This is a genomic window from Geomonas sp. Red32, assembly GCF_023652955.1.
GTDB lineage: Bacteria > Desulfobacterota > Desulfuromonadia > Geobacterales > Geobacteraceae > Geomonas.
This window is the reverse complement of the sequence record NZ_JAKLOY010000009.1, coordinates 115,344-173,014: the sequence shown is the minus strand read 5'-3', so window position 1 is coordinate 173,014 and position 57,671 is coordinate 115,344. Positions and strand designations below refer to the sequence as shown.

General features: G+C 63.2%; 43 protein-coding genes and 1 riboswitch (1 of these 44 only partly in view). Of the genes, 16 read left to right on the top strand and 27 right to left on the bottom strand.

The features are described 5' to 3' along the window. The first annotated feature begins 50 nt into the window (after positions 1-50). Positions 51-1,586, top strand: coding sequence for a SulP family inorganic anion transporter (locus L4X63_RS20065; protein ID WP_250680439.1), 1,536 nt, complete (start codon positions 51-53; stop codon positions 1,584-1,586). A gap of 43 nt (positions 1,587-1,629) precedes the next feature. Here L4X63_RS20065 and L4X63_RS20060 read toward each other — a convergent pair whose 3' ends face one another. Next, positions 1,630-3,231: a glycerol-3-phosphate dehydrogenase/oxidase gene (locus tag L4X63_RS20060; protein WP_250680438.1), complete on the bottom strand. Its 1,602-nt coding sequence runs from the start codon at positions 3,229-3,231 to the stop codon at positions 1,630-1,632. 271 nt (positions 3,232-3,502) lie between these two features. On the opposite strand from L4X63_RS20060, the gene L4X63_RS20055 reads away from it, so the two are divergent. Beyond that, on the top strand, positions 3,503-3,988 hold the full coding sequence (locus tag L4X63_RS20055; protein ID WP_250680437.1) for a ferritin-like domain-containing protein: 486 nt from the start codon (positions 3,503-3,505) through the stop codon (positions 3,986-3,988). A gap of 72 nt (positions 3,989-4,060) precedes the next feature. Here L4X63_RS20055 and L4X63_RS20050 read toward each other — a convergent pair whose 3' ends face one another. The 6 genes from L4X63_RS20050 to L4X63_RS20025 all read right to left on the bottom strand — a co-directional run bounded on the left by L4X63_RS20050 (position 4,061) and on the right by L4X63_RS20025 (position 9,495). Next, positions 4,061-4,330 (bottom strand): hypothetical protein, encoded by a 270-nt coding sequence (locus L4X63_RS20050; RefSeq protein WP_250680436.1) that lies wholly within the window; start codon positions 4,328-4,330, stop codon positions 4,061-4,063. Positions 4,331-4,355: 25 nt separating this feature from the next. Then, entirely contained in the window at positions 4,356-4,544 is a 189-nt protein-coding gene (locus L4X63_RS20045) for a ferredoxin (protein ID WP_250680435.1), read from the bottom strand. Between the two features lie 303 nt (positions 4,545-4,847). Further along, positions 4,848-5,144 (bottom strand): DUF1540 domain-containing protein, encoded by a 297-nt coding sequence (locus tag L4X63_RS20040; RefSeq protein ID WP_250680434.1) that lies wholly within the window; start codon positions 5,142-5,144, stop codon positions 4,848-4,850. 306 nt (positions 5,145-5,450) lie between these two features. After that, a complete protein-coding gene (pyk, locus tag L4X63_RS20035; RefSeq protein WP_250680433.1) occupies positions 5,451-6,902 on the bottom strand; it encodes a pyruvate kinase in 1,452 nt (483 codons plus the stop codon). Between the two features lie 267 nt (positions 6,903-7,169). After that, the gene (locus tag L4X63_RS20030; RefSeq protein WP_350339205.1) at positions 7,170-7,754 is read right to left on the bottom strand and encodes a DNA-3-methyladenine glycosylase I; all 585 of its coding nucleotides are present in this window, start codon (positions 7,752-7,754) and stop codon (positions 7,170-7,172) included. Then, positions 7,741-9,495: a sensor domain-containing protein gene (locus L4X63_RS20025; protein ID WP_250680432.1), complete on the bottom strand. Its 1,755-nt coding sequence runs from the start codon at positions 9,493-9,495 to the stop codon at positions 7,741-7,743. Before L4X63_RS20025 ends, L4X63_RS20030 begins: the two co-directional genes overlap by 14 nt. A 131-nt stretch (positions 9,496-9,626) precedes the next feature. Beyond that, positions 9,627-9,702, bottom strand: a riboswitch (cyclic di-GMP riboswitch). Positions 9,703-10,216: 514 nt separating this feature from the next. Here L4X63_RS20025 and L4X63_RS20020 point away from each other — a divergent pair. Together L4X63_RS20020 and L4X63_RS20015 are read left to right on the top strand one after the other, a co-directional pair. Continuing rightward, positions 10,217-11,035: a flagellin N-terminal helical domain-containing protein gene (locus tag L4X63_RS20020; protein WP_250680431.1), complete on the top strand. Its 819-nt coding sequence runs from the start codon at positions 10,217-10,219 to the stop codon at positions 11,033-11,035. Positions 11,036-11,231: 196 nt separating this feature from the next. Then, the gene (locus L4X63_RS20015; RefSeq protein WP_250680430.1) at positions 11,232-12,680 is read left to right on the top strand and encodes a phytoene desaturase family protein; all 1,449 of its coding nucleotides are present in this window, start codon (positions 11,232-11,234) and stop codon (positions 12,678-12,680) included. Positions 12,681-12,703: 23 nt separating this feature from the next. On the opposite strand, the gene L4X63_RS20010 is transcribed toward L4X63_RS20015, so the two are convergent. Further along, the gene (locus L4X63_RS20010; RefSeq protein ID WP_250680429.1) at positions 12,704-16,111 is read right to left on the bottom strand and encodes a PAS domain S-box protein; all 3,408 of its coding nucleotides are present in this window, start codon (positions 16,109-16,111) and stop codon (positions 12,704-12,706) included. A gap of 238 nt (positions 16,112-16,349) precedes the next feature. Further along, positions 16,350-16,715, bottom strand: coding sequence for a DnaJ family domain-containing protein (locus tag L4X63_RS20005; protein ID WP_250680428.1), 366 nt, complete (start codon positions 16,713-16,715; stop codon positions 16,350-16,352). A 528-nt stretch (positions 16,716-17,243) separates the two neighbouring features. On the opposite strand from L4X63_RS20005, the gene L4X63_RS20000 reads away from it, so the two are divergent. Next, positions 17,244-19,811 (top strand): PAS domain-containing protein, encoded by a 2,568-nt coding sequence (locus L4X63_RS20000; protein ID WP_250680427.1) that lies wholly within the window; start codon positions 17,244-17,246, stop codon positions 19,809-19,811. 130 nt (positions 19,812-19,941) lie between these two features. Here the strand turns inward: L4X63_RS20000 and L4X63_RS19995 are convergent, their stop codons facing one another. Then, positions 19,942-21,135, bottom strand: a complete 1,194-nt coding sequence (locus tag L4X63_RS19995) for a sensor histidine kinase (protein ID WP_250680426.1) — start codon at positions 21,133-21,135, stop codon at positions 19,942-19,944. A 303-nt stretch (positions 21,136-21,438) separates the two neighbouring features. Between L4X63_RS19995 and L4X63_RS19990 the strand changes: the two genes are divergently transcribed. Both L4X63_RS19990 and L4X63_RS19985 read left to right on the top strand, forming a co-directional pair. After that, a complete protein-coding gene (locus tag L4X63_RS19990; protein WP_250680425.1) occupies positions 21,439-21,912 on the top strand; it encodes a ferritin-like domain-containing protein in 474 nt (157 codons plus the stop codon). A 444-nt stretch (positions 21,913-22,356) separates the two neighbouring features. Further along, the gene (locus tag L4X63_RS19985; RefSeq protein WP_250680424.1) at positions 22,357-23,652 is read left to right on the top strand and encodes a GGDEF domain-containing response regulator; all 1,296 of its coding nucleotides are present in this window, start codon (positions 22,357-22,359) and stop codon (positions 23,650-23,652) included. Here L4X63_RS19985 and L4X63_RS19980 read toward each other — a convergent pair. From L4X63_RS19980 to L4X63_RS19955, 6 genes are all read right to left on the bottom strand, one after another. After that, positions 23,637-24,335: an ABC transporter ATP-binding protein gene (locus L4X63_RS19980; RefSeq protein WP_250680423.1), complete on the bottom strand. Its 699-nt coding sequence runs from the start codon at positions 24,333-24,335 to the stop codon at positions 23,637-23,639. The genes L4X63_RS19985 and L4X63_RS19980 overlap by 16 nt on opposite strands. Further along, positions 24,332-25,513: an ABC transporter permease gene (locus L4X63_RS19975; RefSeq protein ID WP_250680422.1), complete on the bottom strand. Its 1,182-nt coding sequence runs from the start codon at positions 25,511-25,513 to the stop codon at positions 24,332-24,334. Before L4X63_RS19975 ends, L4X63_RS19980 begins: the two co-directional genes overlap by 4 nt. After that, positions 25,510-26,145, bottom strand: coding sequence for a hypothetical protein (locus tag L4X63_RS19970; RefSeq protein WP_250680421.1), 636 nt, complete (start codon positions 26,143-26,145; stop codon positions 25,510-25,512). The genes L4X63_RS19975 and L4X63_RS19970 overlap by 4 nt, the downstream gene beginning before the upstream one ends. Positions 26,146-26,147: 2 nt before the next feature. Next, positions 26,148-27,860, bottom strand: a complete 1,713-nt coding sequence (locus L4X63_RS19965) for an ABC transporter substrate-binding protein (RefSeq protein ID WP_250680420.1) — start codon at positions 27,858-27,860, stop codon at positions 26,148-26,150. A gap of 72 nt (positions 27,861-27,932) precedes the next feature. Then, positions 27,933-28,367 (bottom strand): FixH family protein, encoded by a 435-nt coding sequence (locus tag L4X63_RS19960; protein WP_250680419.1) that lies wholly within the window; start codon positions 28,365-28,367, stop codon positions 27,933-27,935. Between the two features lie 21 nt (positions 28,368-28,388). Continuing rightward, positions 28,389-28,901 carry a nitrous oxide reductase accessory protein NosL gene (locus tag L4X63_RS19955; protein ID WP_250680418.1) on the bottom strand — a complete coding sequence of 171 codons (513 nt, stop codon included), beginning with the start codon at positions 28,899-28,901 and terminating at the stop codon, positions 28,389-28,391. A 448-nt stretch (positions 28,902-29,349) separates the two neighbouring features. Here L4X63_RS19955 and L4X63_RS19950 point away from each other — a divergent pair, with 448 nt between their 5' ends. Beyond that, positions 29,350-30,993 carry a methyl-accepting chemotaxis protein gene (locus tag L4X63_RS19950; protein ID WP_250680417.1) on the top strand — a complete coding sequence of 548 codons (1,644 nt, stop codon included), beginning with the start codon at positions 29,350-29,352 and terminating at the stop codon, positions 30,991-30,993. A gap of 13 nt (positions 30,994-31,006) precedes the next feature. On the opposite strand, the gene L4X63_RS19945 is transcribed toward L4X63_RS19950, so the two are convergent. Together L4X63_RS19945 and ercA are read right to left on the bottom strand one after the other, a co-directional pair. Continuing rightward, positions 31,007-33,832, bottom strand: coding sequence for a PAS domain-containing hybrid sensor histidine kinase/response regulator (locus tag L4X63_RS19945; RefSeq protein ID WP_250680416.1), 2,826 nt, complete (start codon positions 33,830-33,832; stop codon positions 31,007-31,009). After that, positions 33,816-34,979 carry an alcohol dehydrogenase-like regulatory protein ErcA gene (gene ercA / locus L4X63_RS19940; RefSeq protein WP_250680415.1) on the bottom strand — a complete coding sequence of 388 codons (1,164 nt, stop codon included), beginning with the start codon at positions 34,977-34,979 and terminating at the stop codon, positions 33,816-33,818. The genes L4X63_RS19945 and ercA overlap by 17 nt, the downstream gene beginning before the upstream one ends. Positions 34,980-35,297: 318 nt before the next feature. Between ercA and L4X63_RS23770 the strand changes: the two genes are divergently transcribed. Then, on the top strand, positions 35,298-36,989 hold the full coding sequence (locus L4X63_RS23770; protein WP_284694730.1) for a methyl-accepting chemotaxis protein: 1,692 nt from the start codon (positions 35,298-35,300) through the stop codon (positions 36,987-36,989). 63 nt (positions 36,990-37,052) lie between these two features. Continuing rightward, entirely contained in the window at positions 37,053-37,292 is a 240-nt protein-coding gene (locus tag L4X63_RS19925; protein WP_250680414.1) for a methyl-accepting chemotaxis protein, read from the top strand. A 122-nt stretch (positions 37,293-37,414) separates the two neighbouring features. On the opposite strand, the gene L4X63_RS19920 is transcribed toward L4X63_RS19925, so the two are convergent. Beyond that, on the bottom strand, positions 37,415-39,316 hold the full coding sequence (locus L4X63_RS19920) for an MASE3 domain-containing protein (protein ID WP_250680413.1): 1,902 nt from the start codon (positions 39,314-39,316) through the stop codon (positions 37,415-37,417). 54 nt (positions 39,317-39,370) lie between these two features. Between L4X63_RS19920 and L4X63_RS19915 the strand changes: the two genes are divergently transcribed. Beyond that, positions 39,371-40,078, top strand: coding sequence for a response regulator (locus tag L4X63_RS19915; RefSeq protein WP_350339203.1), 708 nt, complete (start codon positions 39,371-39,373; stop codon positions 40,076-40,078). A gap of 292 nt (positions 40,079-40,370) precedes the next feature. Here the strand turns inward: L4X63_RS19915 and L4X63_RS19910 are convergent, their stop codons facing one another. Beyond that, the gene (locus L4X63_RS19910) at positions 40,371-42,413 is read right to left on the bottom strand and encodes a methyl-accepting chemotaxis protein (RefSeq protein ID WP_250680412.1); all 2,043 of its coding nucleotides are present in this window, start codon (positions 42,411-42,413) and stop codon (positions 40,371-40,373) included. 229 nt (positions 42,414-42,642) lie between these two features. Continuing rightward, the gene (locus tag L4X63_RS19905) at positions 42,643-42,870 is read right to left on the bottom strand and encodes a hypothetical protein (RefSeq protein WP_250680411.1); all 228 of its coding nucleotides are present in this window, start codon (positions 42,868-42,870) and stop codon (positions 42,643-42,645) included. A gap of 370 nt (positions 42,871-43,240) precedes the next feature. Here L4X63_RS19905 and L4X63_RS19900 point away from each other — a divergent pair, with 370 nt between their 5' ends. Further along, on the top strand, positions 43,241-43,447 hold the full coding sequence (locus L4X63_RS19900) for a hypothetical protein (protein WP_250680410.1): 207 nt from the start codon (positions 43,241-43,243) through the stop codon (positions 43,445-43,447). Between the two features lie 54 nt (positions 43,448-43,501). Here L4X63_RS19900 and L4X63_RS19895 read toward each other — a convergent pair whose 3' ends face one another. Together L4X63_RS19895 and L4X63_RS19890 are read right to left on the bottom strand one after the other, a co-directional pair. Then, positions 43,502-44,449 (bottom strand): response regulator, encoded by a 948-nt coding sequence (locus tag L4X63_RS19895; protein WP_250680409.1) that lies wholly within the window; start codon positions 44,447-44,449, stop codon positions 43,502-43,504. Between the two features lie 102 nt (positions 44,450-44,551). Beyond that, on the bottom strand, positions 44,552-44,839 hold the full coding sequence (locus L4X63_RS19890; protein ID WP_250680408.1) for a zinc ribbon domain-containing protein: 288 nt from the start codon (positions 44,837-44,839) through the stop codon (positions 44,552-44,554). Positions 44,840-45,160: 321 nt separating this feature from the next. Between L4X63_RS19890 and L4X63_RS19885 the strand changes: the two genes are divergently transcribed. Then, complete coding sequence (locus L4X63_RS19885) at positions 45,161-46,663, top strand: ATP-binding protein (RefSeq protein WP_250680407.1); 1,503 nt, start codon at positions 45,161-45,163, stop codon at positions 46,661-46,663. A gap of 91 nt (positions 46,664-46,754) precedes the next feature. Here the strand turns inward: L4X63_RS19885 and L4X63_RS19880 are convergent, their stop codons facing one another. Both L4X63_RS19880 and L4X63_RS19875 read right to left on the bottom strand, forming a co-directional pair. Next, on the bottom strand, positions 46,755-49,667 hold the full coding sequence (locus L4X63_RS19880) for a patatin-like phospholipase family protein (protein ID WP_250680406.1): 2,913 nt from the start codon (positions 49,665-49,667) through the stop codon (positions 46,755-46,757). Positions 49,668-49,725: 58 nt separating this feature from the next. Further along, positions 49,726-51,303 (bottom strand): hypothetical protein, encoded by a 1,578-nt coding sequence (locus L4X63_RS19875; RefSeq protein WP_250680405.1) that lies wholly within the window; start codon positions 51,301-51,303, stop codon positions 49,726-49,728. Between the two features lie 501 nt (positions 51,304-51,804). Here L4X63_RS19875 and L4X63_RS19870 point away from each other — a divergent pair. From L4X63_RS19870 to L4X63_RS19860, 3 genes are all read left to right on the top strand, one after another. After that, entirely contained in the window at positions 51,805-52,521 is a 717-nt protein-coding gene (locus L4X63_RS19870; RefSeq protein WP_250680404.1) for a hypothetical protein, read from the top strand. Between the two features lies 1 nt (position 52,522). Continuing rightward, positions 52,523-53,398 carry a L,D-transpeptidase gene (locus tag L4X63_RS19865; protein WP_250680403.1) on the top strand — a complete coding sequence of 292 codons (876 nt, stop codon included), beginning with the start codon at positions 52,523-52,525 and terminating at the stop codon, positions 53,396-53,398. 85 nt (positions 53,399-53,483) lie between these two features. Next, positions 53,484-54,041: a YcbK family protein gene (locus L4X63_RS19860; protein ID WP_250680402.1), complete on the top strand. Its 558-nt coding sequence runs from the start codon at positions 53,484-53,486 to the stop codon at positions 54,039-54,041. 95 nt (positions 54,042-54,136) lie between these two features. Here the strand turns inward: L4X63_RS19860 and fdhF are convergent, their stop codons facing one another. Further along, positions 54,137-56,884: a formate dehydrogenase subunit alpha gene (gene fdhF, locus L4X63_RS19855; protein WP_250680401.1), complete on the bottom strand. Its 2,748-nt coding sequence runs from the start codon at positions 56,882-56,884 to the stop codon at positions 54,137-54,139. Between the two features lie 54 nt (positions 56,885-56,938). Further along, a protein-coding gene (locus tag L4X63_RS23765) for an NAD(P)H-dependent oxidoreductase subunit E (protein WP_284694729.1) crosses the window boundary here: on the bottom strand, positions 56,939-57,671 show its final stretch. 1,838 nt of this gene lie beyond the right edge of the window; only the last 733 of its 2,571 coding nucleotides appear in the window; its start codon lies beyond the right edge, outside the window; it ends in the stop codon at positions 56,939-56,941.

Sequence of the window (57,671 nt, the reverse complement as noted above, 5' to 3'; positions counted from 1 at the left end):
AGCCGGCCCGGGGTGTGGCACTTTTGGGCGGCTGTTGATAGGAGCCCACAATGAAGAAAAGATCAAGCCTTTTTGGCGTTGGCGACGTCAACGCCTTCTTCGGCCTCATGCTCGACAACGTCACCAACCTCGTCATCGTGGCCGCCATCCTGACCGGCGCCTTCAAATTCCCCCAGGAGCTGGTGCTTTCCCGGATGCTTCCCGGTTCCGCCGTAGGGGTCCTGGTGGGAGATCTCCTCTACTCCTGGATGGCCTGGAGACTGGCCAAAAAGAGCGGCCGCACCGACGTCACTGCGATGCCGCTGGGGCTCGATACCCCGTCCACCTTCGGAATGACCTTCGGCGTCATCGGCCCCTGCTACCTCGCGACCAAGGATCCCTACCTCACGTGGCAGGTCGGGATGGCCACCATCGTTCTGATGGGGATCTTCAAGATCGCGGTTTCCTTCTGCGGCCCCGCCATCCGCCGGGCCATCCCCCGCGCGGGGCTCCTCGGGAGCATCGCCGCGGTCGCGCTTCTTTTGATCGCCTACCTTCCTTTTCTGAAGCTGTTCGCCTCGCCGGTGGTCGGCTTCCTCTCGCTGGGGATCGTCTTCATCTCGCTATTGGCCCGCTTCCGGCTGCCTCTGCGCCTCCCGGGAGCCTTGGCGGGGATCCTCTGCGGCACCGTCGCCTACTACGTCCTAGGCGCCATCGGTCTTCTCCCCGACGGGCTCCACCCTGCCCTGACGCCGCCGTCACTGGCCCTGCATCTGCCGCTTCCTTCTCTGGAGTTCTTACCGGGCCTCGGGCGGGCGCTCGGCTACCTGCCGCTGGCCATCCCGTTCGCGTTGGCCACCGTGGTAGGGGGCGTCGATGTCACCGAGAGCGCGGCGGTGGCGGGGGACGATTACAACACGCGGGATATCCTCTTGGTGGAAGGGTTTGCCACCCTGGTGGCGGGGATGTGCGGCGGGGTGATCCAGTCCTGCCCCTACATCGGCCATCCCGCCTACAAGGAGATGGGAGGGCGCTCCGGGTACACCATCGCCACCGGTCTCTTCATCGGGCTCGGTGCAGTCTTCGGCTATCTCTCCTTCTTCGTGGCGCTCCTGCCCGAGGCGGCGGTGGCGCCGATCCTCATCTTCATCGGTATCGAGATCACCTCGCAGGCCTTCGAAGCGACCGGCAAGGAGCACTACCGTGCCCTGGCGATCTCCTTCATTCCGGTCATTGCCTGCCTGGTTTCCATCGAGTTCGGCCAGCTTTTGGCCGGCGTCGGAAAGAGCGCGGCCGATCTCACCGGCGACCTCAAGGCTACCGTCACCGCCACCACCATACTCGGCAACGGCTTCATCGTGACCTCCCTTCTGTGGGGGGCGGCATTTGCCTACGTGCTCGATCACCGGCCAGCCAAGGCGTCGATATTCCTCGCCATCTGTGCGATCTTCACGCTGTTCGGCATCATGCACTCTCCCCTTCCCTCAGGCGCGCTCTTTTCGCCCCTGGCCCCTCCCTCGGCCATCGTCTGGCACCTGGCGGCGGGGTACGCGGCAATGGCAGCGACCTTCCTGGTGCTGCACAAAATGAAGGAAACGAGAGAGTAGCGAGGCGGCCGCGAGGGAGGGTCCGGCCTCCAGGGAACCGTACCTATTTCCAGTCGAGAACGGATTGCCGCTCTTCGGCCATGCGGGACTCGTCCCAGCCAAGCTCGGCGGCCATCAAACCGGCCACGGTTCCGGCGGCTTCCCGGGCGGCGGCGACATCCATCAGGAGAAGACCGCTCCTGCGCTCCAGGAAGTCCAGGCAGGTCAGCGCCATTTCCTCCTTCACTGCATAGACGACCTCCCCCTTCACAAAGGGATGACCGGCAACGAGGGGCTCCGCCAACCGCCCCTGGCAATAGGCGGCGGCCGCCCCGGCACGGCTGCCGTAACTGCCGTTGAAATGCCGGGCGCACTCCCCGGTAAGGCCATGAGCCACCATCAACGACGTCCAGGCATCATCCCGGTATCCTTCCCCCCCCTGCAATTGAATACTGTCGGTCCGGCACTTGCCCGCTGCGGGGAGGCTGGCGTCGCGGACGGCAACGTCGACGGTATCCTGCGCCATCTTCCGGTAGGTGGTCCATTTCCCTCCGGTGATGGTGACGAGACCGGACGGGGAACGGTCGATCAGGTGGTCGCGGTGGAGGCTCGCGGTGTTCACGGCGGTGGAATCTCCCACGAGGGGCCGGATGCCGGCCCAGGAGGAGAGGACGCGGGCGGAGTCACGATCGAGCTGGAAGTAGCGGGTAACCTGCTCGAGGAGGTAGCGGACGTCGCCACGATCGACTGCGGGAGGCTCTCCCGCCGCGGCCGGGTGGTCGGTGGTGCCCACCAGGGTGCCGCCATGCCAGGGAAGGACGAAGAGGACCCTGCCGTCCGGGGTTTTGGGGATGGTGATGCCGGCCCCCTCGGGAGTCAGGACTCCCGGGAAGACGAGATGGCTGCCGGCGCTGGGGGTAAGAAGCGGCGCCGCGTCCGGCTGGTCGAGCCGTCGGAGAAGGTCGACGCCAGGGCCGCAGGCGTTGACCACGCAGCGGGCCCGCACGTCCCACTCGCGCCCGGACCAGCGATCCCTCAGGCGAAGGCCCGCCACCCGCCCGTCCTCATGAAGAACCGCCACCGCCTCGACGTAGTTGGCCGCCACGGCCCCCTGCTGTATCGCGGTCAAGGCCAGGGCAAGATTCATGCGGGCGTCGTCGAACTGCCCGTCGTAGTAGAGCACTCCCCCCTTGAGCCCCTCGCGCCGCAGCAAGGGGAAATACCGGAGCACCTCGTCGGGGTCAAGGGTCCTGCTGACGCCGATCCCGTGGGCGCCGGCCAGCGTGTCGTACAGGATCAAGCCGGCCCGGACATAGACCAGCTGCAGACTTTGGTAGATGGGGACCACCAACGGGATCCGGCGGCAGAGGTGGGGAGCGAGGCGGAGCAGGATCGACCTTTCCGCCAATGCCTCCCGTACCAGCTTGAAATCGTCCCGGTCCAGGTGAAGCACCGCCCGTTCCAAGTACCTGACCCCGCCGTGAAGGAGCTTGGAGCTCCTCCCGCTGGTTCCCGAGCCGAAGTCCCCCTTTTCGACCAGGGCAACCTTCAGGCCGCGAGAAGCGGCGTCGAGAGCGACGCCGCAACCGGTAGCCCCGCCGCCGGCCACCACGAGGTCGAAGACCTCCCCCGATAATCTCCCCAGCAAACCGTCTCGATCGATCACGAGTAATCCTCCGGCACTCACCGCTCCAAAGCGAGACCTATTACGTGCACCGTGTCACCGGCCAAATCAATTCATCGATGAAGTGAGCCAAAAAGCTCCTCATATAGCCGCATCCGTTTCAGTCACTGCCATCCGGCACCGCGATTATACCCGCCACCGGCACTGACAGGGAGTGATATAATGAGAGTACCAGTAAAACCAATCCCTGTACCAGTGACAGAAAAAACAAACAGCAGTAACAGCCGCCGCGATAAGAGCAGAGGGGGATGACATGAACGTCTTCGATTGCGCCATAAAAATTGAGGAGGAAGCTGAGAATTACTACAAGGGGCTGGAGGAGGAGGCAAGCGAGCCAGAGCTGAAGACCCTCTTCGCCATTCTGGCCGCCGCCGAACGGGAGCACCGGGATAAACTGGTCCGCCTGAGAAGAACGACCGCTCCCCATAAGGCCAGCCTCGACGACCTCGACCACAAGGTCTGCAGTTTCAAGCCGCAGGTAACCCAACAGGAATTATTGAACGAAATCCGGAACGATCCGGATCTGTACAAGTTTACGGTGAGGGAAGAGGAGGAAGAGATCCGCTTCTACGAAGAGATGGCCGCCATGGCAAACAACGAGACTACCCGCCGGACGCTTCTCATGCTGGCCGACGAGGAGCGCCGCCACCTGGATACCATGGAGAACATCTACGAATTTGTGGAGGCCCCCAAAACGTACCTCGCCTCGGGAGAGTTCAGTAACCTCACCGAGCTCTGAGAAGAGGAATTCCTGCACCGGAAAGAAGAAAGCCCGCCATGGCCGCGGGCTTTCTTTTTTAGGACGAGGGGGTCACCCTTTTTCGATCATGGCGTCGGGATGGGCACTGTCGGGGTCGCACTCGGGACGCAGGTAGCGTTCCATGTCGTCGTAGAGGCGGGTTACGGTAATCTTCATAGCCGTGAGGGTGTCGAAATCGGGGGGGCTGCCTTGGAGACAGCCGGCGTGGAAGCGATCCATCATTCCTTTGAGCTCCTGGACCATGCGATAACTTTGCCGCAGCATCAGATAGTTACTCTCACTCAGCTCCCGAACCCGCTCTTCCCGGATCTCTTCGCTCATGACATCCTCCTTCGCCTCTTCGGGCTTACCGCCAATGTATGCAGCTAACAGGGCAGCTGTCGATGGCCTGCTGAATCCTCTCCTCTTCGGCGCCACCCTGGTCGTAAACTTCGGAGACGCCGTTGTCGTTCAACCGGAACACCTCGGGAACGGTGCTGGCACAAAGGCCACACCCGATGCAGACATCCTGATCCACGTATACTTCTCGAGCCATTTGCAACCTCCTCCTGTGCTGCGATTCTATGATAGCGGTTAGCCGTGACCGGCAGACAAAGGATATCGAAGATGGGCTAAATGTCGAATGTCATTACCCCCCTACCCTGTCCCGGTTGAACCTTTCCTGCACCGGAGTGCCAGGAGGGGGCAATTGAATTTTTTTCCTCGCGCCCCTCCCCTCCCCTCCCAAAATCGGGGGGAGGTCTCGGGGGAGGGGGCCATAACCACTGAACAGTAAGCGAATGAAAAGGCGGAAGGGGGAGGCAGGGTAGCGGGAGCGGGCTCCCAAAATGGGCGGTGGTTACCTCGGCTTGTAGGTCATGCAATCCGGGTGAGACTCGTGTACCCCCACCTTTACGCTGGGCGCATTGCACTCGAGCGATTGGTTGAAGGTGCAGGCTTCGACCTTGCAGGCACCGATACCGCCCTGCACGTCGAGCAGCCCACCCTTCTGGTTGCCGTGCAGATAGGTGTCGCAGTTCGGGCACGGATCGGCAGGACCACCAACCGTGATGGCCAGGGTGTGGCAGGCGTTATGCTTGTTGTATGAGCAATCGGTTACGTCGCACGAAACGATTTTCACCATGTCTTTCTCCATCAGCGTCTCCTTTATCACCGCCCCCTTCACGCGTAAGAAGTTTTTAACATTTGGCCATGGATAGTCAAGGCGGCTTCCCCGCCGTGTACTTATTTCTCGCAAGGGACAGCAGGGACAGCAGGGACAGCAGGGACAGCAGGGACGGCAAGGGGCAGCGAGGGGGACGGGGGGGCGAAGGTAAAGCGGAGAGGGGTTGCCTCGTGGCAGGAAGGGCGCCGAGGTAGGCGGCAGCGCCGGCAGTACATGCCGGCGCTGCCGTTTTCGGTTTGGCGCATCATCTTGAAGCGGGGCACCTGCGGGGCGATCCTACCCCTCTACCTGACCGTAGAAATCGGGCATGCCGAGCCGGTGCACCTTCATAAGGTTGGTGGTACCCGGGGTGGAGAGCGGGCTTCCCATGGTGATCACCACCACGTCCCCCTTCTTTAACCCGCCGCGGGAAAGGACCGCCTCCTCGACCGACCTGATCTGGGCCTCGGTATCCCCCTCGATGTCGACCCTGAGCGACCTGACGCCGGCGTAGAGGGCGAGGCGGCGGCGGACCTTGGTGTTGGGAGTCACCGCCAGGATGGGAACCGAGGGGCGGTACTTGGAGACCAGGGCGGCGGTGCTGCCGGTTTGGGTGAAGGCCAGGATGGCGGCGGCGCTGACGCTCTCGGCGACCCGGCAGGCGGCCTGACCGATCACCTCGGCAAGCTTGGGCGAATCCTCGTCGGTGAAGGTACGGAAGACCTGCTGCTTCAGCGCAGGATCCCCCTCCACGTCGCCGGCCACCTGCGCCATCATGTAGACCGCCTCCACCGGATATTTTCCGGAGGCCGTCTCGGCGGAGAGCATGACCGCATCGGTCCCGTCGAGGATGGCGTTGGCGACGTCGGAAACCTCGGCCCTGGTGGGGCGGGGATTCTGCACCATGCTCTCGAGCATCTGGGTGGCGGTGATGACCGGCTTGCCGGCCTGGTTGCAGGCACGGATGATCCGCTTCTGGATGAGGGGAACCTTCTCCGGGTTGATCTCGACGCCGAGATCGCCGCGGGCCACCATGGCGCCGTCGGAAACCTCCAGGATGGCGTCGAAGTTGGTCACCGCCTCCGGCTTCTCGATCTTGGCGATCACCCGCAGGTCGGAATTGCGCTGTTTGAGGATCTGCTTGAGCTCGACCACGTCGGCGGGGTGACGCACGAAGGAGAGGGCCACGTAATCGAGCTCCTGCCGGATGCAGAAGTCGAGGTCCTCGCGGTCCTTGTCGGTAAGGGCGGGAGTGGAGACGTTGACCCCGGGGAGGTTCATCCCCTTGCGGTCCTTGAGGATGCCGCCGGTGATCACCTGGCAGCGCACGTCCTGACCGTCGATGCCGAGGACCTTCAGCTCCATGAGGCCGTCGTCGAGGAGGATACGGTCGCCCGTGACCACATCGTTGGGGAGGCCGCGGTAGATGGTGGGGATGGTGTTCCCCGCGCCGAGGACATCGCGGGTGGTGACCACCACCTCGCTGCCGGTGACGAGATCGAAGGCGCCCCCCTCCATGAGCCCGGTGCGGATCTTGGGTCCCTGCAGGTCCCCCAGGATGGCGACCGCGCGCTGGTGCTGGAGCGAGATCTCACGGATGGTGCGGATCACTTCCGCCTTGTTGGCGTGGCCGCCGTGGGAAAAATTGAGACGGAAGACGTTGACCCCGGCCTGCATAAGGGCATTGAGTCTTTCCGGAGAATCGGAGGCTGGACCTACGGTGGCGACAATCTTGGTACGTCGAAGCATGCTAGTACGTCCCTTCATAAACAAAATTGCGGCTTACGCCGCTGGTGAAAAAGTACCTGAATTTGAGAGGAGAGGCAAACGCTTAATTACGAAAAGCAGGCAACAGATGAGTGACAGCCAATCTACATCTACAGAGATGCCGTATACATCGGCGCCCGGCACCTGGTTGTCAATGACGGGAGGGCCGGGAGGATTTGTGTCATCCCGGCCGCGGCTGGTCCTGAAGTGGACTTGCGGCGGCCGCGCCGGTGACACCCCCGGGTGCCGTTATCGCTGCAGCTCTTTCCACCTGAAACAGTCGGTGGTGTGATCGTTGACAAGGCCTACGGCCTGCATGAGGGAATAGCAGATGGTGGAGCCGACAAAGCGGAATCCGCGCTTCTTCAAATCGCGGCTCAGGACATCGGAGAGGGGGGTGGAAGCGGGGACTTCGGAGAGGGTCCGCCAGGCGTTTTGAACGGTGGTGCCGTCCACGAAACGCCAGAGGTAGGCGTCGAACGACCCGAACGCCTCGCGGATGGCGAGAAAGGCGCGGGCATTATCCATTGTGGAGGAGATCTTCAGGCGGTTGCGTACGATGGAGGGCTCCTCCATCAGGCGGCGGAAGTCGGCCTCGCCGAAGCGGGCGACCGCCTCGGGATCGAACCCGCCAAAGGCGCGGCGGTACCCTTCCCGTTTTCTAAGAATCGTCAGCCAGGAAAGCCCGGCCTGAGCCCCCTCGAGGGTGAGGAACTCGAACAGCCGGCGGTCGTCGTGAACCGGCACCCCCCATTCGAGGTCGTGGTACTCCCGGTACAGCGGATCGGTTCCGGACCAGGAACAGCGGACGATTTCCCCCTCAGCCGTTGGCACGACGATCCACCTCGACCCTTTTCCGCAGCTCCCCGGAAGTCATGGGAGGGGCGAGGAAAAACCCCTGGGCGCCGTCGCAGCCGAGCTCCTTCAAAAACTGCAGCTGCTCGGGGCTCTCCACCCCTTCGGCAACCACCTTGAGCTTCATGCTGTGTCCCATGCTGATGATCGCCTCCACGATAGCCGCGTCGTCGCCGTCGGCCAGCGATTCCCCGATGAAGGAGCGATCGATCTTGATGACGTCGATGGGGAAGTGCTTCAAGTAGCTAAGCGAGGAGTAGCCGGTCCCGAAATCGTCGATTGCCAGCTGCATCCCCATCTCCTTCAGGGCCCGCAGCGATTCGATGTTGCGGCTCGCCTTGGCCATGATGACGCTCTCGGTGAACTCGAGCTCCAGGCAGGAAGGGCGGACCCCGGTCTTTTCGACGATGCGCGCTACGGAGGAGAGGAAATCGGGGTGGCCGAACTGGCGGCCGGAGATGTTGACGGCCACCTTCAACCCGCCCAAGGACTCCGCCCACTCCTTGGCCTGCAGGCAGGCTGCGGTCAGGACCATCTCCCCCAGGTCCATGATGAGGCCCGACATCTCGGCGATGGGGATGAATTCGTCGGGGGTGACGGTGCCGAACTGGGCGCTCTCCCACCGCAAAAGCGCCTCGACCCCGACCAGCCGGCCGCTCTTCAGGTCCCACTGCGGCTGGTAGTGGAGGGAGAACTCGCCGAGGGAAAGCCCCTGCCGGATGCCGTTCTCCAGCGCCACCCGGCGCATCCTCCTGCTGTTGATCTCGTGGGAGTAGAACTGGCAGTTCCCCTTCCCTTCCTGCTTGGCGTGGGACATGGCGGAATCGGAGCACCTCAGCATGTCGTCGACCAGCAGGCCGTCGTCCGGGTAAAGGGCGACGCCGATACTCGCGGAACTGGCGATCTCCACCCCGTCGATGGTGAAGGGGGTGGAAAAGAGCGCCTGGAGCTTGCCGGCTTCGGTGGCGGCATCCTCCTCCCCGGTGGTGGGAAGCATGACCAGGAACTGGTCGGTTCCCAGGTGCCCCAGGCCGTGCACCTCGCGCAGATGCACGGTCAGCCGGCGCCCGACCTCCTTCAGGAGCTGGTCGCCGAAGACATGCCCCCTGGTGTCGAGCAGGTACTTGAAGTTGTCGAGATCCAGGAAGAAGACGGCCACGCCGCGTCCGTTGCGGCGGGCGAGGTCCAGGGCCTTCTCCAGCCGGGTGAGAAAGAGCGCCCGGTTGGGGAGTCCGCTGGTGGGGTCGTAATAGGAGAGCTGCTCGATCTGCCTTTCCGAGGCCTTGAGCCCGGTAATGTCCTCGCAGGCGGTGACCACCGCGATGCAGCGGCCGCGGGCGTTACGCAGGGGGGTGGAATTTATCTGGACGGGAAAGCGGGCACCGCTTTTCTTCACGTTCTGGCATTCGAGATTGGTGATGGAGGTACCGGCCAGGGCCAGCTGGCGGAAGATGACGGCGTCGCCCGGCTGCGAGAAAAGGTCGGCATCTTCGCCGAGCAGCTCGGCCGGGCGGTACCCGTGCATCGCGGCCTGCACCGCGTTCACGTACAGGATCCTGCCATGCATGTCGGTCACCGTGATACCGGTCTGGATGGGGAGGCACTCGATGGCCTTCATGAGCATGTCGAGGCTCTCCTGGTCCTGCTGGAGCTCCTTGAGGTGCTCGTAAGCACCCAGCATGATCGGGGTTTCCAGATGCAGATTCGCGGTGTCAGGCATCGAGGTGCAGCTCCTGTGGTATTGCAGCCGGAGGGTGAGGGACATCCGCTGAGGTGGCCTGTCGCGGCCGATGAGCCGATTTTAATGCGCCGACAAAAAAAAAGGGTCGCCGCAATCCTTGTCAGAGATATTTCGGCAACCCGGCTGTCTGCGTGAGACCCTATGGCTTTCCGCCCCACCCTCGCGAGTGGTTTAGTATTATCGTGTATCTATCGGTGATGTATGAGAGTTCGATTGCTATGACATAAAATTACCCGGAATGTATTACCACGGACAGCATTGTCGAATATCTTATCACTGCGTTAAACCAGAACATGCCCGAAAAGTCAAATGAATTAAACGTAAAAAGTGCCAGTAAACCCGCTCTCCACACGGCCTTCGACGGCTCCCGCACAGTATTATCAGTAATCGTTAATGATATCTCCATATATTCTACATCACTCGTTAATTAATTATATTAAGTATCTATAAACACAAGGAAATCGGCGAAAAAAGCCCTAAAGTATTTTTTTGACGCGGCGATAAGCAGTCCTGTATCGACTGCACGACCCTCTGTCACGGCGGAAAGAACCAGAATGGTGTTCCCCGTGAGTTTGTCAGTGTGGCCCGGGGTTCTTGAGACAGTACCACGGGCTTTGATCCAGCTTCTTTGACAACAGGCGCAGCACCACCCCAACCTCTGCCAAGAATGGCAGAGCAACACCAAGAAAGGAGTATCACCATGAGCGTCAGCGACATCTCTCTCACCGCAGGAATGAGGACCAACCTTCTCAATCTCCAGCAGACCAGCCAGCTCCTGAACAGGACCCAGCAGAGGCTGTCTTCCGGCAAAAACGTCAACAGCGCACTCGACAACCCGACCAACTACTTCGCAGCCCAGAACGCCAACCAGCGCGCCAGCGACCTCGCCGACCGCAAAGACGGCCTGTCCGAGGCGGTCCAGACCGTTAGCGCAGCCAACGCAGGCATCACCGCCATCACCGGCCTGATCCAGGCTGCCAAAGGTATCGCCACCTCCGCCCTCTCCACCTCCGATACCAACGTGCAGTCCAAGCTGGCTTCCCAGTACGACACCATCCGCAGCCAGATCGACAACCTGTCCTCCGACTCCGGGTACCAGGGCCTGAACCTCCTGAGCTCGGTCAACACCCTGACCGTCAACTTCAACGAGAAGGCCACCTCCACCCTGAACGTAATCGGCTTCCAGGCCAACGCTTCCGGTCTTAGCCTCTCCGGCGCCAGCAACAACTGGCAGACCACTTCCGACATCACCTCCGACTCGGCGAAGATGGACTCGGCGATCACCACCCTGAGGACCAACACTCAGACCCTGGCCGCCAACCTGAACATCATCACCACCCGTCAGAACTTCACCGACAGCATGATCAACACGCTGCAGACCGGTGCGGACAACCTGACGCTGGCCGATATGAACCAGGAAGGCGCCAACATGCTGATGCTGCAGACCCGTCAGAGCCTGGGCACCACCTCGCTCTCGATGTCGTCGCAGGCGGCACAGGCGGTCCTCAGACTCTTCTAAGAGCACGGAACGCAGCTTCACCGATAAAAGGGTCCAGCCAGGAGGCTGGGCCCTTTTTGTTTTGGAAACCAGGGATACCGGTGGGGACCGCTATACCACCACCTTGACACCCGGCGAAGGGAGTTCCAGCATAGAAAGGGTGCGATGACGGCTGGCGCGGCAGGGTACATCGAACGGGGTGCGACGGAGGCTGGCGATGACGGAGAAAACGGTGAACGATGAGATGCGCGAGCGGGAAGTGATCGTGGTGGGAGCGGGGCCCAACGGTCTGGCGGCGGCGGTCGAGATGGCGCGGGCCGGGTGCCGGGTCACCATTCTGGAGGCGGCCGGCACCATCGGGGGGGGGACCCGGACCATGGAGCTCACCCTCCCCGGCTTCCGGCACGACGTCTGCTCGGCCATCCACCCCCTGGCCGTCAGCTCTCCCTTCTTCAACCAGCTCCCGCTGGGGGACTTCGGCCTGCGGTGGATCCATCCCGCCGCGCCTCTCGCCCATCCGTTCGACGACGGCACCGCGGCCATGCTGGAGCGGGACGTGGCGGTGACCGCCGGGACCCTCGACCGGGAGGATGCCGGTGCCTACCATCACCTATTCTCCCCCCTGGTGGCAGGCTGGGGCGAGCTGGCGCCCGACATCCTGCGGCCGGTCGCCGGGGTTCCCAAGCATCCCGTCCTTTTGGGGCGCTTCGGATTGAACGCCATCAGGCCCGCCGAGGGATTGGCGCGTGACGTCTTCAAAGGGAGCCGCGCCCGCGCCCTCTTTGCCGGGCTCTCCGCGCATTCCTTTCTTCCGCTGGGCAAGCCGGGGAGCGCGGCTTTCGGGCTGGTATTGGGGATTCTCGGGCACGCGGCCGGCTGGCCGCTGGCGGCTGGGGGATCGGCAGCGATTTCCCGCGCTCTCGCCGATTACCTCGTCTCACTCGGCGGAACCATCCGTACCGGGAGCAGGGTCACCTCCGTCAACGACCTCCCCGGCGGGGCGGTCATCATCCTGGATGTCACCCCGCAGCAGCTCTTGGAGATCGCGGGAAGCAGGTTCGACGACCGTTACCGGCGGCGGCTGGCCGCCTACCGCTACGGGCCGGGAATCTTCAAAGTCGACTGGGCCTTGGCGGGGCCGATACCGTGGAGGGCACGGGAGTGCGCGAGGAGCGCCACGGTCCACCTGGGTGGCACCCTGGAGGAGATCGCTTCGTCCGAACGGGAGATCTGGGAGGGGAAACATCCGGTGCGGCCGTTCGTGCTGCTGGCCCAGCAGAGCCTCTTCGACCCGGGGCGCGCCCCGGAGGGAAAGCATACCGGCTGGGCTTACTGCCATGTCCCCAACGGCTCCACCTTCGACATGACCGAAAGGATCGAGGCCCAGGTGGAGCGCTTCGCTCCCGGCTTCCGCGAGCTCATCCTGGCCCGCCACGTGCGGAACACGGCCGGCTACCAGGAGTACAACCGGAACTTCATCGGCGGGGACATCAACGGCGGCGTTCAGGATCTCCGCCAGATCATCGCCCGCCCGGTGGCGGGGCCACGCCCCTACGCCACCCCCGATCCCGGCATCTTCATCTGCTCCTCCTCGACCCCTCCCGGCGGCGGTGTCCACGGCATGTGCGGCTACCTCGCCGCCCACTGCGCACTCGGGGGACATTAGACCGTCTCTAGCACGCCGGCAGCTCAGGCGTCGAGGATGCTGCGGACCTTGGTGGCCAGATCCGGAAGCGAGAACGGTTTCTGGATGAAATGCACCCCCGGCTCCAAAACCCCATGATTACCGATGATGTCTTCGGTGTACCCCGACATGAAAAGGCAGCGGACCTCGGGGCAGACCGCATTCACCGCATCGCACAACTCCCTCCCGTTTACCTCCGGCATCACCACGTCCGTTATCAGCAGCCGGATCCGCTGGGAGTTCTGGCTCGCCAGCATCATGGCCTGGTCGAAGTTCCCCGCCGACAGGACGAGGTATCCCTGCATCTCGAGGGTCTTGCCGACCACGCTCAGAATGGCGGCATCGTCTTCCACCAGCAGCACCGTCTCCTTGCCGAAGGGAGCCTCCTTGACCGCGGTATCGTCCCCATCGGCAGCGAGCCCGCCGCAATACCTCGGGAAGTAGAGGGAAAAGGTGCTTCCCAGCCCCGGTTCGCTGTAGACGTTGATGAACCCGCCGTTTTGCTTGACGATGCCGAACACGGTGGCGAGCCCCAGACCGGTTCCCGTCCCCTGGGCCTTGGTGGTGAAAAACGGTTCGAAGATGCGGGCCTGGACCTCCCTCCGCATCCCGCAGCCGTTGTCGCTCACCGCGATCCGGACGTAGTCGCCGGCCATGGCGTCGAGGTGGCTGACACAGTAACTGCCGTCTATGGACCTGTTGTCCACCTGTATGGTGACGCGCCCGTTCTCCACGATGGAATCGCGGGCGTTCACGCAGAGATTGGCCAGGAGCTGATCGACCTGGGAGGGGTCCAGCTTGACCGGCCACAGATCCCCATTCGATTGCCAATCCAGCCTGATATTCTCCCCGATCAGCCGGGTGAGCATCTTGAGCATCCCGCTGATGACCAGGTTGAGATCCAGCGCCCTCGGAGTGATCACCTGCTTGCGTGCGAAGGCCAGCAGCTGCCGGGTCAGGTCCGCCGACTGCTCGGCAGCCATCCGGATCTCCTGGAGCATGGCCTGCAACCTGACAGGATCCCCTTCCATTTCGGCAAGATAGGTACAGCCGAGGATGACGCTCAGCTTGTTGTTGAAGTCGTGGGCGATCCCGCCGGCCAGGCTGCCGATCGATTCCATCTTTTGTGCCTGGTAGAGCTGGGACTCGAGCTCCCTTTTCTCGGCCGCCGCCTCCATGCGCGAGGAGATGTCCGCAAAAGAGACCACCGCCCCCGTGACCTCTTCGTGCTCTATGAGGGCATAGGCCGAGTACTCGACGGGGAAGGAGGAGCCGTCGCTACGCCAGAAGACCTCGTCGTCCATGCGGCACCCCTCCCGGGGGAAGTTCCTCTGGAACACCGGGCACTCCTCCTCGGGGTAGGGTGTGCCGTCGCTTCGCTGATGGTGAATGAGAACGTGCATGTTCTTGCCGAGGCAGTCATCCAGCCGGTGTCCGAGCATGTCCAGAGCGGAGTTGTTGATGAAGATGCAGTTGCCGGCCCGGTCGATGCCGTATATCCCCTGGTCGGTACTCTGCAAGAGGCTCAGGACCAGGTCCTTGCTTTTCCGCAACTCTTCCTCGGCCTGTTTGCGCAGCATCGCCTCGCCGATGTTCTCGGCGATGTCTTCCAGGATGTGGATCCTTTCGACCGAGAACCGGTCCTTGCGGCGATCGTTTAACTGCAGCAGGCCGACGACCACCCCCTTGGCCTTGATGGGGATGAGGGCGACCGAGGCGTATCCCTGGTGGATGCATTCGTTCCGGGGATTGTCCCTGGGGTCCTCGTCCGCAGGTACGTCGAGAAAGGGAAACGAGTCGTTGGTCCAAGAGCTCCCGCGCTCGGTGAAGAGTGGGTGGGAAGGATCGATCTTTCCGGAGATGACGAGGCCGCAGGTACACTCCAGACAGATGTTCCCGTCGCAGTCGCGGCAGATCCCCCCCTCGCGGGTTCTGGCCAGGACGGAGTTCTCCTTCCGCACGAATTCGGGGGCGAACCCCTCCTGGTAGAAGTACGGATAGTCGTCTTCGCATTGCAACCGGATGCCGACCGCGTCGACACCGGTGGCCGATTTCACCAGCCGTATCGCCTGCTGGATGGCAGCTTCCTTACTCTCCATGTCGTTCAGGGCCAGGAGGATATCCTGCCCCATGCGCCGGTACGCCTCCGCCTGCTTGCGTGCGCTGATGTCCCTGGCTATTTTGGACGCCCCGATGATGGCGCCCGAGGCATCCCGGATGGGGGAGATGGAGACCGATACCGCGACCATCTCGCCGTCTTTTCTTCTCCGGTAGGTCTCGAAGTGCTCGATGATTTCGCCGCCGCTGATCTTGGCGAGAATTTGCCGCTCCTCGTCCCAGCGCTCCGGCGGAATGAGCACCGCCATCGACTGCCCGAGCATCTCGCGCTCGGAATAGCCGAAGAGCCTCTCCGCGGCGGGGTTCCAGCTGGTGATGATCCCGTCGATGGTCTTGCTTATGATGGCGTCGTTGGAGGACTCCACGATGGCCAGGATCTGCCCTTGAAGCTTCCCGGTCCGCAGCCGCTCGCGCTCCGCCTCGGCCAGTTTCGACTGCGTTTCCGCCAAGGATTTCATCACGCTGGGTCCCGGAGAGCGATCGACCGGAATCGCCGAGGAAAAATCGCTCTGCCCCATCCGGGCGATATGGAAGGAGACCTCGTCCGGCGTCCCCCCCAGCGTTTCGTACACCGCCCGGTACGTGCGCCACAACATGAAGAGCAGTCCACCGGTCGCGCAGATGAACAGGTAACGAAGAAACCGCGCCCAGTTCCCGGCCTTGGTGATGGCGCTCGCCGTCCGCCTATCGACCATGGCGTAAAAGTCGTCGATAGGCTTCATGATGCGGGCCTTGTCTTGATGATAACGCCGGTCATGCAGCATCAGGCGGGCGGCGGCACGCTCCGCGTCCCCGCGAGGGCCGGTCGATTCGGCCAGCCGCATCGCCTCGCGTTCCAGCGCTACCAGCCGGTCCGAATTGTTCTTGGCCTCGGTCAGTTTCGCCATCTCGGCGGCCGAAAAGCCATTTTTGCGCATCAGTTCCAGCAGCGGAATCGACAGCGAAGAATTCGGGCGGGGCGCCTTCCCGTCACCGGCCACGAGGTCCCAGTAGATTCTGTTGTAAGCCTCCGGACGCGGCTTTAAGCCGTTGCGGATGTCGATGACGTCCCGGTAGGCCCGTTTGTATTGCGGGTCGAGGGTCAGGACGTAGGTGCGGGCGAACCGGGTGAGATCATCCGAAGTCTGACGCAGTTCGTCGGCGAGGACGTAGGAGTCGTAGCGCTCGCTGTTTACGCGGTCGATCTCTTTTTGTGCATGGACGTACAGGATGAAGGCGACGATGGAGGGTATCAACAGGATCAGCGTCAACTGAAGGTTGCGGGTAAACCGCCCCATGTTTTTGAAGGTGAGCATGCCGATGGTCCTCGCTGAAACAATCAACCTGCAGTTCGGCATCGATGAGAAAATACGACTGAGAGAAGAGGCGGGATGGGAGACTCGTAAAGGGAGCCCCGCAAGACCGGATGGATCCTTTAGGAAAAAGGTAACATCAATCGACAGCGCAATCTGTCAGGAAACCTTGATATCGAAAAAAAGATTAACCGGCACGAATGATACCTGTATAACAATCGCAAGAAGCCGGGAAGGGCGATCACTTCACCTTGTCCAGCATTTTCTCCTGGTACTGCGACAGGAGGTCCAGCGAGATCGGGCGCTTGCGCATCATCTCCAGCTTCATCAGCTTGAAGTTCAGTTCCCGCACCTTTTTGGTCTTCTCGGGGGAATCCTCCATCTCCAGGACGAGCCGCCTCAGCGAAGCCACCTCTTTGGTCAGTTCCACCTCGGGGGGGACGCAGCCGGCGTTCTTGAGAATCTTATAGGCCATCCTCAACTCCTCCGGGACGGCGGACAGATCCTCCTCAACCAGAGGCTTCCCCTTCCCCGGAAGGTTGTCGAACTCCCCCCGCTCCATCGCTTCCCGGATCCTTCTTTCCGCTATGCCCGCCAGGATGTCCATATCGGGATATTCGCATGTATCCGGAAGCGGCGTCAACCTCTTCCCGCCGCCCAAGAACGGTAAAGGGGACGGGCTTCCGTTCCGGCTACAGCGCCCACGCCGGCCTCCCCCCACGCCGGCCTCCCCCCACGCCGGCCTCCCCCTCACCCCGGCCTTCCCCCGAGGCGGCCTCCCCCGGACCGGCCGGTGCCGCAATTGGTCTCCCGGTCCAGCGATTTGGCGGGCACGATGGTCACCTTTTTGACAGACGCTCCCACCGCATTAGCAAGATTTTGACTGAGGGGATTCCGGTATCCGCCCGATACCCGGCGAGGCAGCGACCCTTCCGGCAGGCACCGGCGCCGCGGGATCCCCATCTTCGACGCCGGATCAGGGGGTTAGCCCGCCGATGCCACCGGCACCCTGGCCGGCCGGTTCGACCGACGCCCGGGGAAGACCGCCTTTCCCGCGAAATGGCAGAGTACTTGCAGCAGCGCGGGAGCCGTATTATCGCCAACCATCGCCAGCAGGCTGTTTCAAGGGGGTCCCGTGGCAGGACAGAGCATGGCCCAATTCGACGAGGGGGATCTGGAAGCATCCCTCGCTAATTCCTCCGGAGAGCGGAACACTCCCCCCTCCGCCCCGGGGGCCGAGGTCTGGGCGGCCACCTTCGACGCCATTCCGGACCTGGCGGCCATCATCGGCACCGACCACGTCATCATCCAGGCCAACCAGGCACTGGCCCGGCATTGCGGCCTTCCGCGCCACGAGGTGATCGGCAAGAGGTGCTACGAGATCATCCACGGCTCCCCCTGTCCTCCCCCCAACTGTCCCCATCACGTCTCGGTCCGGCTCGGCGTCTCCCATCGCGCCCAGATCGAGGCGCCCAGTTTGGACAAGGTCTTCGAGATCACCGTTTCCCCCATCCTGGACGCCGACGGGAGCGTTTCCGCCTGTGTCCACCTTGGGCGCGACATCACCGCCCGCCGCAAGGGGGACGCTTTCCGCCAGATGGGACAGCAGATCCTGCGGGTCCTCAACGACACCGAAGGACAGCGGGCGGCCCTCGGTGCGGTGGTATCCCTGGTGAGGAAGTTGACCGCCGTCGACGCGGTCGGGATTCGGCTCCAGGACGGCGACGACTTCCCCTTCTTCCACCAGGAGGGCTTCAGCGATTCCTTCCTCGGCACCGAAATGACCCTGCTCGGCAGGGAGCCCGGCGGGGGGCCCTGCCTTGGCCCCGACGGCAAACCGTCGCTGCAGTGTACCTGCGGGACCGTGCTCTGCGGCGCGCAGGAGGGAGCCGACCTCTTCACCCCCGGCGGAAGCTTCTGGACCAACGACACCCTTCCGTTTGCCGAGCTTCCGGTGGAGAAGGATCCCCGCATCGCCCCCAGAAACGAATGCATCCACCACGGTTTCCGGTCGGTGGCGCTGATCCCGATCCGGGCCAAGGGGCGGATTGCCGGGCTGTTGCAACTTAACGACCGCCGGACCGGGCGCTTTTCGATCGAGGCCATCGAGGCCCTGGAGGACGTGGCCAAGAACATCGGGGAGGCCCTGCTGAGAAAGCAGGCCGAGGAGAAGCTGAAGGCAAGCCAGCAGTTTCTCTCGACCCTCACCGACCAGCTCCCCGGCCTGGTTGCCTACTGGAACCGGGACCTGCGCTGCACCTACGCCAACCACGCCTACGAAAGATGGTTCGGCCGGCCGCGCGACGAGGTGATGAGGCTTACCCTTCCGGAGCTTCTCGGGGAGGAGACTTTCCGCCTGCATGAGGCAAAGGCGCGGGCCGCCCTTAACGGGGAATACCAGCTCTTCGAGCGTTCGCTGAAGAAGCCGGGGGGAGAGAGCGGGCACCTCTGGGTCCATTACATTCCCGACGTGGTCGATGACCAGGTGCACGGCTTCTACGTCCTCGGCACCGACGTCACCGAGCTCAAGGAGACCGAAGAGGCGAAGGACCGCCTGGAGCTCCAGCTCCAGCAGGCGCAGAAGCTGGAATCGGTCGGACGGCTGGCAGGCGGCGTGGCCCACGACTTCAACAACATGTTGGGGGTCATCCTCGGGCATGCCGAGTTGGCCCTCATGAAGCTCGAGCACTTCGAGCCCCCCCAGGACGATCTGATCGCCATCAGAAACGCCGCCGAGCGCTCCGCCAACCTGACCCGGCAGCTTTTGGCCTTCGCCCGGAAGCAGACCATCTCGCCGCGGGTGATGAACCTCAACGACACCGTGTCCGGCATGATGAAGATGCTCCAGCGGCTGATCGGCGAGGACATCGAGCTCACCTGGCAGCCCTCCCCCGACCTCTGGCAGGTCAAGGCGGACCCGAGCCAGCTCGACCAGATCCTCGCCAACCTCTGTGTCAACTCCCGCGACGCCATCGCCGACACCGGCCGCATCACCATCGGCACCCAGAACTCGGTCATCGACGATACCTACTGCAAGATGTACCCGGACGCCATCCCCGGGAGCTACGTGCGGCTGTCGGTCAGCGACGACGGCTGCGGCATGGACCAGCAGACCAGGGAGCGTATTTTCGAGCCTTTCTACACCACCAAGGAGGTGGGGAAAGGAACCGGGCTGGGGCTCGCCACCGTGTTCGGCATCGTCAAGCAGAACCAGGGTTTCATCACCGTCTTTTCCGAGCCCGGGCACGGGACCGTCTTCTCGATCTACCTTCCGCGCTTTCAGCCGGTGGAGACCCAGGCGGTCGTTCCCAGCCACGCAACGGAAGCGGCGGGCGGGAAGGAGACCGTGCTGGTGGTGGAGGACGAGCCGACCATCCTGAAGATGACCGAGATGATGCTGGAGCACCAGGGGTACCGGGTGGTGACCGCCGGGACTCCCGAGGAAGCGGTCCGGATCGCTTCGCAGCGGCGCGACCCGATCCACCTGCTGATCACCGACGTCATCATGCCGGCCATGAACGGCAAGGACCTGGGCTCCCTGCTCCGCACCCTCTATCCCGAGCTCAAGTGCCTCTTCATGTCCGGCTATACGTCCGACGTCATTGCCCAGCACGGAGTCCTGGAGGAGAAGGTGAACTTCATCCAGAAGCCTTTCTCGCTGCAGGACCTGGCCTCCAAGGTACGGCAGGCACTCGACAGGTGACCCCGCTTTCCTCCCCTTCAAGGAAAGGGTGAGGAGGGGTTGCGGATACCAAACAACGACGGGGGCTGGAGATCGCTCGGATCTTCAGCCCCCGTTTGTTATGGGAGGAGGTGCAGCTTAGCGTGTAGCGCTAGGCGGTGGGCGCGGATTTGCTCTTGGTGAGCTCGTGATAGGGGGTAAGGGTGGCCCGGGAGGCGAGTCCCCGTTCCCGGAAGATGCGGCTCATCTCGTCGCCGCTGCTTTTGAAGATCTCCATCGGGGAATGCTCTTCCCCTGCGGGGTGGCGGGGATGGCGGATCACCTGCCCCCCGAGCACGCAGACCACGTCCTTTTCCTGGACTACCAAAACCTCCCGCCCCCCGGTGGCCGGCTGAAGCTGAAGCCGGGCCGCCTCCTCGGGCGCATCGAAGACCGGGAAGAGCACCCGGAAGGTCGAGCCTACCCCTTCCCGGCTCTCCACCGCGAGGAGGCCGCGATGACTCCTCACGATGCCGGCCACGGAGGCGAGCCCCAGGCCGCGTTTGGATTTCTTGGTGCTGAAGAACGGCTCGAAGAGGCGGCGGGTCGTTTCCGGGGACATCCCGGGACCGGAATCCGAAACCTCGACGAAGACGAAACGCCCCGGCGACGTCACCGGCGGGGCCACCGCGTGGCGGCGAAGCTCGTCCTGGTCGCAGTAGGTGACGCCGGTCCTCACCGTGATGCGGCCGGGACCGTCACCGACGGCGTCGGTGGCGTTGGCGAGCAGGGACCTGATCACCTGCAGAGCCTGGGCAGGATCGGCGTTTACGGCGGGCATGCTCCCTCCCTGCCGCACCTGGACCTCGATCCCCCCGGTGCCGCGCGAAGCGAGCGAATCGGTGTAACCAGCCACCAGTTCGTTGAGGTCCACGGCACATCCCTGGAAGGCACCCTTTCCGGTGAAGGCCCGAAGTTCCTGGATCAGGGCTCCCACCTGGCGCCCGGCGGTTACCGCACGCTCGAGGTAGGCGGCGACCTTATGCTCGCCGTCGGGGAGCTGGAAGAGGGCCAGGTCGAGATTGCCCAGCACTGCGGTCATCAGGTTGTTGAAGTCGTGGGCAACGGCGGCGGCGAGGCGTCCCACCACCTCCAGCTTCTCGTCCTTCAGCCGGGCGCGTTCCTCCTCGATACGCCGCTCCTCGCGGCGAAGCTCATCCCGCTTCCGGTCGAGCTCGCCGTCCAGCAGGGAGAGCTGGTGCAGAAGCCCGTTGACCTTGGCGACCAAGTGGGCGTCGCCTGCCTGCTTCCCGACAATCTCCTCCGCCTGGCTCCAAAGCTCGGCGTAGGCTGCCACCTCTACCATACCCCATCCTCCTTTTGCGGTTCCTCGACCGGTGCTTACCCGGCCAGGATCCCAACCAGAGCAAGTTCTGCAGAATGTATACCAGACACCTATCGGATGAAGTTGCCACCCCCTTTAGCGCATTTTGAAAGAATAATGTGTTTTCTCTGAACCTTCGTTCCGCCGGTATCGCAACCGCCCGAGCGTTGACAGTCAGGGCTTTTACCCTAAACTCCTTACAGGGCTTTTTTTGAGGCCAGGGGACTTCACCGAACTGACTGAAGGAGGATCTGAATGGGATCTAAAGGGCGTGAAATAATTGGAATGGATGTCAATGAGCTTCTGGAGCTCTTGAGAAAAGCTTTCTGCGACGAGTGGCTTGCCTATTACCAGTATTGGCTGGGTGCCAAGCTGGTGAAGGGTCCGATGAAGGACGCGGTGGGGGCGGAACTGCTCCAGCACGCCACCGAGGAACTAGCTCACGCCGACATGGTGGCGCTGCGCATCATCCAGCTGGGCGGCACCCCGGTGACCAAGCCCGAGGAGTGGTACCACCACACGAACTGCGGCTACGAGGCTCCCGACGATCCCTTCGTGAAGGTCCTCCTGGAGCAGAACATCAAGGGAGAGCAGTGCGCCATCGGGGTTTACAAGCGCCTTTTGGACATCACCCGGGAGAAGGACCCGATCACCTACAACATGGTGCTCACCATCCTCCAGCAGGAGATCGAGCACGAGGAGGATCTCCAGGCACTGCTGGAGGATTACGACCTGCTGGTGCGGGCCATGAAAGAATAAGGTCAACCGCCCGTTCGAAGAACAAGGCCCTCGGTCCACCGGGGGCCTTTTCTTTTGCCTGCTCCTCACCCCGTACAGCAAGGCTGTTACTGCAAAGAGAAAATCTTCCTGAATCCCGCCTTTTAATGGGGACATTCCAAAGGAATCTCATTGTTGGCCGGGCTCATTTCAACTTGAAGAGATCGGAAGAAGCTGTTAAAGAATGAGTCGGATGCACCGATGAGTGTATTTACATCGCCCTCGAAAAAGAATAACCTCAGAACCCGGAACGGTAAGTACAGATACCGCGGTTCCGGTTGTTGCCGGACGATGCCCTTCGCACACAAATCGCCAACCCAATTAGAGGTGCCCTAAGGGAAGATGAGCGAATCTTCCCCGGGCGCCCGCTCGGCCCGATTCTCCCGCAAGGGGACCTTTTTTCACCGGAAAGGAGGACAACAGAGGATGTTACAGGGCGAAACGCCAAGACTCCCGGTACGCGTCCTCTGCGTCGACGACGAACCGGCCCACCTGGAGCTGCTGAAGCGCCTGTTGAAGCCGATGGTGAACGAGGTCGTCCCCGCCGAGAACGGCGAAGCGGGCTTCCGGGCCTACCTCCAGACATCCCCCGACATCGTCATCACCGACCTCTTCATGCCGGGGATCAATGGGCTCGCTCTTTGCCGGATGATCCGGGAAAGCGGCGCGAAGACCCAGCTGATCCTGCAGACCAGCTTCAGTTCCTCCGAGGCGCTCGCCGAGGCGATCGACGTCGGGGTCAACCAATTCCTTCCCAAACCCTTCACCCGGGCCAGCCTCTACCGCGCCCTCGCCCGCTGCCATGAAACCGTCGACCTGGAGCGCCGCCTGAGCGAAGAGCATCGCCGGGCCCAGATCCTGGCGTCGGCGCTGGAACAGAGCAAGACCGGCGTGATCATCCTCGGCCCCGATGGCGTCATCGAGTGCGCGAACCTCGCCTGTACCCTGGTGGCCCCCTGCCATCCCGAGGAACTGGCGGGGCGTTCGGTGAACTGCCTGCATCTCGCCCCCGACCTTCCGAGCTGGCTGAAACAGGTCGCCGGCTGCGGCTCGCCGGTCGAGGTGGAGGTTCCCTACGGCAAGCCGCTCTCGCGGCCGGGCTGGCTGCGGCTCAGGGTCTCGCGGCTGGTGGGGCGCCAGGAAAAGACCAGGCTCTGCCTGACCATCGACGACATCAGCGACCGCAAAGAGGCCGAACACCGTCTTCTCTACCAGGCTACCCACGACAGCCTCACCGGCCTCCACAACCGGAGCTATTTCGAGGAGGAGTTGCACCGGGTCGAGGTGGGGAGAATGTTTCCGGTGACCTTGATGATCGCCGACCTCGACGGGCTCAAACAGGTCAACGACGGGCAGGGGCACGAGGCGGGGGACCGGCTGATCCAGGAGGCGGCCAGGCTTCTTCGCGGCGCCTTCCGGGCCAGCGACGTGGTGGCGAGGATCGGGGGGGACGAGTTCGGGGTCATCCTGGCGGGGGCCACCGGCGAGGTGGCGGAGGGATCGCTTCGCCGCGCTATCGACCTGGCGGCGCAGATGCCGCGGGAGGGAGACGGCAGCGGCCTCAGCTTCTCCTTCGGCTGCGCCACCGCGAGGACGGCGGCGGATATCAGGGATATCTTCCGCGAGGCGGATTCCCGGATGTACAGACAGAAGACGGGGAAGCGGGGAGGAAACGAGCGCCAGCCGGAACTAGGGCAGCCGGCGCTTTACCCCTCCTCGTAGGCCCGGCCGTCGCGCATCTCGATGCGGCGGCCGGCCAGCCCGGCCAGGGTGGGGTTGTGGGTGACCATCACGATGGTGAGCCCGGAGGTCCGGTTCAGATCGGTCAAGACCTCGCCGATCTCACCGGACCGTTTGCTGTCGAGATTGCCGGTCGGCTCGTCGGCCATCAGGATCTCCGGACGGTTGACCAGCGCCCGGGCGATGGCCACCCGCTGCATCTCGCCACCGGAGATCTGGCGGGGAAGATGGTTCGCCCGGTGCTCGATCCCCAAAAGCTTCAGCAGCCGGTCGACCTCCCCCTCGGCACCCGGCTTTTTGTAGAAGGCCAGCGGCAGTTCGATGTTCTCCCGCACGGTCAGGGTCGGGATCAGGTAGAAGTTCTGGAACACGTATCCGAAAAGCTCCCGCCGCACCAGGGTGAGTGCCTTTTCCGACAGCGGTTTGCCATGCCCGAAGATCATCCTCCCGCAGAGATGAAGCTCGCCGCTGGTGGGATTGTCCAGACAGCCCAAGAGATTCACCAGGGTGGTCTTCCCGGAGCCGGAGGGCCCCATGAAGGAGACGAACTCCCCCCGCCGGATGGCGATCTCCACCCCGTCCAGGGCCGGAATCTCCTCGCTCCCCCGCCGGTAGGTCCTGCCTAGTCCCCGCGCCTCCAGTACCTTCTCAGCCTCGCCCATCATTCGCTCCTGATCGATTCCAGCGGCCTGACACTCCCGGCCCGCCAGGCGGGGTAGAGCCCGCTCAAAAGCCCGACCACCAGGATGATGGCCAGGGTCAAAAGGGAAAGCCTGGCATCGATGGTCACCAGCGCTCCCCCCGGCGCATAGGGGAGGAGCCGCCGCACGAGCACGCCGGTCAGGTTGGCGAAGACCACCGCCTGCACGATGCCGAGCATGCCGCCTCCCAGGCAGAGGATCAGGGTCTCGCACCAGACCAGCCGGAAGATGTCCCCCGGCATGGCCCCCATGGTCTTCAGGATCCCGATCTCCTGCTTGCGCTCGTACACGGACATGAGCACGGTGTTGATCACCCCGACCATGGCGATCAGGAGGGCGATCACAGCGATGGAGAGGACCATCACCCGCGCGGTCCCGATCAGCTTCATGATGGTCTGCTTGACCTGGGCGAAGCTCACCACCTGCACGTCGGGGAGCTGGTAGAGATCGTTCTCGAGCTTGGCCAGGTCGGCGTCCTTCTTCCCCTTGATGCCGACGGTGGTGATTTTGTCGGTCTGGGAGATCTTCTGCAGGGTCTTCAGCGGAACGAAGATGGTGCCGTCGTCCTGGGTGCCGGTCCGCTCCAGGATTCCCGCCACCTTGAGGGGGACGTTCTTCTCCGGGACCATGATCTGATCCCCCACCTCGCGCTGCTCCAGTTCGGCGGCCTCATACCCCATGACCACCTCGTCACCCGCGGGATCCTTGAACCACCCCCCCTTCTTGAACTTGAGAAACGGCTTCATGGCCGGGAAGCTCGCGGGATCGACCCCGAAGTAGCCGGCAATCCCTCCGTTTTCCCCCTTGTTGGGGTCGAAGAAGGCCTGCATCAGGATCGGGGTGACCGCCTGCACCTCGGGGCGTTTGGCGATGTCGTGCATCACCTTTTCGTCCATGTAGCGGATCCCCTTCCCCCCCTGCAGCATCAGGGTGGCCGACTCGTAGGGGCACCCCTTGGCCATCACCATGAGCTGGTATCCCATGTTGTCGATGTCGCGGTTCAAGGCGGTCTCGTACCCCTGGTTGAAGCCGAAGAGGCTCACCAGCACCCAGGAGGAGAGCATGATCCCCGCCAGGGTCAGCACGGTGCGGATCCTCTTCCTCAGAAGGTTACGGTAGGCTATCCCGAAAGGAGTGATCACTTACCTACCCCCTTGCCGGTGTATCCGAGCTCGTCCATGAGCACCAGGTTCTTCTTGAGCCCCCGCAGCACGCCGTAAAAGTCGGTGTCCCCCTGGGCGGGATTCTTAAGCTCGGCCAGCCTTCCGTGCCCCTTCCCGGTGGCCGGATCGAAGCTGCCGAAGTCCTTGAGCGACACCCCGGCGAACTTCTTCGCGAAGCCCGCCTCCCTGAGCTTCCCTGCCGAGGGTCCGGAGATCTTCTGGATGTAGAAGGTCTTGATCTTCCCCGAGAGGTCGAGGGCGACGAAGACCTGGATCCCGCCGAACTGCCCCTTCTGGTTGACGCCGTGCACGAAGCCCACCTTCTTCGCCCCCTGGTAGACCTCGTAGATGGTGAAGGGGAGATCGACCGGAGCGTAGAGGGAGAGATACTTCTCCCCCAGCCGCGCCTCGATCTTTTTCAGCAGGGGAGCTCCCCCCGCCTTGTAGATGCTCGTGTAGACGGTCTTGTAGCTGGTGGCGCCGGGGTAGAGCCGGTAGACGTCGCGGTCGGGGTCGTTGAGATCGCACCCGACGGCGGCCAGCAGGGTCCGGGGAGCCAACGCCATCAGCACGAGGGCAACCAGCACGAGGAGACGGAAGTTAGTTCGCATGCTCATTGCTCCCACCCGCTCTTTTTGACCAGCCGCGGGTTGTCACCCTTCTCCAGCTGGACGATGTAGCAGCCGCGGGCACCGTAGCGCTGGGTGGGGCCGAAGCCGACCCGTCCGTAGAGGGGGAAGGTCTGCTCCATCATGGCCCCCACCACGTCGAGGAAGGCGTCGCGGTAGAAGTTGTCGTTGAGATCGATCAGCGCCTGCGTCATCAGCTCGGCGAGGGCACGGCTGAGGGCGGCGGAGCTCTCCACGCCTCCCTGCAACGGGAGCTGGGAGCGAAGCAGGGTCTGCCGGGCGTCGCCGGTGAAGGTCACCGGGGCCATCACCCCCCGCTTCGGCTGGTACGGGGAGAAGGAGAACGGATAGGTCAAAAGGGTCGTCTCCCTCGCCCCCTCCGGAATCTTCCAGGTAGCCTCCCCCAACAGGCGGGAGGAGAGGACCACCAGCTCGGGCCGCTTCCGCGCCCCGGCAAGCTGTTCCAGCGCAGGGAGCGCCTCCGGCCCGGCCCAGACCAAAAGGACCGCCGAGCGGTCCGCCCCGGCGATCTTCTCCAGCAGTTCCCGGGTGACCGGCGCCTTCTCGGCCAGCGGGACGGTCACCAGCGGCCGTTTCCCCGCCGCCCAGTTCTGCTGGAAACCGGCAGCGAGCGCCCTACCCTCAGGACTTTGCCGGACCAGCTGGATCACCTTCTTGGAGGCCAGCTCCTCGCGGCCCAAGAGGTAACGGGCGGCGCTCTCCCCCTCCTGGTAGTACCCCTTGGAGGGATAGAGGGTGTACCAGTCGGTTTCCGAGATCACCGGGAGGTCGGTGACCGGGAGCAGGCAGGGGAGCGCCTGTTCCTCGCAGAAGCGGTGGATCGGCTGCCAGTCGCGGTGGCTGATCCCCCCCACCAGCGCGAAGACCGGCTCCTTGCGGTAGTACTCGTCCAACTGGGCGTGCCAGGTGGCCGGATCCCCCTTGAGGGTCCAGACCGAAAGGGAGAGCTTGGTGACCGACATCTCCCGGTTGGCGAGCATGTTTTCCGCCATCAGCCGGGACTTGGCGGCGTTACGGCCGGCGAAGGCCCGGGATTGGCTGTTCTTGAGCTTCACGTACTGGGTGATGGGCCCGAGGAAGGCCGCCCGCTCGTTGTCCGGGACGTCGTCCGTGATCACGGTGGCGAACTTCAGGGTATTATCGGCGAAGCCGGGGGAGTGGCGGGAGGAGAGGTATTTCAGGTACCCCACCAGCAGCACGGCGTCCCGGTCGCTCAGGGGGTAGCGCGGCATGGTGTCGCTCAAGGTCCTGCCTGCGGGATCCACCCCGGTCCTGATGGCGGCGATCAGCGAGGCGTCGGTGTAAGGCGGGCGCAGGGTGGAGATCGGGAAGCCCGCCTTGAAGAGGACGTCACGCTTTTTGAAGAGCTTTTCGCCGGTGATGGGAGGGGTGAAGACGTTCTCCTCGTAGGAGCCGACACCGCTTCGCAGGTGGCAGCTCACGCAGGCGAAGGAAGTCCCGGGAAGGGAGCTGTCCCCCTTGACCTGGGCGCGGAGCGGCTGGCCGGAGGGGAGGACTCCGCTGCGGTAGATCTTCTCCCCCTGCCGGAGGGCGTCCGGCGAGCCTGGCGGGGCGGTGTCCGCAGCCGAGGCGAGGAGCGGGACGAGCAGAGTGACGAGAGCGAGGAGAGCAGACAGCGTGCCGCCTATTCTCCCTTTTATGGTTTGGTAAGGCATAGGAATCCTTTACACATACCCCCCCTCCCCGTTGAGGGAGGGGGGCAGCGGTGGGTGAGGGGATTGACGCGGCTACAGGTCGAAGAGGTACGAGCCCCGCAGGACGGTCTTGCCGTTCTTGCCGAAGGTGAGACGGATCTCCCAGTCGCCCGGCATCGGGAGCCGGACCGGGAGGAGGTAGACCCCTTTGTTGGAAAGGACGAAGGGCTGGTCGCCGCTCGCGTGGGCGCCCCGCATGGAGGGCATGTCGGCGTCCCCCTTCACGGTGAACGAGGTGTCGTGCTTACCGTCCAGGGTGAAGATCTCCACCCGCATGATCGAGGTGCCGATCTTGGGCGCGGCGGCAAACCCGTAGGTGAATACGTGGCTCGCGTCCAGGGGGATCCTGGTCCCCGGCTTGGGGAGCTGCTTGTAGGCCTGCGGCGGGGCGGCGGCAGTGGCGTGGCTGGGAGTGAGGGTGCCGGCGGTCAGCACAAGGGCCAGGACGGCGAGGATCAGGGTGCGCATGTTCGGTCTCCTGTCGAGCGGCTAGTCGCCGTGCGGGGCGTGGTGGTGCCCCTTCATGTGATCGAATTCCTTCATGGTGGCGGAGTCGTCTTCTATCTCGGCGCGGGCGGCCCGGCTGGCCGCGGCAAAATCGGTGACGGTCCCGCCGTTCTCCTTGACGAACCGCTCGGCCTCCCCTTTCTCCGCAAAGGCCCATTTGGCGGTGCCGGTCATCACCCCCCGCTTGCTCCCGCCGATCACCCATACCGCGCTCTCGGCCGGGATCAGCTGCTTGCCGTAGTAATCGGCCACCTTGAGCGCCGCCTTCCCCTTCCCGGCGTCCTTGGCCAGGGCCGTGGTGGCACAGTGGAGGCTGCAGGTGGCAACGGTGGTGCCGTCGGCATACTCGATCACCATCCGGCTATGGCTGAACGCCTTGCGGCTCATGCCGCACTCGGCACAGGAGGGTGCCTTGGCGAGATCGTCAGGGGGAGCAGGGAGCGCCGGAACGGCGAGACACAGTATCAGGCCAAGGATCAACAGGGTAAGACGCATAGGTTCCCTCCGATAAAATTGAAGACGTTGTCAGTGCATATCGTAACCATCTGATGATACTGGCAAATGATACTATCCCACCCGCATTCCGGCAAGCCGGGGAGCCCTTATTGTTTGCCAATTAAAACAGCCGTGAGTATCGGCTCCCCACCCTCTTACAGCAGGGAACGCGAAAAAACCGCTGAGAGACAGCGCCGCTGCCCTATTAAGAGATAGGGATTTTAGAAGTTAACTATCATGACCGCGGGCCGATACATAGGTTAACGCAATTTTATTCGCTGTTACTTGCCGTCCCCCCGGGTTCAAGGGAGCCCCCCCTGGTGACCAGGGAAGAGAGGCTGCTTCGGCCAGGCTCTTTCTACCCTCACCTATTTTGCGGCCGCAGGCTCACCACCCGGCCGCCCCTCCCGTACCCCAGCCGGGCGGCCTCTATCTCGCGGGAGGAATCATGAAATTCTGGATGGATCTCAACGTTAAAACCAAGGCGATGGTGCTGGTGGCGGTCGCCGTGCTGACGCTGGCGGGGATGGCAGGCGCCGCCCTGTTCGCCATGGGCGGCATGGCGGACAACGAGAAGGAGATGAACGCCTCGGTCGGCCAGATCGCCCTGCTCAACGACCTCAAGTACGACCTGGCAATGATCAGGCTCGACCTGGTCTACATGATGACCCTCGAAGACCGCAAGCTCCTGGCGGATAAGGCCGAGGACATCGCCACCCGCAAGGCCTCCATCGAGAAGGGGGTCGCCGCCTTCCGCAAGGAGCCGATCGACCGGGAGGAGAAGGGGCTCATCGAGGAGTTCAACCAGGGATGCCTCGCCTACCTCGAGCAGGGGGTCAAGCTGCAACAGATGGCGGAGCAGAGCGCGGGGAATCCCGAGGCACACCGGGAGACGGTGCTCTTCGCGGTCGGCTCGGTCTCCCCGCTCAGCCTGAAACCGGCTAAGGTCATTGCCGACCTGGTGGCCCACAACGTTACCGCGGCCACTGCCGCCCACCAGGAGGACCTGGCCGGCTACCGGAGATCCCTCATCGCCATGGTTTCCATCGCCGCCGGGGCCGCTCTCTTCATGGCCTTGATCGGCCTCATGATCGCCAACTCCATCAGCCGTCCTCTGCAGAAGGTCTTCGAAACACTCGCCCAGGTGGCGGGCGGGAATCTCGCCGCCCGCTCGGACATCGCGACCCGCGACGAGATGGGGATGCTGGCGGCCGAGGTGAACCTGATGGCGCAGCGGCTCATGGAGACCATGCAGCAGGTCTCCCGCAGCAGCGAGGAGCTCGCCTCGGCGGCCACCCAGCTGGAAGGCACGGCGGAGGAGATCGCCAAAGGCGCCGAGGACGTCGCTTCGCAGGTGGAGACCCTCTCCACCGCCAGCGAGGAGATGTCCGCCACCTCCGGGGACATCGCCCAGAACTGCCACCGGGCGGCCGACGGCAGCGACATCGCCATGGAGCGCGCGCGGACGGGGTCCGAGGTGGTGGCCAAGACGGTGAAGGTGATGGAAGAGATCGCCCTGCGGGTGAGGGAGTCGGCGGCCAACGTCTCCAGCCTGGGGAAAAGAAGCGACCAGATCGGCGAGATCGTGGGGACCATCGAGGATATCGCCGACCAGACCAACCTCCTCGCGCTCAATGCCGCCATCGAAGCGGCGCGGGCAGGCGAGCAGGGGCGCGGCTTCGCGGTAGTGGCCGACGAGGTGAGGGCCCTGGCCGAGCGGACCACCAGGGCGACCCGGGAGATCGGCGAGATGATCAGGAGTATCCAGGCCGAGACCCGCGACGCCGTCGAGGCGATGGAGGAGGGGGTCCAGCAGGTGGAGAGCGGCACCAGCGAGGCGGCCCGCTCCGGCGAGTCGTTGCAGGAGATCCTCAACCAAATCGGCGAGGTGACCATGCAGGTCAACCAGATCGCCACCGCCGCCGAGGAGCAGACCGCCACTACCAGCGAGATCACCAACAACCTCATGCAGATCAACCAGGTGGTGCAGCAGACGTCCCACGGCTCGCACCTCTCCGCCACCGCCGCCAGCCAGCTGGCCGGCCTGGCCGACGGCCTGCGTAACGTGGTCGGCCAGTTCAGGATGTCGTGAGGTTCGTGACCATCTACCGCTTCATGAGCTCGCCGAGCTTCTCGAACAGGCGGGCCGCGTCGAGGGGTTTCTGGAGGTAGTGGGTCCCCTCTTCCACCACCCCGCGCTTCACGATGATGTCCCTCGGGTAGCCGGACATGAAGAGCACCCGGATGGAGGGGAAGAACTCCCGCACCACCGCCGCCAGCTCGCGTCCGTTCATCCCCGGCATGACGACGTCGGTCAACAGGAGGTCCGGGGTGAGGGCCGGGTGGCGGCAGAATTCGAGGGCTTCCTCGGGGTTACGCGCCTGAACGACCCGGTAGCCGTGCTCCTCGAGGAGCTGCGAGGTGGTCAAAAGGAGCATCTCCTCGTCCTCGACCAAGAGGATGGTCCCCGGCGTCGCCTTCTCGCGGGAAGGCTGCGCCGCCTCCTCTTCCTCCCCCCCGCCCGCCCGCGGCAGGTAGACGCGGAAGGCGGTCCCCACCCCTTTCTCGCTGTAGACGTGAATGAAGCCGTTGTTCTGCGAGACGATCCCGTAGACGGTGGCGAGCCCCAGCCCGGTACCCTCCCCTACCCCCTTGGTGGTATAGAACGGCTCGAAGATGTGCGAGAGGGTCTCCTGGTCCATGCCGCAGCCGGTATCGCTCACCGTGAGCTGGACATAGTCGCCGGGGCGCGCGTCGGGGCAGGCCCGGCAGTAGTCGGCGCCGATGCTGACGTTGCCGGTCTCCAGGAGGAGGGTCCCCCCGCCGGGCATGGCATCGCGGGCGTTGACGGTGAGGTTCATCAGGATCTGGTCGACCTGGGAGGGATCGATGGTCACCGTCCAGAGGCCGCCGGCTGCGTTCAGGTTGACGGAGATGTCCTCGGTCACCAGCCGCTCCAGGAGTTTCTTCGACTCCCTGGCGGCCTCGCTCAGGTTGACCGGCCTCGGGGAGATCAGTTCCTGGCGCGAGAAGGTCAATAGCTGCCTCGTGATGGCGGAAGAGCGCTCGGAGGCGCGGGCGATCAGGTCGAGGTATTCCCGGACCGGGTCCCCCGGCGCGAGGCGGTTACGGGCGAGGGCCACCCCTCCCAGGATGACGCTCAGCATGTTGTTGAAGTCGTGGGCGACCCCGCCGGCCAGCCTCCCGATCGACTCCATCTTCTGCGACTGGCGAAGCTGCTCCTCGAGGAGTTTGCGCTGGGAGATGTCGGTCATCACGCAGACCCGCGCCGGGACCTTCTCAAAGACGAGGTCGTGGGAGACCACCATCACGCTGACCGGGGAGCCGTCCTGGCGGCGGTGGCGCCACTCCTTCGCCTCCCCCGCCGCGGTCGGGGCAAGGGGGCCGTGGAGCTCGGCCTCAAAGCGCCCCCGCTCCTCCTCGGGATAGAGGGCGGTGATCTCCAGGGAGAGGGCCTCATCCTCCCGGTAACCGTAGAGGGAGAGAAACGGCTGGTTCACCGCCATGATCCGGAGATCGTCCTGCCGGTAGATCACCATCGGGGTCGGGATCTGCTCGAAGAGATGGCGGTAGCGGAGCTCGCTCGCCTTGATGTCCTCCTGGGCCCGCCGCAGCGCGGTGATGTCGCGGGCGATCCCCAAAACGCCGACCAGCCTCCCGGCGCCGTCCCGCATCGGGGTCTTGATGGTCTCCAAAAGCTCGCTATGGCCGTCGCTGGCGAAGACCACCGTTTCCTCGTTGACGCTCGGCCTTCCGGCGGCGATCGACTTCAGGTCGTTCATCCGGAAGAAGTCGGCCAGCTCGCGGGCGAGGAAATCGTAATCGGTCTTGCCGAGGATGTCGGCTTCGGAGGCGCCGAAGAACTGCTCGAAACGGGCGTTGCAGGAGAGGTATTCCCCCTTGGGGGATTTGAGCCAGACCATGTCCGGGATGGTCTGCAAGAGGGTATGCAGGCGGGCGCGCTCGTTTTTCAGGTTGCGCTCGGCGAGCTTGCTGGCGGTCACGTCGCGGGCGATGAAGTAGAGGCACTCCTCCCCCTTGACGGTGACCGGCACCAGGTACATGAGCCCGGACCGTTTCTCGCCGCCCTTGGTCCCCAGGGTGAATTCGAAGTCCCTGACCAGCCCGTCCCTGCGCACCACCGCGACGGCGCGGGCCCGCGACTCCCTATCCCACAGCCCGATCTCCAGCGAGGTCCGCCCGATCACCTCCTCGGGTTTCCACCCGGTCCACTGCTCGAAGGCGGCGTTGACCTCCAGCATCCGGCCGTCCCGCAGACTGGTGATGCCGACCATGTCGGGCATCAGCTTGAAGAAGCCTGCGTACTTCTGCTCGGAGAGCTGCAGCTCCCGCTCCGATTCCTTTCTCCTGGTGATGTCCGAGGCGATCCCCAAGTAGCCGGTGACCTCTCCCTCCTCCACCATGGGGGTCACCACCAGCTCGACCGGAAGGCAATGGCCGTCCTTGCGCCGGTACTGCCACTCGGTCCTCGGGACGTCGCTCCCGCCGGCCAGCTCGACGAAGACCTGGAACCCCTCCACCGCTCCCCCCTGCGTCTTGGCGAGCTCCCGCCCCGCCGCCCGCAGCTCCTCCTCGAGGAGAAAGAGGAGCGGGGTGGCGCGCCCGACCACTTCGTCGCTGCGGTAGCCGAGCATCCGTTCGGCGCCGCGGTTGAAAAGGGTGATGGTCCCCTCCCGGTCCACCGCGACGATGGCGACCTCGGTGGCCGCGTCCATGATCCCCTGGAGGAAGGAGTTGGCCCCCGCCAGCGACTTGCGCGCCTTCTCGAGCTCCTGCAACTGCTCCCGCAGCTCGGGATAGTAACTCTTCCTGGCCGAGTTTTCGCCGAAACCGATGATCCGGTCCCTGAGCTCGTCCCAGCCCTCGGGTGGGTCAGAGCGCCGACGCATAGAGCTCCTCGATGTCCCGTTGGGTGGGGCGGCGGGGGTTGGTGACCATGCAGGCGTCGGCCATCGCCTTGGCGGCCAGTCCCCCCAGGTGAGCGGCGGAGACCCCCTTGCCGGAGAGCGTCGCGGTGAGACCGAGGGCACCCCGCAGGGTGGCGATCGCCTCCACCAGGCGGCCGCATGCCTCGGCGTCGCCGCAGCCGGCCACGTCGGCCCCGAGGGCGGCGGCCACCTTCCGGTAACGCTCGGGAGCGGCGGGGAAGTTGAAGGCGACCACCCGCTCGAAGAGCATGGCGTTGCAGGCGCCGTGGGGGGCGTCGAGCATCCCCCCCAGGCTGTGGGCCATGGCGTGTACCGCCCCGAGGCTCGCGTTGGAAAAGGCGAATCCGGCCTGGGTGCTGGCAAACATCATGGCGTCGCGGTGGACGAGCGAGAGGGGATCGGAGAAGGCGCCCAGCAGATGGCCGCCCACCTGGCCGATGGCCTTGAGGGCGTGGAGGTCGGTGAAGGGGGAGCTTGCGTTGGAGACGAAGGCCTCCACCGCGTGGACCAGGGCATCAATACCGGTGAAGGCGGTGAGGTCGGGGGGCATGGTGACGGTCAGCGAGGGATCGACCAGCGCCACGTCGGGGACCAGCGACTTGCTGACGATGGCCATCTTGGTGTGGGCGGAGGTGTCGGTGATGATGGCGAACTGGGAGACGTCCGCGGCGGAACCGGCGGTGCTCGGGATGCAGATCAGGGGGGGCATCGGCTGCCGGATCTGGTCCACTCCGGCATAATCGAGGACGTGTCCCTCGTTGGTGCAGACGATGCCGATCCCCTTGGCGCAGTCCATCGGGCTTCCACCGCCCACCGCCACGATCCCGTCGCATCCCGTCTCGCGGTAGAGCCCGGCTCCCGCCATCACCTCGTGATCCTTCGGATTGCAGGTAACCCCGGTGAACCTGACGGTGATCACTCCGGCCCCCGCCAGCGCGGCGACCACCCGGTCCGTCCAGCCGACCGCCTCGACACCGGGATCGCTCACCACGAGGACCTTCTTCAGACTGAAGCTGTTCGCGTAGTGCCCCACCAGACGGTGGGCATCGGCGCCGTACACCAGCTCCGGAATCACGAACTTACGTACCCCCGCACTACTTGGTTCCATACCTGCCTCTGCCATAGAGATTAACAGTTCCAGATCAAGTTCGAAGCCGAATGTTCGGCTTTTAATTGTATCCAAAAATGAACGGCTCACTGAAGGAGAGCATAAAATTAGACATCACCAACAAATATGAGACACCCCATCCTCATCCAGCCCTGCCCCTTGAAGGGGAAGGGGCGCGTAGATCGCTAACCGGCATTGTTCTATGCCATTGCGAGACGCTGCCGAGCTTATCGGCTGAAACCGGAATAGCATTAATTTCCCCTCAAGTGTTTGTAACATAAGCCGATATGGTAGGCACCGGACGAAAAAAATAGTTAAATGAAGAGGGTCACGCAGATGACGTTCCGTAACAAGTTGCTCATCCTGGTGCTGGCCAGCAGCCTTGGCCTTTCGGTCCCCATCGGGCTCATCTCGCTGCAGCGGCTGCAGGAGAGCTATGCCCAATCGACCGCCGCCTTCCAGACGAGACTCTACGCCGATTTCGACCTCAAGGTGAAAGACGAGGTCCTCACCGCGGTCACCATGCTGCAGGACCTCGAGGACCGCCGCCAGCAGGGGGAACTGACCCTGGAGGAGGCGAAGAGGCTGGGGGCCAACGGGCTCAGGAAGCTCAAGTACGGCAAGGACGGCTACTTCTGGGCCGACACCACCGAAGGGGTGAACGTGGTGCTGCTCGGCAAGCCGGCCGAGGGGAAGAGCCGCATCGACCTGAAGGACGCCAAGGGGAAACCGCTGATCCGGGACATGATCCGGATCGCCACCGAGGGGGGAGGCTTCTACGACTACTACTTCCCTCGTCCCGGCAGCGACACCCCCTTCCCCAAGCGGGCCTACGTCGCCCAGTTCAAGCCGTTCGGCTGGGTGATCGGCACCGGCAACTACGTCGACGACCTCGACGCCATCGTCCAGGAGACCGCTGGACGTAACCACCGCGCCATGGTGAATGGCGCCTACCTCATCGCCGGGGTCACCGCGCTCATCCTCCTCATCACCGTGGGGGCGGTGGTAGCCACCGTGCGCCAGCTGATCCGCCAGATCGGGACCGAGCCGCGGGAGCTGGAGGAGATCGCCAAGAAGGTGGCCGCCGGCGACCTCACCGTCGACCTCGTGGAGGGGAGAAGCGGCATCTACGAGGCGATGAGGAAAATGATCGCCGACTTGAAGCGGGTGATGGAGCGGGTTAACCAGGGGGCGCATGAGATCTCGGCCGCCGCCGTCCAGCTCGATGCCACCGCGCACCAGACCGCCGAAAACTCCCGGCTGGTGGTGAGCCAGGCCGAGACGGTTTCGGTGGCGAGCGAAGAGATGTCCGCCACCAGCTCCGACATCGCCAACAACTGCCATGCGGCGGCGGGCAGCTCCCAGCGGGCCACCTCCTCGGCCGAGGCGGGGGCAGGCATCGTGGCCGACACCGTGGACGGCATGAACCGCATTGCCGACCGGGTGAAAAGCTCGGCGGGGGTGGTGGAGCAGCTCGGCACCCGCAGCGACCAGATCGGGGAGATCGTGGCTACCATCGAGGACATCGCCGACCAGACCAATCTCCTCGCCCTCAACGCGGCCATCGAGGCGGCCCGCGCCGGGGAACAGGGACGCGGCTTCGCGGTGGTGGCCGACGAAGTCCGGGCCCTGGCGGAGCGGACCACCCGGGCCACCAAGGAAATCGGCAGCATGATCAGGAGCATCCAGCAGGAGACCCGGACCGCGGTCGAGACCATGGAGGAGGGGGTGGCCGAGGTACAGCGCGGGACCACCGAGGCGGCCCGGTCAGGGGAGGCGCTGCAGGAGATCCTCGACCAGATCAACGAGGTCACCGGGCAGATCGGCCAGATCGCCACCGCCGCCGAAGAACAGACCGCCACCACCCGCGAGATCGCCGGCAACATCCAGCAGATAACGGAGATCGTCCGTTTGGGCGCCCGCAGCTCCGAGGAGCTCTCCAGCGCCTCGACCAGGCTTTCCGGGCTGTCGGTCGAGATGCAGGAGATGGTGCGTCATTTCAGGGTTTGACCTGGCCGGAATGGCCGCTAGACTCATCAAGGGCGTAACGATGCCCATCTTGAAAGGAGAGGTATGATCGGCATGGACGGAAACGGACCACAGGGCGGGGAATCGCTGCAGGAAATGATGGCCTCCATCGAGGAGGTTGCCGACCAGGCGAACCTGGTGGCGCTCCACCTCGCCATCGAGGCGGCACTGGCGGCCCAGCACGGAGGCGGCTCGCCCGCCTTGGACGACGAGGTGAGGAATCTGGCCGAGCAGACCATCCGGGCCACCGACCAGATCAGCGGCATGGTGCGCATCCTCCGCTAAACAACCAAAAGAGGACGGTGCTCTGCACATCCTCCGCAAACCAACGAAAAGGGGACCGGCTCCGCTAGGTGCCTGTCCCCTTATTTGCTCTATCCCTTCTCCCTCGTTGGGGTGACGGGAGACTACTCCTCCGGCAGCGGGACCGAGATCACCGCTCGGGTCCCCACCCCCGGCCGGGAGTTGATCAGGAACGATCCCCCCAGATGCACGATCCGCCTCCGGACGTTGAAAAGGCCGAAGCAGCGGCCCTTCGAGGTGGGATACTCGTCGATCCCGCCCGGCTCGAACCCCTTCCCCCAGTCCTCCACCTCGATAAAGAGGCGCCCCCCCTCCCGCCGGATGCTCAAGCGGGCCGCATCGGTCTCCGCGTGCTTGGCGACGTTGATCAGGAGCTCGCGGGCGGCGAAGTACAGCACCGACGCCACCTCCTTGGCCACCCCCTTTTGCTGGCCGTCATCCATGAACTCCACCGTCACCCCGTAATCGGTCTCCACCTGCTTCGCCTGCCACTCAAGCGCCGCCTCGAGCCCCGCCATCTCGAGGACCGGCGGGCTGATCAGCTGCGTGAGCGACCGCACGCTTCCGATCACCCGGTCGACCGTATCCCCGGCCTCTCCCAGGGTGATGGCCGCCTTCTCCGGGAGGGGGACTTTTCCCAGCAGCGCGATCTTCAGACGCAACAGGGCCAGGTCCTGACCGATGTTGTCGTGCAGGTTGGTGGCGATCCGCATCCGTTCCTGCTCCTCGGCAATCGATAGCTCCAGTGCCAGGTCGGCAACGCGCTGCTGCTTCTCGAGCAGCGCCTGCTCCGCCTTTTTCCGTTCGGTGATGTCGCGGGTGAGAGAAAAGAGGAGATTCCCGCCGGCGATCTCCACCACCCGGGTGCTCACCTCCACCGGAATCCGGCTCCCGTTCTTGGCCATGATGACGGTCTCGAAAAGGGCCTTCCCCTCCTTGCGCAGCTTTTCCATGGTTCCGGGAATGTGGCCGCGGCACTCGGGGGCGTCCAGCTCGAGGGGGGTCAGGCCCGCCAGCTCTTCCCGGCTGTAGCCGAGGACCTCGCAGGCGGCCCCGTTCACCTCGACGAAGGGGCCCGGATTCCCGTTGTCGAGGATGGGGTGTACGAAGACGAAGTCGTTGGCGGACTCGATCAGCGCCCGGTACTTCTCCTCCTTGGCGCGCAGTTCGGCGGTCCGTTCCTTCACCTCCCGCTCGAGGTTCTCGCGAGCCCTCGCCAGTTCCTCCTTGGCCCTGCTGAGCTCCCAGAAGATGAGCTTGAACGGCTCCTTCATCCCCACCACCACGATGGCGCGATAGATGAGATAGAAGGCCACCATCTTGAGGATGTGGCCGGTGAGATCGGCGATCCCTCCCGACTCCGGATACCTGAGCAGGCAGAGCTCCGCCACGATGGTACAGACCATGGAGGCCACCAGCATGGCGGACACGGGAGCGGCCAGATGGTCGCGCCGGCGTGCGATGAGCACCGCGGCGGCCGCCAGCATGGCAACGATCAGGAATTCGGAGCCGATCTTGAACGGGGTGATTCCGGTCCCGGGGTGGTAGCACTCCGGAAAGAGGCCGGTGAAGATAAGGGCGACAGCCACGGCCTCGACCAGCAAAAAGATAGCGAAGAGCGCATGGTTGCCGATCCGGCGGGAAACCATCAGCGGCGCCAGCAGACAGGTGGCTCCCTGCAGCAGGCGGGCGGAGATCCAGAACTGCATGGCGAGGTTGGCGGCCGATCCGTGAAAAGGGATCACGTTGGCGAAGGCCAGGGCATGGAGAAGATCGCTGAAGGCGGCGAAGGCGTAGCCAATACCGAGGGCGCTCAGGAAGGTCCCCGAAAGGAAGCGGCTGGAATTCCAGGTGAGAACGAAAAGGGAGAACCCGATCGCCACCGTGGTGATCTCGACCAGGGTGTGGAAGAGGGTATAGCTGTAGAGGTGCGCGGTTAAGAGGACAGCTGCTGCGGCAGCCACCGCCCAGAGCGAGGAGCCTGCAGTGGTTTCCTGATCCGCCATCGAGCCTCCTGGGTGCAAATTTCATGTGGAAAGGGGTGACTACGTTTTAATCGAATGGTACAGTATTGGATCTGCCACATCAACAGGGGAATCGGTGACGAGGGTAACGCTATGAAGATAACCGTGCTATTGGCGGACGATCACACGATTCTGCGGCAGGGATTGCGGGCATTGCTGGAGCCCGAAGAGGATATCGAGGTGGTGGCGGAAGCCTGCAACGGGCGGGAGGCGGTCACCATGGCGCTGGATCTGGCACCCCGGGTGGTGGTTATGGACCTCACCATGCCCGAGGTGAACGGTGTCGACGCCATCCGCCAAATCGCGACGCAGAACCCCGCCATCAAGGTGCTGGCGCTCTCCATGGTTCACGACCGCGGTTGCATCATGGAGGCGCTCAAGGCCGGGGCCACCGGCTACCTCTTGAAGGACTGTGCGGCCGAGGAGCTGGTGGGAGCCATCCGGAAGGTGGCCCAGGGCCAATCGTACCTCGGGCCGAAGATCGCCACCCTGGTGATCCGGGATTTCGTGGAAAAGGAGGGCCAGCAGACCCCCGCGACCCCGGAGGTCCTCAGCCCCCGCGAGCGGGAGGTGCTCCGGCTGATCGCCGACGGCTGCAGCACCAAGGAGATCGCCTACTCCTTCGGCGTGAGCGTGAAAACGGTGGAAACCCAGCGCTCCAAGGTCATGAAGAAGCTCAAGCTCTTCACCGTCGCCGATCTCACCAAGTTCGCCATCCGCCAAGGGATGACCACCATCAACTAACGTAAGGCTCGTTTGCCGGACCAAAGGCAAATCCCCCCTGTCCCCCCTTTGACAAGGGGGGGACCTGATTCCACGCCCCACCTTGAAGGGGAGGACCAGATTCGAAGTCCCCCTTTGACAAAGGGGGATTTTTCCCTGGGGTCAGCTCCATAAATCCCCCCTGTCCCCCCCCTTTTCAAAGGGGGGGACCTGATTCCTCCCGCTGAATAATAAGAAAGGGGCACCCGCCGATGGGGTGCCCCTTTTTCACTGCCTATTTTCGATACCGGATATTCGATGCCCTTTCGGGCGATCAGTAGTTCTCGAAGGCCTCGTCCGAAGCCGCCATCTCCAGGACAGCCCCTGCAGTAGTCAGCCGCTGCCCCTTGGCCGCCGGATTTTTCACCGCCGGCTTGGCCTGGGTCTTGACCGCCGACCGCTTGGCGCCACGCGCTCCCCCTTCCACCACCGTGAAGAATGCGATGGTCTCCTGCAACTGCTCCGACTGGGAGGAAAGCTCCTCGGCGGTCGAGGACATCTGTTCGGCTGCCGCGGCATTTTGCTGGATCACCTGGTCGAGCTGCTGGATCGCCTTGTTGATCTGCTCGGCGCCGGAATCCTGCTCCTTGCAGGCGGCGGAGATCTCCTGGACCAGTTCCGCGGTGCGCTGGATGTCCGGGAGCATCCGGTTGAGCATGCCGCCCGCCTGTTCGGCCACTTCGACGCTGGAGGAGGAGAGCTCGGAAATTTCGGCGGCGGCCTTCTGGCTTCGTTCGGCGAGCTTTCTCACCTCGGAAGCGACCACCGCGAATCCCTTGCCGTGCTCACCGGCCCGGGCGGCCTCGATGGCGGCGTTCAGTGCCAAGAGGTTGGTCTGTCGCGCGATCTCCTCGATGATGGAGATCTTGCTGGCGATATCCTTCATGGCGGTGACGGTGAGCGCCACAGCCTTGCCCCCCTCCTGGGCATCGGCAGCCGATTTCACTGCGATTTTCTCGGTCTGCAGGGCGTTGTCGGCATTCTGCCTGATGTTGGACGACATCTCTTCCATGGCCGCGGAGGCCTCCTCGGCGGCAGCTGCCTGCTCGCTCGCACCCTGCGAGAGTTCCTCGGAGCCGGACGACATCTGCTGGCTCCCGGTGGCGACGTTGCTGGAGGCCGCCTTGACGTCGTTGACCACCTCGGAGAGTTTGGAAACCATCTGGGAGAGCGAGCGCATCAGCTGATCGTTGGCGGAGCGTTCGGAGAGCTTGACGGTGAGATCGCCCCCCGCCACCTGGCCGGCCGCGACGGTGATGGTGTTGGTAGCCTGGATAAGCTCGTTGAGGTTGTGCTTGATGGCGTTGAAGTCCCCGCGGTACTCTTCGACGATGACCGGCGGCATGTCCCCTTTCGAGATGCGGTCGACGTAGTCGGCCGCCATGTTGAGGGGGCCGATCACTGCGTCGAGGGTGCCGTTGACTCCGGCGATGACGTCGCGGTAGGCCCCTTGATGACGGCTGGCATCGGCACGGACCGACAATTGTCCCTCAAGCCCCGCTTTACCCAACCTCATGGTGTCGTCGACCAGCGCCTTGATGCTGACGATCATGGTCTGCATGGCACGGAGGAGATCGCCGGTCTCGTCCTTGCTGGTTTCCCCGATGGAGACGGAAAGATCCCCTTCCGCCAGTTTCTGGGCAACCCCCACGCCGTGCTGGAGCGCCCGGCTGATGGTCCTCGCCACCGCGATGGCCAAGACGACGCCGATCAGGATGGCCGCGACCATGACGCCGATCAGCGTGTTACGCGAGCTGGTGTAGGTGGCCGCCGCCTTGACGGTGGCCGTGTCCGCCCCCTTGTCGTTGAGGGCGATATCCTGGTCGATCAGGTCCATGGTGTCGTTGAAGGCCTTCGCGGATTCGCCGCGGATTACCTCGACGGCCTCCTTGTTCTTATTCTGGCGGGAAAGGTCGAGGAGCTTTTGATGGACCTCCAAGTACTGAGCCCATCGGGCGGAAAACTGCTGGTAGAGCTGCTTTTCCTCAGGGGAAGCGATCATCTTCTCATAGTCGACTGAGTTCTTCTTGAATTCGGCCAGATCCTTGTCCATCCGCTTCTCGAACTTCCCCATTTCATCCTTTGTGGTGGAGAGAATGTGCTGAAATTCGGAACGGCGGAAGTCGCCGGCGACGCTCTCGATGCGGCCTAGGACCCTGACACTGGGCAGCCAGTTCGTTGCAATGTCGACGGTGGACGCGTTCACCCGCGACAGCTGCATGATGGCGAAGATCCCCAGCACGCAAGTTAAAGCCAGCACCCCCCCAACCACACACAAAATCTTCGCGTTGATCCTTAGGTTTGCGAACCACTTCATCCGTCTTCCTCCCTTGCTTTATGAACTTCCGATCTGTATCGACTGTGGAGTTCACTGACTAAAGGAGTTTTTTTGCCGCCGATAGACATCAGGAAAACACGGAGACGGACCGGCGCCAATGTCCGGACAGACAAGGCCCAGCAGACGAACGCCCAGCAGGCGTTCGCCCCGTTTTCGGGGGCTTGCCGTAGCGGAGGCATCATGGCCGATTGTTAGGAAAAAAAAACGTTCAGGTTGCGACCAGGGTGTTCCCACAGTAGGGACAGACGGTGCAGACGGGATCGACATAGCGGAGGCAATACTTGAAGGTACACTGCTTCGGTTTCTTTTTCAGGACGAGCGGGCCCATGCTTCTTTCCGCCGCCTGCTTGACGGCAAGGCACTCGACAGCCTCCTCCAACTGGATGCGGCGTTTTTCCACATTCTCGGCTTTCTTCTGTTTACCGCGTTTGGACATGATCGATCTTTCCTTCCGCCCCGGTCACCGGCCACCCTCTCCCATGAAGGGGCGAAGGTGCCTGCCATGAGGGTAGTTGCAAGAGGCTGGTGGTAGCGTTTAAGGGGGATGATAGTACACGATCGGCGGAAACTGTGACAGAAAAACGCTGAGAGCTGAAGACGCCGGGGAAGGGAGTAGTTCGCACGAGACTTGATCAAGGTGTAAAGGAGCCCGACACGAACTCTCATAAACTGTACGGGACTCCTTACAGCACGCCGAACGTGAGGGTGGAAAGTTTGCTCAATCAGGCGGATAAGTGGAGGGTACAGGAGTTGCAGCTCGAGCTTCATCCGGAATCGCGTCATTCGATGTAGCAAGGAGGCCCGCCATGAAGAAAATCGTGATGGTTGCCTTGTCTGCGGTCGTGATTTCCCTGTCGAGTGCCTCCGCCATTACCATCGCCAACGGGCAAATCGACTCCGACGTCACCGGTATCTCCGTTTTGCGGAGGGTCAGTCATGCCGAGCCCTCCTCCTGGTTTCTCATGGCCGCGGGAGGATTCCTGGCCTTCACCGTCTACACAACCAGGAAATAACCCCGGCTGGGGCAACAGAGGGCGGGGCCCCGTTGCCACGCGGGATCCGGCTGCTCAGTTCAGCTTGATCCCGGCCACCTGGGTGTCGGTCCCGGCGTTCTCCAGCGCCTTTTGGGCCAGTTCCACCATGACCTCGACCGAGACATCCTGCCTGTCCTGCTGGCCGTTGTAGCCGACGATCCCGAACAGGGAGACGACCTTGAATTGCTGGTCGTTGAACTCGATCACCTGCTGGTTCAGCCTCAATTTCAGCCTTTTCGCCATGGTGGAGGCACCCTCCACGTCGGTCTCCGGCAAAAGCACCATGAACTGGTAATCGTACCAGCGCGCCACCCAGTCGATCTCCTGGCGGACGGAATCCTTCAGGACCGAGGCGGTGGCCTGCAAAAGCTTTTCGGTTACGAAAATCCCGTGCCCCTTACGGAAAGCCTCCAACTGGTGGAAGCCGACGACCATGACGGAGAGCGGACGCTGGTAGCGGTTGGCCCGCTTGATCTCCATCAGCAGCCTCTCCTCCATGAACTTCCGGTTGTGGACACAGGTGAGTACGTCGATCAACGATGCGGTCTGCAACTGCTGCACATGTGCCTCCCTGATTCCTTCCAATTCAATGATCCTCATGGCAGTCCTGATCCTCGCCTGGAGCTCCGGCTTGTGAACCGGCTTGGTGAGATACTCGTCCGCCCCTGCTGTCAGTGCGGCGATCAGGTCGTTCTTACTGTCCTGGCTGGTGAGCATGATGATGTAGGTGTAACCGGTCGCCGCGAGCCTGGCGGTGTCGGCACGGACCGCCTCACACAGCTCCAGCCCGGTCATGTTCGGCATGACCCAGTCGGTAATGATGATGTGGAAGCGGTTGGCGCGATATAACTGCAGCGCCTCCTGGCCATCCTCCGCCTCGGTCACCGCGAACCCCATCGCCTTGAGGAGATCGGTGAGAATGTTGCGGATCAGGGCATTGTCATCGGCAACGAGAACTGAATAACTTGCGGCGGGATTCAATGAAGACTCCTCCAACGTACTGGGTAAGACGACCAATCGGCCGGCCCGAATGAAATCACCTTTTTCCCCTTATCGGCAATAGCCCGGCCGAGTTGAGCCTCCTTACTGCCACCACGCCCCGAAGCGGGCCAGTACGAAGACGACGAGCCCCCCCATGATCAGAAAGGACGACATGAGAGGAACCGCCGCGCCGAGTGCCGGCGAGCTCATGCCGAGGAACATCAGCGATAACCCGGCCCCGATCGACACCAGCGAGTACAGCTTGAGGTTGTGAAACGCCCTCTTGGTCAACCGGATGGTGACAGTGTCGTCGGAGACGCCGCACCCGCAGTTGGGACAGAAGTTGCCGTTATCTGTCATCTCTTCGCCGCACGATTTGCAGGATTGCATAATGCCTCCCTTGCCCGGGCTTTAACCCTTGGCACAGACGATTAACCAGAAAATGAACTGGCACTCATCAACCGTATACAATTCTAACACCGGGGCGACTGTGTCAAGCCCGACGGAGGCAAGCAGTGGGAAGCATCCGTCACAGATTGTCACCCGATGGAAGAGACATTTACTTTCCGGCAACAGCCCACTATCTGGCATCGCAGAAACAAAAACAGCGTTCTTGTTGTAATAGCGCTAAAGGAATATTTGTGCTATGACGACACGTTACCAATGCGGTCCAGTATCCGATCCATCGACACAACAATAGCGGAAGGTGAAATGAAGGAAAACCTTACCCAGCCACGGGCGCTGACCTGCTACGCGTGGAGCCTCACGGCAGGCTGGACGGCGGTTATCGTGGTCTTGGCCGCGCTCAACTTCCACCACGAGAAGTCGCAGGCCGTCGAGTTGGCGCGGGCGCAGGCGCGCAGCCATTTCGAGCGCGATGTCACCTACCGCCATTGGAACGCCCAGGCCGGTCCGGTCTACGCCCCGATCACCCGGACCACCCAGCCCAATCCCTACCTTTCCGCCCTGCCGGAACGGGACATCCGAACGACGGAGGGAAAGACGCTGACCATGGTCAATCCCGCCTACATGGCCCGTCTGATCTCCGACATGTCGTCGGGCTCGCCATTCACCAAGGGGCACCTCACCAGCTTGCGGCCCATTCGTCCCGACAACAAGCCCGATACCTGGGAAGCGTCGGCCCTGGCCTCTTTTTCTTCCAAGGAGGAGGAAAAAAGCACCGTCGAGAAGATGGGCAACCACACCTACCTCCGGCTGATGAAGCCGCTGATGTGCGAGGAGGCGTGTCTCAAATGCCACGCCAAGCAGGGATACCGCGTGGGAGACGTGAGGGGGGGGCTCAGCATCGCGGTGCCGCTCGATCCGCTTTGGGCGGTAGCCAGGCAGAATTCCATCTTCGTGGCGATCAGCTTCCTGCCGCTATGGGGGATCGGGGTGGCGGGGATTTTCTTCGGCAGCTCGCGGCTTCGTCGAACGATCAGGGAGCGCGACGCGGGGGTGCAGAAGATCGTCGCGCTCAACGACGACCTGCTGTCCCGCACGCAGGAACTGGAGACCGCCAACCGGGAACTGGACGACTTCTGCTCGACCGTCTCCCACGACCTGCGGAGCCCGTTGACGGCGGTGAGCGGGTACTGCCAGCTCATCCAGCAGATTCCCGAAGCCAGGGAGCCCAAAGCCCTCGAGAGTTACATCGGATCCATCATGGAGTCGGCGGAGAACATGGCGAGGCTCATTTCGGCGCTCCTGGATTTCTCGCGGGTAACGCGGGGGAACCTGGTTCGCAGCGGGGCGGATTTAACAGCCATGAGCCATGACATTGCCGTGGAACTGCAGTTCCAGGAACAGGACCGGCAGGCGATCTTCCGGATCGCGGAGGGGCTTACGGCCAGTGCCGACCACGATTTGGCGCGGGTGGTGATGCACAACCTCTTGGGAAATGCCTGGAAGTACTCGCGGAGCGCTGACCCGGCCGTCATCGACGTCGGCCAGACAGAGCACGGCGGCGAGACCTTCTACTACGTGAAAGACAACGGCATTGGGCTTGAGCAGGGGCAGGCAGAGCGGGTCTTCGATGCCTTCCACCGGCTCTCCAACGTCAACGGAGTCGAGGGACACGGCATCGGGCTCGCAACGGTGAAGCGGATCATCCTCCGGCACGGCGGCAAGATCTTCTGCGAAAGCGGCCTCGGCAAGGGTGCGACGTTCTACTTCTCCTTCGGAGAAGCCACGGAGAGAACCTCACAAGCCTAGACTAGCCACGATCTTTTTCTCCTCAGATTTTCTCCGTGTCTCCGTGGCCCGGTTTCTCAGCTTTTCCTTCCTGTCTCGTGGCCGGTTTTCCTCACTTTTTCTCGGCGGCCGCCCCTATCTTCTGTCTCACCGCGTCGAAAAACCCGTCGAGGGTGGTGAAACTGGCTGTGCCGAGTAGTTGCATCAGGTGCTCGATGCTGTGATAGCCCAGTTTACGGTAGCTCTCGAACTGCGACTCGCTGAACCATTGGTCGGCGGTGCTTTCGTGGGGGAAGTCCGTATTCTGTTTGGCATAATCGAAGACATCGGCCGGTATCTTCTTGCAGAGCGCGGGTTTCAGATAGAGAAGGATCCCTTCCTTGGGTAATGCCTCATCGCCGCCTGCATATTTGATGGTCCCGACGGCAAAGTGACAGTCGCACTTCCTGAGCTCGTCCAGCTTATCCTCTTCCGGCTTCAGCTTTTCCAGGTTGATCTCGACCTCCGCCCCAAGGTCCACCCTGATCTTCCGCACGGCGTTGCCGAAGTCTTCGAAGCCGGTCTTTGCGTCGCACGAAGCATCCCCCACCACGATGAACCGGCATTGCCTCCTCACCATTTCATACAAGCCCAAGTTCTCGAAATGACCGCCATCAGAGAGATAGATGAAGGAACTCTCCGTGTTGGTGAACCCGAAGGTCTCCTTCAACATGGGCCAAAAAGCTATCGACGGCCCGCTCTTTCTCCACTTTTCCTTTTTCGGATTGCCGAGCCACCACCCCAGACGCACGTTGAAAAACGCCATAACGAAGGTGATCAGCGGCGAGGAGTGATACCCCATATTGGGACTGGCGGCCGCCCCGGAAATTGCCATCGCGGTTCCCAGCGAGATCGGCCCCAAACCGCGCGTCATCCCGTAAAATTCGCTCGGCCGGTACCCCTGGTCGGCGTTGCCGCAGTGCAATTTCGAGGCGGTAAAGGAGATCGCCTTCCGCTCCTGCCATCCCAATTTGCTTCCCTTCACCACGTTCCACGCCATGTTCACGATATGGAACGGCCGGGCGGCAAGGGTGTGCAAAAAGACGTTGTCGTTGGGATCGAATCCGGTGAAGGGATGCGGACTGCGGCGGTCGGTCTGCGGATTCCTGGTCGCTCCCAGGTAGGCCCGGATGAGGCGCAACCGGTAGAGTGCGTGCAGCGAAAACTTGTTCGGATTGGTAAGCCGCCCGACGAAGAAGGAGAAGGCCAGGGTTACCAGGAACAGGAGAAACAACTGCCAAAGCGACCACTGATTGCAGAATGATGCCAGGTGCCGGTCGGGCTCCGGTGCCTTTTTCGCCGGCTGAACGGCGGGCGCTTTGTTAGCCGTCGCCGTAGCCGTCGCGGTCGCTGTAGCCGGTGCCGTAGCCGTAGCTGTAGCCGTAGCCGGAGTTGTGGTAGCCAGAGCCGTAGCTGGGGCCGCGCTCGCCGAAGCTGTGGTACCTGATGGCGGGGCCTTAGGAACCGGTACGCAGAAGGTAAGCGGGTGATGTTTTTGAGCCGGAGCCGGGTTGATGATCAGCGTAGCGAGCGACGAAAGTCCGACCACCAGCAGGACGATGAAAACCAGCGCCGCGAGGTGCAGCCCGAACTTCGCGAAAGGATTCTCCTTCTGCTCGGTCCCCCTCAACGGTGAGGGGGTCGCCTGGCTCTTCCCCAGCAAGGCGGTCACTAAACCCGAGACCCCTGAAATCCCGAAGGTGGCCAAGAGGTTGTTTACATTCTGGGCGTTGAGCAGCGAGGGGCCAAAAACGACCAGGACAAACAGCGTCAACCACCCCAGGAACACCATGAGCAGGAAGGCGCCGGAGCGGGCCCACCATTCACGGTCATCGTCGCCGGTCCAGCAATTTAAAAGCAGGATGTGAATCACCCCCGCCAGCAGGTAGACGGCAATGAGGAGCGGAACCGCCAAGGTGGCGTAGACGACTGGGGCACCGCAACCGGCACCGGGTTCGGGGAGGAGCGGGAGCACATTGATGCCCGCATAATAGCAAAGACATCCCCCCAGCGCGCCGGCCAGCAGTGCCGCCAGCGTCGAAAGGAAATACCGGACGGCAACGATCCCTTTCTCGCCGCCATTCGGGTCCCTGCCCCATGGAAAGAGGTAGCAGACGGCGCGCAGCAGCCACCCGCTACCGAACATGCCGATGCCCCCTACCACGAACCACCAGAGCGGATACGAGCGCCGGAGGGTATCCGGGTAGGCGGCCGCCCAATACATCGACAGCAAAAGCGAAGAAATCCCGAGCAAGGGGAGAAAGAGTTTCCGGCAGCAGGTCCTCAGCCTCTTGGACGTCAACGCAAAACTGGGAAGATCCGCACAGGTGCAGAAAACTCCCAGCGCCCCCAGGATGAGGCCGCCCCCGAGGTACCAGTTCGTACAGGAGTCGAGCCGGGCGGGAAGGACCGCCAGGTAGAGGCGCGGAAGGCACAGGATGGCAAAGAAAAGCGGAACCAGCATCAGCCAGTTGATTAGCAGGTTGCGGAGATAGATGGCTCCCAGGGTCCATGTGTCGGCTGAAAGCACCCCCACCCGCGGCGTCAGGTAATTGCTGTAGTCGCGCAAAAACCTCACCTGCGGGACCTCGCGTCCGGCCGGGAAGGCGCAGGCGAGGCTCTTGGCGACCCTGCCGATTCCTTCCCCGGGGGGATGAGCTTCCTGGGACGAAGGGGTCTTCTCCCCCTTCTCCACCCGCTGTACCCAAGAGCTGAGCCAGCTGCCGATGTACCCCCCGCCGGAGACCGTCGAAAGGTAGTCGAACTTATCCAGCAGTCCCTTCTCGGCCAGGCCCTCCAGTATCCCCAGGTTGAAGGTCGCGCTGCGGATGCCGCCGCCGGAAAGGCAGATGGCAGAGAGCGAGGCGCGCGTTCGTTGCCGCTGCTCGGCCTGCTTTCCGGGCGAAGCAGGACCGGCCAAGGCAGCGATTTCCTGATCGATCACCTCCTGGTAGGTAATGGGGGGATCTTCCATGTCCTTTTTCATAGGGTCGCATCCTCCTGAGCGGAAACCGGCTCGTCATAGCCGGCCCCCGGCTCCAGCGTCACAGCGGCTTTTGCGTCGGATTCCCCTGGGGACAGTGCTTGCTGTCCTCCAACCAGAAACGGTACACGGCCGGCAACGGCTTCTCCGGTGACTCCTTTTTCTCCTCCTTCTGCTGGGGCGGTTCCGCCCCCTTGCTCATGACCTCCTTGGTTACGAAGGCGGTCACAAACTGGATGAAACGGTCGTTCCAGATATCGTCGTGGTCCTTGATCAGGCTGCGGTCCGCCGACATCACAAGATAGGGAAGATGGCCCGTGTAGACCGGGGTGGGATCGAGCCTGACCCCGTCGTACCACCTCTGCAGCTTGCCCGGGGCCTCCGGTGCCTTGGCGAGCTCCCTCAGGTTTTCCAGCGCCTGGCTGACCGAGGTGATGGAAAGCCCGGAAGTCCGCTCCAGGGGTGACGGCTGGTGGGACGGATCGTAAGTGATGTCGTGGGTCTTGTAACGGTCGAGGTGCCCGACGGTCCCCATGATGGCCGCTCGCTCCCCGGGGTGCGGCGCCGTCTGGGTCAGGGTGTAGAGCCTCCCCAACGGGAAGGCCACCCCGGTCGCCCAGTCGCTCTTGGAGGTCACCACGACCATGATCGGGCGCTCGTTGGGAGGGAAGCAGCGCGATTTCCCCGCTTCGAAGAGAGGTTCGTAGGCGGCCCCTTCGAAGGCGGGATTGACCAGCAGGATGAAATCGCCGAAGCTCTTCGCGGTATCGAAGTGGTAGGTGCCGTCGTCCCGGCGCTCCAGGTAGAGGCCACGGTCGATGAGACCGGAGTGCACGGCATGATACATGAGGAGCCCGCCGAAGCTGTGACCGATAAGGAAGAGCTGGGTCTGGCGGTTGCTCGCCAGTTTGCCGCTTTCCTGCCACCCGTTGAGGTTCGCCCTCAGGTTGTTGATCTCTATCAGCAACTGCTTCGCCGAACGGTCGCCGACCCGCTCCCCGGCGTTCTTCCGGTTCCAGAAAGTGATGTTGTTGAGGCCGGGGATCTTCAGGGAAAGGCCGCGCCAGGCGAGATAGATACCGGCGACCTTGCGGGCGTCCCGCTTCTCGTGCTGGGCGAGGAGTTGTTCCTGGACGTCCAGGCGCTCCAGCAGTTTGTTGAATTCCTTCACGTTGTCGTCGTCGCCATCGGCATTGTGCTTCCAGCCGTGGGCGAAAACGGCGATGAGGTACTGCCGGTCGCGGCCGGTCTCCCGCCGGTACCGCTCGCGGTCGTCGGCGATGGCGTCGAAGATCGCGTTGCGCTGCCTCTTGTCGTGGAACCACCCCTGGTCGTCGAACTCAACGTATCCCACCAGGTAGTTCCCCTTGGCCAGGATGGCCCGGTTGGAACTGTAGTTCTCGAAGGTACGGTTCTCAGCTGGGGACTCGCCGCGGCACGTTATGACACAGGGAGGATCCTCCCCCTTGGTGCAGCGGCTGGTGCAACTCTCAATGGAAGGTTTCAGTGCGTCGCCGGAATAGGGCCTGCGGGGACGGTCGAAGGTGCAGCCGGAAACGGTAACCAGGATAAGGAGGGACAGAAAGCAACGGATCAACGGGATCGGCAGACGGTCACACGGAGTGGCAGCTTCACGCACGGTTGGTCCTCCTTTGACGTCGCAGGTAGTGTCACTACCTGCAATCGTGGTTACTTAAAACCAGGACAGACTGACAGTGTTGCTTGCGGTGGCTGAGGATTCCTCACTATGGCGATGACTGTGGATGGAATGGAGATGATAATGATACTTTTCACATGATACACGGAAATGCGGTCAATGCCAGAAAGGGGGTGGAATCGGCCAGGGTGTCGCCTGATCCGGGGGCGGGGTTGTGTAGCTGCTGGGCTTGGCGGCGGACGGCTCGACGGGGGCAAGTTTCCGCTGCTCCCATCGTGAGGGCGTGATCGTTTTCTCTACCAGGGAAGCCGGATTGTGAGACAACCCGGGAGCCGGTCACTACTTGTACTGCCCGCTGCCATTCTCAAAGTGCTATAATATTGTCAGATGATCGGAAGTAAGCTCTCAGAGCCGGTAGACGTTTTGGCTATGAGAGCTACCGATGGTGCCGGTTAGGATCAGTTAAAGTAAGAGGGGCCGGCCATGAGGACCGGAAGACCCACCCACTCAAGCAGCCGTTCACAGACGTTCCCTCCAAGCTGGCACCACCTCCACGAGAACTATCCGCGCAGAACTGTCCTCTACACAGTTGCCATTGCCATCTTCCTCCTGGCCGATCTCATCCTGATTGCCAAACATCTCCAATACCTGCGGGAACAGCCGAAACGGCTCGCCTCGATGGATCAGGCCGATCTTCTTCGCACGGAGAGCGTGGAACAGACGGAACGGAACCTGGCCGAGCGGCGGATGCTTTTGGGGCGCCGGCAGGCCATGCTTGCCCGGGGACCTCACCTGAGCATCGACTGCTCCCGGGGTGTGATGTACCTGCAGCACGACCGGGCAATTCTGCGTGAAATGCCGGTCCGGCTCGGCTCCGCCCTGACGGCGGCCACTCCGGACGGGTCGCTCCAGGTGCCGCTTAAGCGCAGCCGCAGGATCCTGGCGGGAGAAAATGGCCAGGTCACGGCTCCGGCCGCGCCCCTTCCCGGCACCGCGGCCGCCCCCGAGGGTGCGGCGGCAGCGGCAGGCAGCGATCCGTTGCCTGTCTTCCTTGAGGGAGGGATCGCCATCTATCCACTGCCGGAAGACGGTGCCCTTTCCGGCGGCCGGTATCCACCTGACGCGATTGAGGTAGCCCGCTCGGACCTGGAAGCGATCAGGGAAACCCTGCACCCGGGGATGCGGGTGTACTTCTACTGATATGCAGACCTACACGCTCAGATATAAGCAGTTACCGGGCACGCACCTGGGAGGCTCTCTGGCCAGCGGGGCCGGCTGGTACCTGGCCATCCTGCTCTTCCTGGCCGCCTTGGGGGTGGCGATCCTGATGGTCACCTCTCCGATCAGGGCCGAGCGGCAGGAGACCCTGCTGGCTTTGGACGGCCGTCTGCAGGCGCTGGGGGTTGCCCGCCAGGATCTGGCCCTGTCCGAAAAGCTCCTGGCTGAGGCGGCGCAACTCCCGCCGGTCCGCCCGTACCTGGTGATCAGCATCCAGGACCGGCGCCTCTGGTACCGGGACGGCGACCGGCTCCTCATGACCACCCGGGTGGCCACCGGCAGCGGCAAGACCTTGATCAAGGAAGGGGGAGCCAGCATCTGGAAGTTCGAGACGCCGCGCGGAAAGCTCACCGTGGAGAGGAAGGAGGTTAACCCGCTCTGGGTGCCGCCGGACTGGTTCTACGTCGAGCAGGCGCGGAAGAAACACCTGGGGCTCCTCCACCTAAGCCGCGGCGGCGAGTTGCGGGGAAGCGGAGGATCGGTGATCAGGGTGGAGGGGAAAGACGTGGTGCGCCGCCGTCCGGACGGAAGCCGGACAGTCATGAAGGCGACCGAAACCAAGTACATCGTGGTCAACGGCAGGATCCTGGTACCCCCGATGGACACCAACCAGCGGCGCTTCGACAAGGTGCTGGGGACCCACCGGCTGGTGCTCGGCGGAGGCTACGGCCTGCACGGCACCAATCAGCCCCAGTCGATCGGGCAGGCGGTCAGCCACGGCTGCGTCCGCGTGGTCAACGAGGACATCGCCAAGCTCTATGAGATGGTACCGGTCGGTACCAAGGTTTACATCTACTGAGCCCCCTGCCCCCCAGGGAGAGGACAGGGTGGTGAGGGAATTTTTTTCGGAAGGAGGGGAAAAAGGGATGTAAAGGGAGGTGCTTATGTATCGGCTCACCTGCCGCAGAGGATTTCTCAAGTCATCGCTCGTCTTCGCGACGACGCTGTTCAGTTCGCATAACGCCCTTGCCAAGGTCTTCGACGGCCGCCCCCGCCCGGAGGCGAGGATTTCGCTGCATAACCTGAAGAGCGACGAACGATTCACCGTAACCTATCGTAACGAGCAGGGGGTGTACGACTCCGAGGCACTCAAAGCCCTCAACTGGGCCCTGCGCTGCCCCACCACCAACGAAACCACCCAGATGGATCTCCGGGTCATCGAATACCTGCACCGGCTGGATCTGGCGCTCGGAGGGGGGCACGAATTCCAGATCATCTCGGGGTACCGCTCTCCCACCTATAACCTCCACCTGCGCAGCGAATCCCACGGCGTGGCCAAGCACAGCTTCCACATGAAGGGGAAAGCCATCGACCTCGCCATCGCCGGCATCGGTCTCGACCACCTGCGGCGGGTGGCCCGGAACCTCTCCCCAGGCGGCGTCGGCTTCTACCCGAAGGCCGGCTTCATCCACATGGATTCCGGCCCCTTCCGGAGCTGGTAACCGTCCGCCACAAATTGCCAGGAGATGGAGAATAACGGGGATGGATGCCCGAACGAGGTTCCCCCCTTGTCAAAGGGGGGACAGGGGGGATTTGCCTAAAGCTCGTCCTCGCCGTAGCAGATGAAGCTCTTTTCGATCCGGACCGCGCAGATCTTCAACTCCGGGATCTTCGCCACCGGATCGATGGCGTCGTTGGTCAGCACGTTGGCCGCCGCCTCGGCGAAGTGGAAGGGAATGAAGACCTCCCCCTTGCGTACCCGGTCGGTCACCTTCACCGCGATCCGGATCTCTCCCCGCACCGACGAGACCTTCACGAAGTCGCCGTTTTCCACCCCCAACTCGCCCAGATCCTCGAAAGCCATCTCGACGTAGGCGCCCCTCACATACTGCGGGAGCACCTTGGTTTTCCGGGTCATGCTCCCGGTGTGATAGTGGTACAGGATGCGGCCGGTCATCAGCGCGAACGGATAGGCGGCGTCCGGAAGCTCCCTGGCTCCCTTGTACTCGACCGCGGAGAAGAGCCCCTTGCCGCGGGTGAACCGCTCGTGGTGCAGGAACTTGGTCCCGGGATGCTCCGGGGCCGGGCAGGGCCACTGCAGTACCTCGCCGTTCGCGATCCTCTCCGGGGTGATACCGCCGTAAAGCGGGGTGAGTAGATTGATCTCCTCCAGGATGTCATCGGCCGACCGGTACTCCCAACCGGCCCCCATCGCCCGGGCGAGGCGCTGCAGAATCGCCCAGTCCTCCTTGGCCTCGCCGGGAGCGTCCACCACCCGCCGCACCGGGAGGACCCGCCGCTCGGTGTTGGTGAAGTTTCCATCCTTTTCTGCGAACGAGGCCGCCGGGAAAACCACGTCGGCAAGCTGGGCGGTCTCGGTCATGAAGATATCCTGGCAGACCAGGAAATCGAGACTCTCCAGTGCCTCCCTGATGTGGTTGGAGTTGGGATCGGAGATCACCGGGTTCTCCCCCATGATGTAGAGCCCCTTGACCTCGCCGCCACTCGCCCCTCTCATGATCTCGGTGAGGGTCATCCCGGTGCGGGGGGAAAGCTCCACCTGCCAGGCCTGGGCGAACTTCTGCCGGACCGCCGGGTCGGCCACCTTCTGGTACCCCGTGAATACGTCCGGCAGGGCTCCCATGTCGCAGGCCCCCTGGACGTTGTTCTGTCCCCGCAAGGGATTGAGACCGGTGCTCTCGCGGCCGATGTTGCCGGTCAAAAGCGCCAGGTTGGCGAGCGACCTGACGTTGTCGGTCCCGGTCGCGTGCTGGGTGATCCCCATCGCGTAGACGATGCTCCCCTTCTTTGCGCTGCCGTAGATCCTCCCCGCCTCCATGATCTGGGCCGCCGGGATCCCGGAGATCCGTTCCACCTCCTGCGGCGTGTACCGGCTCAAGAGCTCCTTCAGCGCCTCGAAGTTCTCAGTCTTCTCCGCGATGAAGGCATCGTTCTGGAGCCCCTGGGCCAGGATGGCGTGGGCGATACCGTTGAGCCAGGCGACGTCGGTGCCGCTTTTCTGCCTGAGCCAGAGGGTCGCGTGCTGCACCAGGTCGATGCGGCGCGGATCTACCACGATGAGCTTCGCCCCGTTGAAGAGCACCGCCCGCTTGATCTCGGCGGCGATCACCGGATGGGTCTCGGTGGTGTTGGAGCCGGTGACCAGGATGACGTCGGCGTGCTCAAGCTCGGCGATCGAGTTGGTCATCGCGCCGGAACCGAGCGTTTCGGCGAGTCCCGCCACCGTCGAGGCGTGGCAGAGCCGGGCACAATGGTCGACGTTGTTGGTCCCCACCACGCCCCGGATGAACTTCTGGAAGAGGTAGTTCTCCTCGTTGGTGCAGCGCGCCGAGGAAAGACCGGCGATGGCATCGGGACCGTGCTCCCCTTTGATCCCGGCAAGTCTCTGTGCGGTGTAGGCGATCGCCTCGTCCCAGCTGACCTCGACGAAGCTCCCGTCCCGCTTGATGAGCGGCCACCTGAGCCTCGCCGGGTGGTTCACGAAGTCCAGCCCGAAGCGCCCCTTCACGCAGGTCTTGCCGTGGTTGGGGAGGGCGTCCTCGCTGCCGGTCACCCTGATGATGTGGTTCTTGCGGACCGCCACGTCCAGCTGGCAGCCGACCCCGCAGTAGGGGCAGGTGGTCTGCACCGTCCGCTCGATATCCTTTTCCCGGATCCTCTTGCGGTCGCCGTAGACCTGCTTGGCGGTGAGGGCTCCCACCGGGCAGATCTGGATGCACTGCCCGCAGCCGTCGCAGTTGGAGGCGGTCCAATCCTTGAAACCGGTCCCGACCGTGGTCTTGATTCCCCGGTTGACGAAGCCGATCACCCCTTTCCCCTGGAGCTCGTAACAGGCGCGCAGGCAGCGGGCGCACTCGATGCACTTCGAGGCCTCGAAATCGAGCACCGGCGAGCTGTAGTCGGAAGTCTTGTCGATCTCCTGCCAGATGGGGGGAAGCTTTCTGTCGTGGCGCCCGAGGTTGTAGCGGAAGGCCAGGTCCTGGAGCTGGCAGCTCCCGTCCTGGACGCAGCTGACGCAGTCGTCGTTATGGTTGGAGAGCGCCATGTCGAGGATGGTGCGGCGGACCGTTTCCAGCTCGTCGTCGAAGGCGATGACCTCCATCCCCTCTTCGACCGCCGTGGTGCAGGAAGTCACCGTGCCCGGTCTCCCCTTCACCTTGACGATGCAAAGGCGGCAGGACGCGGTGTGGGAGATCCTCTTGTACCGGCAGAGATTGGGGATGTCGATATCGTGGCGCAGCGCCGCCTCGAGGATGGTTTCCCCCGTCCTGGCCGCCAGTTCCTTCCCGTCTATGACAAATGAAATAGCCTTACGCTTGCCCATCGTTACCCCAACGTTTCCGTGCTTCCATAAACTGACGTTGCGTCCACATTCGCCTCACCGCACCACCACCGCGTCGAACTTGCAGGCCCTGAGGCACTCCCCGCAGCGGATGCAGTCCCTTTCGTCGATCCGGTGGGGTGTCTTCACCTTCCCCGAGATGCACTTCACCGGGCAGCTCCTGCTGCAGAGCGTGCAGCCGATGCACCGCTCGATGTCGATGGAGTAGGTGAGAAGCTCGCTGCACCGCTTGGCCGGGCAGCGCTTGTCGACGAGGTGGGCCCGGTACTCCTCGGGGAAGTGCCGCAGGGTGGAGAGCACCGGGTTGGGCGCCGTCTGCCCCAGCGCGCAGAGCGAAGCAGTGGTCATCGCCTGGGCGATGGTGCGTATCGTCTCGATGTCCCCTTCCACCCCGTTTCCCTTGGAAATCCGGTCGAGCACCATGAAGAGCTGCTTGCTGCCGATGCGGCACGGCATGCACTTGCCGCACGACTCCTCCATGGTGAAGTCGAGGAAGAACTTGGCGACGTCGACCATGCAGTCGTCCTCGTCCATGACGATCATGCCGCCGGAGCCCATCATCGACCCCTTGGCCTTCAAGGTGTCGTAATCGATCGGGAGGTCGAGATTCTTTTCGGTAAGGCAGCCGCCGGAAGGGCCGCCGGTCTGGACCGCCTTGAAGCCCTTTCCACCGACGATACCGCCCCCCATCTCGAAGATGACCTGCCGCAGCGTGGTCCCCATCGGTACCTCGACCAGTCCCACCCGGTTCACCTTGCCTGCCAGGGCG

Excerpts from the sequence above, each read along its gene's own strand:
- L4X63_RS20065 (WP_250680439.1), top strand. The coding sequence starts at position 51 with ATGAAGAAAAGATCAAGCCTTTTTGGCGTTGGCGACGTCAACGCCTTC.
- L4X63_RS20055 (WP_250680437.1), top strand. The coding sequence starts at position 3,503 with ATGAACGTCTTCGATTGCGCCATAAAAATTGAGGAGGAAGCTGAGAAT.
- L4X63_RS20050 (WP_250680436.1), bottom strand. The coding sequence starts at position 4,330 with ATGAGCGAAGAGATCCGGGAAGAGCGGGTTCGGGAGCTGAGTGAGAGT.
- L4X63_RS20045 (WP_250680435.1), bottom strand. The coding sequence starts at position 4,544 with ATGGCTCGAGAAGTATACGTGGATCAGGATGTCTGCATCGGGTGTGGC.
- L4X63_RS20040 (WP_250680434.1), bottom strand. The coding sequence starts at position 5,144 with ATGGAGAAAGACATGGTGAAAATCGTTTCGTGCGACGTAACCGATTGC.
- pyk (WP_250680433.1), bottom strand. The coding sequence starts at position 6,902 with ATGCTTCGACGTACCAAGATTGTCGCCACCGTAGGTCCAGCCTCCGAT.
- L4X63_RS20025 (WP_250680432.1), bottom strand. The coding sequence starts at position 9,495 with ATGCCTGACACCGCGAATCTGCATCTGGAAACCCCGATCATGCTGGGT.
- L4X63_RS20020 (WP_250680431.1), top strand. The coding sequence starts at position 10,217 with ATGAGCGTCAGCGACATCTCTCTCACCGCAGGAATGAGGACCAACCTT.
- L4X63_RS20015 (WP_250680430.1), top strand. The coding sequence starts at position 11,232 with ATGACGGAGAAAACGGTGAACGATGAGATGCGCGAGCGGGAAGTGATC.
- L4X63_RS20010 (WP_250680429.1), bottom strand. The coding sequence starts at position 16,111 with ATGCTCACCTTCAAAAACATGGGGCGGTTTACCCGCAACCTTCAGTTG.
- L4X63_RS20005 (WP_250680428.1), bottom strand. The coding sequence starts at position 16,715 with ATGGACATCCTGGCGGGCATAGCGGAAAGAAGGATCCGGGAAGCGATG.
- L4X63_RS19995 (WP_250680426.1), bottom strand. The coding sequence starts at position 21,135 with ATGGTAGAGGTGGCAGCCTACGCCGAGCTTTGGAGCCAGGCGGAGGAG.
- L4X63_RS19990 (WP_250680425.1), top strand. The coding sequence starts at position 21,439 with ATGGATGTCAATGAGCTTCTGGAGCTCTTGAGAAAAGCTTTCTGCGAC.
- L4X63_RS19985 (WP_250680424.1), top strand. The coding sequence starts at position 22,357 with ATGTTACAGGGCGAAACGCCAAGACTCCCGGTACGCGTCCTCTGCGTC.
- L4X63_RS19980 (WP_250680423.1), bottom strand. The coding sequence starts at position 24,335 with ATGATGGGCGAGGCTGAGAAGGTACTGGAGGCGCGGGGACTAGGCAGG.
- L4X63_RS19970 (WP_250680421.1), bottom strand. The coding sequence starts at position 26,145 with ATGCGAACTAACTTCCGTCTCCTCGTGCTGGTTGCCCTCGTGCTGATG.
- L4X63_RS19965 (WP_250680420.1), bottom strand. The coding sequence starts at position 27,860 with ATGCCTTACCAAACCATAAAAGGGAGAATAGGCGGCACGCTGTCTGCT.
- L4X63_RS19960 (WP_250680419.1), bottom strand. The coding sequence starts at position 28,367 with ATGCGCACCCTGATCCTCGCCGTCCTGGCCCTTGTGCTGACCGCCGGC.
- L4X63_RS19955 (WP_250680418.1), bottom strand. The coding sequence starts at position 28,901 with ATGCGTCTTACCCTGTTGATCCTTGGCCTGATACTGTGTCTCGCCGTT.
- L4X63_RS19950 (WP_250680417.1), top strand. The coding sequence starts at position 29,350 with ATGAAATTCTGGATGGATCTCAACGTTAAAACCAAGGCGATGGTGCTG.
- L4X63_RS19945 (WP_250680416.1), bottom strand. The coding sequence starts at position 33,832 with ATGCGTCGGCGCTCTGACCCACCCGAGGGCTGGGACGAGCTCAGGGAC.
- ercA (WP_250680415.1), bottom strand. The coding sequence starts at position 34,979 with ATGGAACCAAGTAGTGCGGGGGTACGTAAGTTCGTGATTCCGGAGCTG.
- L4X63_RS23770 (WP_284694730.1), top strand. The coding sequence starts at position 35,298 with ATGAAGAGGGTCACGCAGATGACGTTCCGTAACAAGTTGCTCATCCTG.
- L4X63_RS19925 (WP_250680414.1), top strand. The coding sequence starts at position 37,053 with ATGATCGGCATGGACGGAAACGGACCACAGGGCGGGGAATCGCTGCAG.
- L4X63_RS19920 (WP_250680413.1), bottom strand. The coding sequence starts at position 39,316 with ATGGCGGATCAGGAAACCACTGCAGGCTCCTCGCTCTGGGCGGTGGCT.
- L4X63_RS19915 (WP_350339203.1), top strand. The coding sequence starts at position 39,371 with ATGGTACAGTATTGGATCTGCCACATCAACAGGGGAATCGGTGACGAG.
- L4X63_RS19910 (WP_250680412.1), bottom strand. The coding sequence starts at position 42,413 with ATGAAGTGGTTCGCAAACCTAAGGATCAACGCGAAGATTTTGTGTGTG.
- L4X63_RS19905 (WP_250680411.1), bottom strand. The coding sequence starts at position 42,870 with ATGTCCAAACGCGGTAAACAGAAGAAAGCCGAGAATGTGGAAAAACGC.
- L4X63_RS19900 (WP_250680410.1), top strand. The coding sequence starts at position 43,241 with ATGAAGAAAATCGTGATGGTTGCCTTGTCTGCGGTCGTGATTTCCCTG.
- L4X63_RS19890 (WP_250680408.1), bottom strand. The coding sequence starts at position 44,839 with ATGCAATCCTGCAAATCGTGCGGCGAAGAGATGACAGATAACGGCAAC.
- L4X63_RS19885 (WP_250680407.1), top strand. The coding sequence starts at position 45,161 with ATGAAGGAAAACCTTACCCAGCCACGGGCGCTGACCTGCTACGCGTGG.
- L4X63_RS19880 (WP_250680406.1), bottom strand. The coding sequence starts at position 49,667 with ATGAAAAAGGACATGGAAGATCCCCCCATTACCTACCAGGAGGTGATC.
- L4X63_RS19870 (WP_250680404.1), top strand. The coding sequence starts at position 51,805 with ATGAGGACCGGAAGACCCACCCACTCAAGCAGCCGTTCACAGACGTTC.
- L4X63_RS19865 (WP_250680403.1), top strand. The coding sequence starts at position 52,523 with ATGCAGACCTACACGCTCAGATATAAGCAGTTACCGGGCACGCACCTG.
- L4X63_RS19860 (WP_250680402.1), top strand. The coding sequence starts at position 53,484 with ATGTATCGGCTCACCTGCCGCAGAGGATTTCTCAAGTCATCGCTCGTC.
- fdhF (WP_250680401.1), bottom strand. The coding sequence starts at position 56,884 with ATGGGCAAGCGTAAGGCTATTTCATTTGTCATAGACGGGAAGGAACTG.